Source organism: Rhizobium sp. EC-SD404, from assembly GCF_902498825.1.
Lineage (GTDB): Bacteria > Pseudomonadota > Alphaproteobacteria > Rhizobiales > Rhizobiaceae > Georhizobium.
Genome location: NZ_LR701459.1, coordinates 229170 through 286673 on the forward strand (window position 1 = coordinate 229170; position 57504 = coordinate 286673).

Below are 57504 nucleotides of genomic sequence, written 5' to 3' on the forward strand. Positions count from 1 at the left end.
TACTGCGCGTCAGGCGTGCGCGAAACCTCGACCTCGGGCTCGTAATAGCCGGTCAGGAACCCGCTGTTCTCGTCGCCAATCCGGCAGGGCACAAAGTGTTGCTCAAAGAAGCGGCGCGGCTCATCCACATCGTCGGAGAGATGATCGAGTGATGCAATTGCCGGCCTAAAATCTGCGGCATCGATGCCGAGCGTTCCGGTCCGGTAAGGCTTTTCAGAGATCTGCAGATGGAGAGCGCTCGCTCGAAATGCCGAGAGGGCGGCGCGATGATCATCGGCCGCCCACCCTGCGATATCCTCGAAACGGGCCGGATGAAGCACCGCCGGCATGGCGCCGTCAGGCGTCAGCTTCGGTGGCGATGAGCTTCCAGTTGGGGTCGCGCGACCGCGTGTCACGGGCAAAGGTCCAGACATCATTGACCTCACCGACGCTCTCGGCGTCACCGTCGACGACCTTGCCATCCTTGTCATGGGTCACGGAAATGAGCTGGCTGACAAGGCGCAGGGTCACCGCCGACTCCGATCCCTTCAGTTCCGCCTGAACGATCTCAGCCTTTTCGACGCCGACGAAGGACGATTTCACCGTCTCGCCGCGCGATTCGCGCTCGTTGATCGCTGCGACGAAGCCTTCATAAACTTCTCGGGACAAAAGATTCTTGAGCGTCTTGCGATCGCCGTCGGCAAATGCCGCCACGATCATTTCATAAGCGATCTTGGCGCCTTCGACGAACTGCTTGGGGTTGAAGGCAGGATCGGCTGCCGCGATCTCACGCAGACCGGCATTCAGGTCCGTGCCGGGCTTTGCATAGGCATCCACCGCTTCGAAGCCGCCTTCCGGGCGCGGGCTGTCGCGACGGGGCAGGCTGACGACCTTGCCATCGTCTGCGATGTCCGTGCCAACGGGCGCCTTGGCGCCTTCGCGCTTTGCATACGGATCGAATGGCTGGCGCTCATTGCCCGTTCGACGGCCGAGCACACTGCGCAGCTGCAGAAATATGATGACTGCCGCCACGAAAAAGAAAAATGTCACGAAATCAAAGGAGCCCATTGCGCCTGCTGCCGATCGGTGTGTGCCTGCCGACCCCATATAAGGCCCAAGCGGGGATCATTCAAACTCCGTACATTCAAATTGCGACATGGGGCCACCATATTGGGGCCGATTGTTGCGACGGTCGATGTATGAGGCCTGTCGAAACGGTAGTGTATCGGTGTCCACTCAAGGATCAATGGCTGTCACATGGCGTTTTCTCTCGTGCCTTTCATGCTTTTGGCCATGCCGATCGCGGAAATCTCCATGTTCATCCTCGTCGGGAGCCAGATCGGGCTTTTGCCGACGCTTGGACTGATCCTGGTCACCGCGATCATCGGGTCCGTTCTGCTGCGCGTCCAGGGCTTCGGCATCGTGCGCCGTATTTCGGAAGAGGCGCGGGCTGGTCGCGTTCCGGGGCGCGAGCTCATTCACGGCGTGATGATCGTCGTTGCCGGCATTCTCCTGCTGACACCCGGCTTCATCAGCGACACGATCGGCTTCCTGCTGTTCATTCCAGCCGTGCGGGATCTCGGCTGGCGTCTCGTCAAGGATCGGATCGTCGTCGTCGGAGCGGGCATGGCTGCCGGCATGCGGGGGCAAGCAACGCAGCCGGGCGAAGGGCCCCGGCCCCATGCCGGTCAGCCGCGCGGCCGCACCGTCATCGATCTCGACGAGGACGACTACAGCCGGGAGCCGTCGGCGGATTCGCCATGGCGGGACGACACGAACGGTCGTGGCGGCCCTAAAAGCCACTGATTGTGCGCTTTGAGTTGTCACCCGGCGGTTGAAGTGGTAGCCACGCCGGGATTTTTGAGGGCTGCCGTCGGGCAGTTCGACGGACAAACGGGGAAGAACGATGGCCGAGGAAACAAAGAATTCCGAAGGATCCGCAGCACCAGCGGCAGCCGACAAGGCAAATGGCGCGACGCCGACCTTGAACGTGGTTTCGCAGTACATGAAGGACCTGTCCTTCGAAAACCCATCCGCGCCCCGCAATGCGGGCCAGCGCGGCAAGGCGCCGGCCATCAACATCAACGTCAACGTCAACGCCAATCCGCTTTCGGAAACCGAGTATGACGTCGTCCTGACGCTCAACGCGACGGCCAAGGATGGCGAGACCGTCGTCTTCAATGCCGAGCTTGTGTATGGCGGCATCTTCCGGCTGCAGGGCTTTGCCAAGGAGCACATGCTGCCGCTGCTCTTCATCGAGTGCCCGCGCATGCTGTTCCCGTTTGCCCGCCAGATCATTGCGGACGCAACGCGCAACGGCGGCTTCCCGCCGCTGATGATCGACCCGATCGATTTCGCACAGATGTTCCAGCAGCGCATGGCCGCCGAGCGGACCCGCGCCGCGAGCGCGCCGGCACCTCAGGTCAACTGACCGAAACCATGACCAGCTTTCCCCGACCGGCCTGATCGGGGAAAGCTTTCAGAGTCATTCGCGCTTCTTCGAACCGCTCAACGACTCTCTGTTTTTTGGTTGGTCGCGTTCCGAACGGTCCACCGGTTTCCACTTCATCTGGAAACGCTCTAGCGCAAAACGCGCCACAACGCGTTCTTGCCAAGTCGCTCGACCAGGCGTGCATGCGCGGCCTGCTCGAATTCCGTCAGGCGTGGCGGCAGCGGGCGCTCGCGCACCATGACGGAGATGTCGATCTCGACCGATCTCCCTCCACCATTGCTTCCGAACTCGACTTCCAGACCAAGCGCTGTCTGACGGCCGCCGATCATCTCGATATAGACTTCGGCCAGCAGTTCCGCGTCGAGCAGTGCCCCGTGCTTGGTGCGGTGGCCATTGTCGATGTTGTAGCGACGGCAAAGCGCATCCAGCGAGTTCGGGCCCATCGGATGCCGTCGGCGCGCGAGCACCAGCGTATCAAGGATCTGTTCGCGCCCGATGGGACCGATACCGATGCGCTCGAATTCGGCATTGATGAAGCTGATATCGAATGTAGCGTTGTGGGCGATCAGCGTCGCATCGCCGAAGAATTCCTGCAATTCGCCGGCGATCTGAGCGAAAGTCGGCTTATCCGCCAGAAACTCATCGGTGATCCCATGCACCTGCAGCGCATCCGGATGCACCGGACGCCCCTGCGCATTGATGTAGACGTGGAAGCTCCGGCCTGTCGGAAAATGGTCGATGAGCTCGAGGCATCCGATCTCGATGATGCGATCGAGCCTGAAATCCAGGCCGGTCGTTTCCGTATCGAAAATGATCTCGCGCATCACGCTCTCCACCCGCGTCTCATGCGGGTTGTCCAGTCAGTTCAAGGATAATGGCCTCGACCCGCTGCTCCGTCGCGGCCAGGCCTTCGCCGGTCTCGATGATGAAGTCGGCGCGGGCGCGCTTTTCGGCATCGGGCACTTGCCGCGCAAGGATAGAGGCCAATTTCTCCTGCGTCATGCCGGGCCTGGCCAGGACGCGCGCCTTTTGCACATCTTCCGGACAGGACACCACGGCAATGCGATCGACATCGGCATCGCCGCCGCTTTCGAAGAGCAGCGGCACATCGAGAAGCACGAGGGGCTGGCCACTGGCTTTCTGCTCGGCGAGGAAGAGATCCCGCTCGCGGCGCACCAGCGGATGGACGATCGCCTCCAGTTTCTGGAGCGCTTCGCGGTTGCCGAGAACCTTTTGCGCCAACGCGACGCGGTCGATGGTGCCCTTGGCGGTCGTCGTGCCCGGGAAAGCGGCTTCCAGCATCGGCACGGCTTGGCCGGCATAAAGCTCGTGAACGACCGCATCGGAATCGAACACCGGCACGCCGCGGGCGGCGAACATCGCGGCCGTCGTCGACTTACCCATACCGATGGATCCCGTCAGACCCAGCTTGATCAATGCTTTGACTCCAGATCGGCGATCACCAGATCACGGACTTCCATGGTTACCTCGGGGCGCAGTCCAAACCAGCGTTCGAAGCCCGGAACGGCCTGGTGCAGCAGCATGCCAAGCCCATCGACGGTTCGAAGTCCCTGGGCATGCGCCTCTTTCAGAAACGGCGTCATCAGCGGCGCATAGACGATATCGGTGACCACGGCGCCAGGACGCATGGTGGTGAAGTCGATGGCGGGCACTTCCGAACCATCCAGACCCAAAGCGCTCGTGTTGACGAAAAAATCCGCGTTGAGGACGAGCGAGGAGAACTTTTCCATCCCGTGGGCGGCTGCTTTGGGACCGAAAAGGCCAGCGATCTCCCCGGCCCTTTCGACCGTGCGGTTGACGATATCGACCCGATCGAACCCGCGTTCGACCAGCGCGTCGATCACCGCACGGCTTGCGCCGCCGGCGCCGAGAACCACGGCCCGCTCACCGCGATCCCAACCTGGCGCGCGCTGATCGAGATTTGCGAGGAACCCATAGCCATCCGTGTTCGTGAGATGGAGGCGCCCGTTGACGCACCAGAGCGTGTTGCCGGCCCCGAGCCGCGCGACGTTCGGATCGATCTCATCGGCGCCACGCATGGCGGCTTCCTTGTGCGGCATCGTCACGTTGCCGCCAACGAAGCCAGCCTCCCCGCTTCTCAGGCGATCCAGAAATGCGAAGAAATCGTCCGGGGCGATGTCGAGCGCTTCATAGGAACCGGCGATGTCGTGCTTCTTCAGCCAGTGGCCGTGAATGATCGGTGACCGGGAATGCCCTATCGGGTGCCCCACGACGAAGGCGGCAGGCGGCCTTATCATCCGTCGATCGCTCCGACCCGGCGCAGCTCAGCCAGAAGCGGCAGCAATGGCAGGCCGACGATGGTGAAATAATCGCCGTCGATCTTTTCGAAAAGCTGGATGCCCTTGCCCTCGAGCTGGTAGGCGCCGACGCTTTTCAACGCGATATCGCCCACCGATGCCAGATGGCGTCCGATGAATCCGGGATCGAGGCTGCGCATCGTCATGGCCGCGGTCGACATATGACGCCACACAGCTTTGCCGTCTCGGGCAAGCACGATCGCGGAATTCAGGGAATGCGTCTTACCGGAAAGCTTCAGCAGATGGCGTCGCGCGCCTTCCATGTCCTCGGGCTTGTGGAAGACCTCGTCGTCCAGGGACAATGTCTGATCGGAACCGATGACCCAGGCACCCGGCGAGCGCTGGCTGACATCAACCGCCTTCGCTACGGCAAGCACCAGCGCGACATCTTCGGGCGTCGCACCGCTGTCGGCGAGCGGGGCCTCCAGCGCGCGCTCATCGACCTCGGCGGGCACGACATCGAAAGCCACCCCGGCGTTCTGCAGCAACTGTCGGCGAAAGGGGCTCGAAGATGCCAGAATGATGGGTGCAGCCATGGCCGAAGCAATCCTTGCAATTGATCGATGGGTCGAGCGCTAACGTGCCTTGGCGCGCAAGGCAAGAATCGCGGCGGCCGTCTCCTCGATCGACTTTCGGGTCACGTCGATCATCGGCCAGTTCCGGCGTAGGCAGAGAGAGCGGGCGTGCTTCAGTTCCTCGGCAATCGTCGCGCGGTCCGTATAGATCTCCGCATTGTACCCTTGCGCGTTGCCAAGCACGCGGTTTTGCCGGACCTGGGCGATGCGCTCGGTGGAGGCGATGAGCCCGACGATCAGCGGCTTGCGCGCCTGATCGAGCGCCGGTGGCAGCGGATTGCCGGGCACAATGGGAAAATTGGCCGTCTTCACACCGCGATTCGCCAAATAGATGCTGGTCGGCGTTTTCGACGTGCGGCTGATGCCCACGAGGACCACATCGGCTTCCTCGTAATCGGTGATGATCTGACCGTCGTCATGATCCATCGTGTAGTTCAGCGCATCGATGCGGCGAAAATACTCGGCGTTCATCACATGCTGGGCGCCCACACGGCGCCGCGACGGAGATCCCAGATAGGATTGGAACACCGTCATGATGGGTTCGAGCACCGAAACGCTCGGAACGCCCATTTCGCGGCATCTGGTATCGATCATGGTGGACAGGTCCTGATCGACGATCGTGTAGAGCACGATGCCGGGTGCGCCATCGATCGCATCGAGCACCGCGCCCAGCTGCTTGCGGTTCCGGATCAGAGGATAGACGTGCTCGAGAACCTGGGCGTCCTGGAATTGCGCAGACGCCGCGCGGCCGGCCGCCATCAGGGTTTCGCCGGTGGAGTCCGAAATCAGGTGCAGATGAAAGTAGTTTTTCGGCTGGTCCACACGATTCACTGGGGGCTGTTGATGACTGTTGATGACTTTCGGCATTCGGGCCGAGGTGCTCGCAGGCCGGTATGAAAGGCCGACTTGTCCACAATGACCTCTGTGGGGACGGCATTTGACGGTCAATGTCACGCTGCGGGGATTTGCGATACGCGTCAACAGACGATCCACAGCTTAACCAAGATCGGTCCCGAGCCGGACAGATCGCAAAGTGCTGAAATGACTTTGCTTTTTTGGATGTCCGCGTTGCAAAGCCGATCAAGTGATTCCACTGTGCGGCAAAGATGGCTCGGAGGCTTCTTGTGGAGAAGATGTTGACCAAAACTAATCCCTGGAACACACCGACTCTAAGAAGAAGAATCCATTTCAAAGAATCCTTTATTTAAGGAAGAGGAGACGCCGTGACCGACCGAAAGGTGCTGCGCGTTCTGGCAGGAGAGACGATCAGCCCACCGCCGATCTGGCTGATGAGGCAAGCAGGGCGCTATCTTCCGGAGTATCGTGAGACCCGGCTGAAGGCAGGGAGTTTTCTCGATCTCTGCTACACGCCCAAACACGCTGTCGAAGTGACGCTCCAGCCGATCAGGCGATACGCTTTCGATGCTGCGATCCTGTTCTCGGACATCCTCGTCATTCCCGATGCCTTGAAGCGTGGTGTGCGCTTCGAGGAAGGGCGAGGACCGTTGATGGAGCCGATCGATGCCGATGGCATTGCCGCTCTCACCCCGGAAGGCGTGATCGACCATCTCGCTCCCGTGTTCGAAACAGTGCGGCGTCTGAGGGCCGAATTGCCCGCCGAGACGACCCTGCTCGGTTTCTGCGGTGCGCCCTGGACGGTTGCGACCTACATGATCGCGGGGCATGGGACGCCCGACCAGGCACCGGCACGATTGTTCGCCTACCGCGAACCTGCAGCGTTCGCGCGGCTTCTGGACCTCTTGTCAGACATTTCCGCCGACTATCTCTGCGCTCAGATCGAAGCGGGCGCCGACGCGGTGCAGATATTCGATTCCTGGGCAGGCGTTCTGGGAGAAGCCGAATTCGAGGCTTTTGCCGCTCGACCGGTGCGGCGCATCGTCGACAAGGTTCGTGCCCGTCATCCCCAGGCACGGATCATCGCTTTCGCGAAAGGCGCCGGCGCACGGCTGGACGGCTATCGCAAGCGCACAGATGCGGACGCGATCGGCCTCGACTGGTCGGTACCGCTCTCCTTCGCCAAACGGCTTCAGGAGGATGGTCCGGTCCAAGGCAACCTCGATCCGATGCGTGTCGTGGCCGGTGGCAAAGCTCTGGACGAGGGCATCGACGCGATTCTCGATGTTCTCGGCAATGGACCGCTGATCTTCAATCTCGGTCATGGCATCACGCCACAGGCCGATCCTGCGCACGTGACGCAGCTCGTGGAGCGGGTGCGTGGTCGGTCCTGAGGCTGGGGCCGCCGCCGGCGCGAAGGCGCGTCGCAGGGCCTTCTCGGCCATTGCAGCGCTGCTTGTCGGCGTGGTGCTCGTTTTCTGGTGGCGGCCGGCCAATCTCGATCTGTGGATCAAGGCCGTCCACGTCGTGGCGGTGATCTCGTGGATGGCGGGCCTGCTCTATCTGCCGCGGCTTTTCATCTATCACACGGATGCCGAGATCGGCTCAGTCCAGTCGGAAACCTTCAAAGTCATGGAAGGACGGCTGCTGAAGGTGATCATGCGCCCCGCGATGATGATTTCGTGGGTACTGGGCCTGTGGCTCGCCTATTCGAGCTTTGCCTTCTCCGGCGGATGGCTGTGGGCGAAGATCGTTGCGGTCGTCGCTCTGACGGTCATCCATCTTCACTTTTTCAAAGCCTGGAAAGGTTTTGCAGCCGATCGGCGCGTGCACACCGCGCGTTATTGGCGGATGATGAACGAAGGCCCGACGCTGCTGATGATCGTCATCGTCATCCTGGTCATCGTGAAGCCGTTCTGAGCGTCTCAAGCGGTTTTTGAGCAGCCGACCTGCCCCTGAACGGCCGTGCGGCGACAAGCCGCTTGCGTGGCGGCAGGGGAATCGCTATTTTCGCGTCAACTTCTCCTCGGCATCGCGTTGACGTCCCCGGCGACAGGCTCCACGGAGCGCATACGCCTCTTCATTCCCGACGCGCCGCCCCCTCCATCATTCATTTTTCCAGTCATCTCGGATTCTCCATGCAAGAAATGAAGCTGCAAGAGCTCAAGAGCAAATCACCGACCGATCTTCTCGCTTTCGCGGAAACGCACGAAGTCGAGAACGCGAACGTCATGCGCAAGCAGGAACTGATGTTTGCCATCCTGAAAAAGCTTGCGGCGCAGGATGTCGAAATCATCGGTCAGGGTGTGGTCGAGGTTCTGCAGGACGGTTTCGGCTTCTTGCGCTCTGCCAATGCCAATTATCTGCCCGGCCCGGACGACATCTACATTTCGCCATCGCAGCTGCGTCGCTTCGCGCTCAAGACCGGCGATACCGTTGAAGGTCCGATCCGCGGACCCAAGGAAGGCGAGCGTTACTTCGCGCTTCTCAAGGTCAACACAATCAATTTCGAGGATCCCGAAAAGATCCGCCACAAGATCCATTTCGACAATCTGACGCCGCTTTACCCGGACGAGCGCTTCAAGATGGAGCTCGATGTTCCGACCTCCAAGGATCTCTCGCCGCGCGTCATCGATCTCGTCGCGCCGCTCGGCAAGGGTCAGCGCGGACTGATCGTCGCGCCGCCGCGCACGGGTAAGACTGTTCTCCTGCAGAACATCGCGCATTCGATCACGGCAAACCATCCCGAGTGCTACCTCATCGTTCTTCTGATCGACGAGCGGCCGGAGGAAGTGACTGACATGCAGCGCTCGGTGAAGGGCGAAGTCGTCTCGTCGACATTCGACGAACCGGCGACTCGTCACGTGCAGGTTGCCGAAATGGTTATCGAAAAGGCCAAGCGCCTTGTCGAGCACGGTCGTGACGTCGTCATCCTGCTCGATTCGATCACTCGCCTTGGCCGCGCCTACAACACCGTCGTCCCGTCTTCGGGCAAGGTGCTCACGGGCGGCGTGGACGCCAATGCACTTCAGAGGCCGAAGCGCTTCTTCGGTGCGGCGCGCAACATCGAAGAGGGCGGATCCCTGACGATCATCGCAACTGCGCTGATCGACACGGGCAGCCGCATGGACGAGGTGATCTTCGAAGAGTTCAAGGGCACCGGTAACTCGGAAATCGTCCTGGACCGCAAGGTCGCCGACAAGCGCATCTACCCGTCGATGGACATCCTGAAGTCCGGTACGCGCAAGGAAGACCTCCTTGTGTCTCGCCAGGACCTTCAGAAGATCTTCGTGCTCCGGCGCATCCTGGCGCCCATGGGAACAACGGATGCGATCGAGTTCCTGATCGACAAGTTGAAGCAGACCAAGAACAACGCGGACTTCTTCGACTCCATGAACACTTAGTCGGCTGACGTCCGACACTGGCTTTACGCTGTGGAGCGGTAATTGGCCGATCCCACCACGGACACGATCGTAGCTCTTTCGAGCGGCGCACTCCCAGCGGGTGTCGCCGTTCTTCGTGTTTCGGGACCCCATGTTCGATTCGTTCTCGAAACGATGTGCGGTGAGGTGCCGGAACCACGCACAACCGCGTTAAGATCGATTCGGAACCGAAATGGCGAGATGCTCGACAAGGGCCTGGTCATTTACTTTCAGTCTCCAAAATCCTTTACCGGCGAAGACTGTGCCGAATTCCAGGTACATGGCGGCCGCGCTATTGTGGCTGCGCTGCTCTCGGAACTGGCTGGACTGCCGAATATCCGCCTTGCCGAACCGGGCGAGTTCACGCGCAGGGCCTTCGAAAACGGCCGGATGGATCTGACAGAAGCAGAAGGGCTGGCTGATCTGATCGCGGCTCAGACAGAGATGCAGCGCCGCCTCGCCGTGGCGCAAGCCGACGGGGGGTTGACGAGGCTTTATGCCGGTTGGGCGCATCAACTCCTCCATGCCCGCGCGTTGGTGGAAGCTGATCTTGATTTCGCGGATGAGGACGATGTCCCGGGATCCGTCGCCGACCGGGTGTGGAGCGACTTGGAAGCGTTGCGTGATGAGATGGAGCGCCATCTTGCCTACGCGGCAATCGGCGAGCGGATCCGCGACGGCTTCAAGATCGTGATCGTTGGCCCGCCCAATGCAGGAAAGTCCAGTCTTTTGAATGCTTTGGCTTCGAGAGAAGTGGCGATCGTATCTCCGGAGGCAGGGACGACCCGCGATCTCATTTCAGTCGATGTCGATCTTGGCGGGTATGCCGCTAGCATCACCGACACCGCCGGCATCCGAGCGACGGATCATGGAATAGAACGGGAAGGCATCGCCCGTGCGAAGAAAGCTCTGATGAACGCTGATCTCGTTCTCAACCTCTCCGACAATGGCGCCTACATCGATGATGCGCCCGAAAACATCCCGCACATCTATGTAGGGACCAAGTCGGACCTGATTGATAACCGCTCGATCAAGAGCGACATTGCGATCTCTGTCGAGACGGGGCAAGGCGTAGACGGTCTGATCGCCTTGTGCAAATCAAAGCTTTCGGAATTGGCTAATGCCCCATCGATGGCGTTGCCCACGCGGCTTCGGCATCGGCAGCACCTTACCGAATCCCTCGACTACCTGGAGAGGGCTGTCACGGGCCCGGGAATGCCTATAGAATTGCGCTCCGAAGATCTTCGAATGTCTGCCGATGCACTTGGACGTATAACGGGTCGGGTCGACGTGGAAGACGTGCTCGACGTCATCTTCAGCTCGTTTTGTATCGGCAAATGACCGTGACTCACGTGAAACATCTAGGGCTTGCCGTCATGGATCAAACTACTGCTTTCGATGTCGTGGTTATCGGTGGAGGGCATGCCGGTTGCGAAGCAGCGGCCGCTTCCGCCCGCCTCGGTGCCAGCACAGCGCTTCTTACTCTTGCGGCCGACAAGATTGGCGTGATGTCGTGCAACCCAGCCATCGGCGGTCTTGGCAAGGGCCACCTCGTCCGCGAGGTCGACGCACTGGACGGGTTGATGGGCCGCGTGGCCGACCAAGCCGGAATTCAGTTCCGCATGCTGAACCGAAAGAAGGGCCCGGCAGTCCGCGGACCGCGTACGCAGGCGGATCGCAAGCTTTACAGAGAGGGCATGCAGAGTGCGTTGAAGGCGCAACAGAACCTTAGCATCATCGAGGGCGAAGCCGAAGATCTGCTGATCGTCGACGGTGAGGTGGCCGGCGTCACTTTGGCCGATGGCAGTACCATCGATTGCCGATCTATCGTTTTGACAACAGGAACGTTTCTTCGTGGCGTGATTCATATCGGCGACCGACAATTCTCCGCCGGCCGGATGAACGAGAAGCCCTCACTGGGGCTTTCCAAAACGCTGGAGCGGTTCGGCTTTCAGCTTGGCCGTCTAAAGACAGGCACGCCAGCGCGGCTGGATGGACGCACGATCGATTGGGCAGGCATCGATCGCCAGGAAGCCGATGTTCATCCGGTGCCTTTCTCATTCATGACAAACAAGATCACGGTTCCGCAGATCGCCTGTGGTGTGACACGAACGACGCAGCACACACATGACATCATCGCTGCGAACATCCAGCGTTCCGCCATGTACTCCGGCAATATTTCTTCTGTCGGGCCGCGCTACTGCCCATCCGTGGAAGACAAGATCGTTCGATTCGCTGATCGCGATAGCCACCAGATTTTCCTGGAGCCGGAAGGTCTCGATGACCATACGGTCTACCCGAATGGAATATCGACGTCGCTACCGGAGGAAGTCCAAGCGGCTTTCATCGCAACAATTCCCGGTTTGGAGAATGCCACCATTCTGCAGCCCGGTTACGCGATCGAGTACGATCATATCGACCCACGCGAGCTCGAGCAGACGCTTGAGACAAAGCGGGTTCCAGGCTTGTTCCTGGCTGGGCAAATCAACGGCACGACGGGGTACGAGGAAGCAGCGGCGCAGGGACTTGTAGCCGGCCTTAACGCTGCTCGTCGCGCCGGGGGCTCGGATGGCGTGCGGTTCAGTCGCGCTGATTCTTATATCGGTGTTTTGATCGACGATTTGACGACGAGGGGCGTTTCAGAACCCTATCGAATGTTCACATCCCGAGCAGAGTTTCGATTGTCCCTTCGTGCAGATAATGCCGACGTGCGGCTAACGCCTTTGGCGATTGATCTTGGATGCATTTCAATTGAGCGCAAGATGCGCTTCGAGACGTGGACGCTGGATCTGCTGGATGCGCGAAGCCTCTTGAGAAACACTATTCCGAGCCGGGCGGAACTTGAGGTCCTGTCGGTGGCTCCTCGCCGTGATGGAGCGCAAAAGTCGGTTTTCGATCTGTTGTCCCATCCCGATACGTCCATTGCCGAATTCTCAAAGGCCATTCCATCGCTCGGTGAGATACCCGCTAGACTTCATGAGACGCTGGAAATCGAAGCAGTCTACGCCGTATATCTTGAGCGGCAGTCCTCGGCAGCATCCCAGTTGCGTCGAGAGGAAGAGCGCTTGATCCCTGCTGATTTCGATTATTCATCGCTTCCAGGCTTGTCCAACGAACTGAAGCGAAAACTATCCCTCGCTAAGCCTCTGAGCATCGCGCATGCCAATAAGATAGAAGGTATGACACCGGCTGCGATTGCCTTGATCCTATCGAAGCTTAAGCGCCGCTTGACTGCTCAAGAGGTGCTTTCCGCTTGAAGATCGATCATAGGGCATTGGCTGTTTCACGTGAAACAGTGGACAGGCTGGCGATTCTGGTTGACTTGCTCCAGCGCTGGCAGTCGCGCATCAACTTGATTGGTCCGTCCACCGTCGATGACATTTGGGATCGTCACATTGGTGATTCTCTGCACGTGCACCGTGCACAACCAGCTCCGATTCATTGGGCGGATCTAGGATCAGGTGCGGGATTTCCAGGTCTGGTGACTGCGATCTGCTTAGCGAAGCAGGGCGCTGGGCATGTGGATCTCATCGAAAGCAACTCCAAGAAGGCAGCCTTTCTAAGGGCTGCGATTCATGCGACCGGTGCACGCGCGCGCGTTCATCCGGAGCGAATCGAGATTGCCAGCACCAAGATTGCGAAGCCTGATGCCATTTCGGCGCGTGCATTGGCATCCTTGACCGACCTTCTTCATATGACCGAAAGCTGGCTGACAAACGGAACGGTCGCTTATTTTCATAAAGGTCGGGATTATCGGAACGAGGTCGAGGCGGCGCGTGGCGCTTGGCATTTCCATCTGGTAGAACATAAGTCGGACCGAGGCGATGAATCGGTCTTGCTGGAGATCAGTGGCCTCCGTCGCCGCTGAGCGGCATTTGCGGAGATGACATGCTGAATCGGATCATCACCATCGCTAACCAGAAGGGCGGCGTCGGCAAGACGACAACCGCTATCAATCTGGCGACTGCGCTCGCTGCCATAGGCGAGAACGTGCTCGTTATCGACTTGGACCCTCAGGGAAATGCGAGCACCGGGCTTGGAATCGAGCGCAAGGAGCGCCGGCTTTCGAGCTACGACCTCCTTACGAATTCGGCCACGTTGGATGAAATCGTAGTGCCGACCGCAGTGCCGAACCTATCGATCGTGCCGTCCACGATGGACTTGCTTGGGGTCGAGATGGAAATCTCGTCAGCGTCCGATAGGGTTCTCCGCGTCAAGAAAGCCTTGCAGAGCGAAGCAGCGCGCAGATTCAGCTATGTGTTGATCGATTGCCCGCCGTCGCTGAACCTTCTGACGATCAATGCGATGGTTGCCGCTCATTCCATCCTCGTTCCACTGCAATGCGAGTTCTTTGCGCTGGAAGGTCTGAGCCAGTTGCTGGAGACCGTCGGACAAGTCCGGCAGACATTGAATCCAGCGCTCGATATCCAGGGGATCGTTCTCACCATGTACGACGCGCGAAACAATCTCGCGCAACAAGTCGTCGCCGACGTGCGGCAGCATCTGGGCGATAAAGTTTACACGACGCTCATTCCACGCAACGTTCGCGTTTCGGAAGCGCCGTCATACGGTAAGCCGGCTATCATTTATGATCTCAAATGCGCCGGTAGCCAAGCCTATCTTCAGTTGGCCTCCGAGGTCATCCAACGCGAGCGTCGGCGCCGCGCCGCCTGATCGGCTGATTGTCCAAGGAAGACATGATGAGTGAAGACACTTCAAAGAGACGCCTCGGCCGTGGATTGGCAGCGCTGATCGGGGAAATGGATCAGCCGGAAACTTCAGCGCCATCGCGCGCCAAGGCCGACAGTTTCGTACCGATCGAGCATGTGACGCCGAACCCGAACAACCCTCGTCGCCAATTCGATCCGGATGATCTCAAAGATCTTGCCGCATCGATCAGCCAGCATGGTGTCGTGCAGCCCGTCGTCGTGCGTACACGTGGGGCAGGGCGCTACGAGATCATCGCCGGTGAACGACGCTGGCGCGCATCGCAGCAGGCGGGACTCGTCGAGATTCCGGTCATCATTCGCGACGTCGACGACCGCACGGCTCTCGAACTCGCCATCGTCGAAAACGTCCAGCGTGCCGATCTCAATCCGTTGGAAGAAGCGCAGGGATATCAGCAGCTTATCGTCGAACACGGGTATACGCAGAACGATCTCGGAGACATCATCGGCAAGAGCCGGAGCCATGTGGCCAATAGCCTGCGGCTCTTGAAACTGCCTGAAGTGGTTCGATCCATGCTAGCCGGCGGCCAGTTGTCGTCCGGTCATGCCCGTGCCATCGCAGCCACATCAGACCCAACCAAATTTGCCCGTGAGATCGTGAGCAAGGGTCTGTCTGTGCGTGACGCCGAAAGGCTCGCGCAAAAGGATGCCGAGGCCGGTGGTGTCGAGAGTGAGCCGTCCCGCGCGGCTGCATCCAAGGATGCCGACACGCTTGCGCTCGAGCAATCGTTGTCTAACGTGTTGGGACTGAAGGTCGAAGTCAGCCACAAGACCCGCGGCGGCCATATCCGCATCGACTATAAGTCGCTGGATCAGCTGGATGAGCTCTGCCGGCTGCTGGGTGCCAGAAACTAATTTGCCGGCAAACTGACAGATGGGGATTAGGCGCGCTGCGAGCGGGCAGCGCGCGCCGATCGCACAGCCAAAGCGAGAAGAGCCTGCCTCGCGATAGCGTCCTCCAGCGCAGGCCGGCGCCGTGTTTCCAGGATGGCCGCCTGCAAGTGCACAAGAGCCTGCCCGAGAGCATCCATCCGCCAAGCGGCCAACGCCTTTTCCAATGCAGGTTTTCGCCGAAAGTGCACGCGCCGGCCTTGTTCTGCGACCACATTTCCGACCTGCTTGCCGTCCTGCTCGACTGATGCTCGCATTGTCTCAAGTGCCTGGAATTGACGCAGGCAACTTTGCAAGGCCAGGAAGACCGATGTCTTCGAGGCCATGATCCGTCGTAATGATAGATCGAGCCCCTCCACGTCGCCCAGCAACACGGCATCGACGGCCGCGTCGACCGACAGGGCGGAGGCATCACCGATGACCGCCATGACGTCCTCTTCCTGAACGACGTCCTTGCCTTGGGCGTAGAGGGCAAGCTTCTGGATCTCGCCACGCGAGGCGAGGCGATCGCCACCGATCAGGCTGGCGAGGAGCTCACGCGCTGCCGACGTCAAGCGCAGTCCAGCCGACGACATTTCACTGTCGATCAGCTCATTCACGCTGCGCCCTTCGTCGGCGTAACAGGGCACGGCAAGGCCTGCTTTGGCTTCTTCGACGAGTTTTCGAAGACCGGTGCCCTTTTTGAGATCGCCGGCTTCGATGAGAACGAGGCAGTCGTCAGGAGGATTGTTTGCCAGCTCTGCTACGGCTTCCAGCACGCCACGGTCGTTGCCGGCACCCAGAAGTCTGACGAGCCGCAATCCGCCGAAGAGACCGATCGCGCGGGCTTCGTCAACCAGGCGACCAGGATCGGAATTTACCGTGCCGGCGTCGAGCCGGATCGCCGAGAATGGATCGTCAGCATCGACCTTGGTGACGGCCACAAGATTGGCCGCCCGTTCGGCCACCAAGCCACGGTCGGGGCCATAGATCAGCACGATCGGCTGTGGGGGAAGGCCCTTGGCAATCAGACGTTCGAATTCATGCGCCTTGATTTGCGCCACGGGCCGCCTCTGTCGTCAGGAACAGCGCGAGGTCGGCACGCAGACGCTCCGCAAGCTCGCGGGCTGCTCGATTTTCTGCGTCCCGAGCGGCACGCAGATCGGCAAAGCCCTGTTCGAAACGGTCGTAGCTTGTGGTGACCGATTGGCGGCGGAGAGCAACGACGTCGCCGGTTGCCGAATCGGTGATTTCGTATTCCGCGCGCACCGTCAGGTTCTGGCCGGTTGCCCGCCCATCGAGCGGATTACGCAGGATACCGACGTCGGTGCGCGTTACGGTCAGCTCGACCCGGTAGCGTGCGTCGGATGGTTGGCCGGCACCACCATGAAGCAGAAAGATCAGTTCATTGCGGAGTTCCTGCCCGACGCGATCTTCTGCCGCCTCGATGATTATGTCTGCTGCGGGACGCGCGGCCATGTCGTAGCCGGGCGTCGACCGGTCGGCGTAGAGCGGCGTGACCTGGCAAGCGGAAAGGCCGAGGCACAGGGCCCCGGCAGTGAGGCGGAGAACAGGCCGGCCGATCGAGCGGCGGATGTCAGACAACGACATTCACGATCCTCTGGGGAACGATGATGATTTTCCGAGGCTCGTTTCCGGCCATGGCGGCCTGCACGAAATCGAGCGCCAGCACGGCGGCTTTCACGTCATCTTGCGAGGCTTCGCGCGCGATTGTCAAATCGCCACGCTTCTTGCCGTTGATCTGCACAGGCAGCAGGATTTCATCCTCCACGACCAGTGCGGGATCGAAGTTCGGCCATGCCGCCATCGAAACCATGCCTTCGTTTCCGAGCGCGGACCAGCACTCTTCGGCGAGGTGAGGGGTCATCGGTGCAATCAGGTGAACCAGGATTTCGACCGCTTCCCGACAGGCAGCCAAGACGTCGGGTTCAGCGCCTCCCTTGGCAACGGACTGCAACGGGGCCGACAGCGTGTTGGTCAATTCATAGATGCGCGCGACGGCCTTGTTGAAGCCGAGACGTTCCAGATCTTCGCCAACAGCCTTGAGGGCCTTGTGCGCAGCGCGTGAAACATCGAGAGCCGTGCCCGAGGTTCCGGCTGCGGGTGCAATGCCGGAGAGTGCCTCACGGGATTCCTGCACAAGTCTCCAGATGCGCTGCACGAACCGATGCGCACCTTCGACACCGGACTCGGTCCAGATGACATCGCGTTCCGGCGGCGAGTCCGACAGCATGAAGAAGCGTGCCGTATCGGCGCCGAACGAGGCGATGATGTCGTCGGGATCCACGACGTTCTTCTTGGACTTCGACATCTTCTCGATCGAGCCGATCGCCAGAGCTTCGCCGGTCTCGATATGGCTTGCACGGCGGGTGCCTTCGATATCCTCGATACGGACATCCGCAGGGGCTACCCAGCCGGCTTCACCCTTGTAAGTCTCGTGCACGACCATGCCCTGGGTGAACAGGCCCTTGAACGGCTCGTCCAGATCGAGATGGCCTGTTGCCTTCATCGCGCGGGTGAAGAAGCGCGAATAGAGAAGGTGGAGGATCGCATGCTCGATGCCGCCGATATACTGGTCGACGGGCAGCCAGGCATTGGCCGTCTGCGGCTCGGTCGGCGCATCGGCGCGGGGCGCGGTGAAACGTGCGAAATACCAGGATGAATCGACGAAAGTGTCCATCGTGTCCGTTTCGCGACGGGCTGCCGCACCGCATTCGGGGCAGGACACGTGGCGCCATGTGGGATGGCGGTCGAGCGGATTGCCCGGCTTGTCGAAATTGATGTCGTCGGGCAGCTGCACCGGAAGGTCCGTCTTCGGCACCGGCACGACGCCGCACGCTTCGCAGTGGATCACGGGGATCGGGCAACCCCAGTAGCGCTGGCGCGAAATGCCCCAGTCACGCAGGCGGTAGTTCAGCTTGCGCTCCGCCTGCGGCCGGCCATTGATCTCGGTCTCGGCCAGTCGACGCGCGACCTCCTCGAATGCTTCATCGGGCGTCATGCCATCCAGGAAGCGTGAGTTGATCATCACGCCTTCGCCGGTATAGGCGGTCTCGGTGATCTGGAACGATGCGGCGTCCGCATCCTTCGGCATCACCACCGGGGTTACCGGCAGACCGTAGCGATTGGCGAAATCGAGGTCGCGCTGGTCGCCGGACGGGCAGCCGAAGATCGCACCGGAGCCGTAGTCCATCAAAACGAAATTCGCGACATAGACCGGCAGCGTCCAGGACGGGTCGAAGGGATGTTTCACGTGAATCCCTGTCGGGAAGCCCTTCTTCTCCGCAGTCTCAAGCGCAGCCAGCGAGGTGCCGGCGCGACGGCATTCCTCGCAAAAGGCTTCAAGCTCGGGGTTTGACGCGGCAGCCTGGCCCGCGAGCGGGTGGTCAGGCGAGATCGCCATGAAGGACGCGCCAAACAGCGTATCGGGTCGCGTCGTATAGACTTCGAGCTCCCTCGCGCCTGCGGGCGCCGTTGCGGGATCGATCTCCCAGCGAATGACCAGACCTTCGGACTTGCCGATCCAGTTCTTCTGCATGGTCCGGACTTTCTCCGGCCAGCGATCGAGACCATCCAGCGCCGTCAGCAAATCCTCGCTGAAATCGGTAATGCGGAAGAACCACTGCGTCAGTTCGCGTTGTTCGACCAAAGCGCCCGAACGCCAGCCGCGGCCGTCGATCACCTGCTCGTTGGCCAGAACCGTCTGATCGACCGGATCCCAGTTGACCTTGGATTCGCGGCGGTAGACGAGGCCCTTCTCCAGGAAGTCGAGAAAGAGGTGCTGCTGCCGCTGATAGTATTCCACGTCGCAAGTCGCGAATTCGCGGCTCCAGTCGAGCGACAGGCCCATCGATTTCAGCTGGCGCCGCATCGTGTCGATGTTCTGGTAGGTCCACTCTTTGGGGTGGACCTTGTTCTGCATGGCGGCGTTTTCGGCCGGCATGCCGAAGGCGTCCCAGCCCATCGGGTGCAGCACGTTGAAGCCGCGCGCCCTTTTGTAACGGGCAACCACGTCGCCCATGGCGTAGTTGCGCACATGGCCCATGTGGATGCGGCCCGATGGATACGGGAACATCTCGAGGACGTAGTATTTCTCGCCGTCAGCATCATCCTTCGTTTCGAAGACCTGATCTTCGGCCCAGCGCGCCTGCCATTTCGGCTCGGTTTCGCGTGGATTGTATCGTTCGATCGCCATGGCTGCCTTGGAGTTCCGGGACTGTCGGGAGTTCGGTGTGGGCGGACCTTCACCATGAAACCCCATGATCGTCAACCATTCCGGCCGTTCTGCCCGTGCGCGGCGGCATTGCCGTGGTCGGCGCGCCGCGCTAGGTGCTGGTCGCAATCAAGGAGAGCGATGTGAGCGCAGTCGATAATCTGGCCGCCATCAAGCAAAAGATCAGCCGCGCGGAACGCAAGGCGGAGCGATCGCCTGGCGACGTCGAACTCGTTGCTGTCAGCAAGACCTTCGAGGCGGAGGTCATTCGCCCGGTGATCGAGGCCGGCCAGCGGGTCTTCGGCGAAAACCGTGTCCAGGAGGCTCAGGGCAAGTGGCCGGCGCTGCGCGACGGGACACCCGATCTCAAACTGCATCTGATCGGTCCATTACAGTCCAACAAGACTGCAGATGCAGTCGCCCTGTTCGACGTGATCGAGACCGTGGATCGTGAAAAGATCGCCGCGGCCCTGGCTGCGGAATGCGCCAAGCAGAACCGGCAGCTCCAATTCTACGTCCAGGTCAATATCGGCGAGGAAGAGCAGAAGGCGGGTATCTCTCCGATCGAGACGCATGCATTCGTCGAGCGCTGCCGCGACGTCCATAAGCTCGACGTGGTCGGGCTCATGTGCATTCCGCCGGTGGACGAAGCTCCGGGGCCGCATTTCGCGCTGCTGCGAAAGCTGGCGCGGGAAGCCGGGGTTGAGAAGCTTTCAATGGGCATGTCCGCCGATTTCGAGATCGCGATCGGTTTCGGCGCAACGAGCGTGCGTGTCGGTTCGGCGATATTCGGCACCCGTTGACCCCGAAAATCCTGTGATGCCTCCGACACCGTTGCGTGCCATAAACGGGCAACGCGATTGGATTGGGGGAAATCGATGGCTCGTTTGCGGGAAGGTCTGTCGCTTCATGCCCACACGGGCAAGCTGTCGTGAGCGTCGTGTCGGAGCCGGTTTCGGAGCGCAAGCGCAAGCGCGGCATCTATGGCTGGATGGGATTCGACTGGGCGGCGCAGCCATTCTTCACCGTCGTCATCACCTTCATCTTTGGTCCCTATTTCGTTTCGCAGCTGGCTGACGACCCCGTGCGCGGGCAAGCCTGGTGGGGCTACGCGATCGCATTCTCGGGATTGCTGATCGCCGTTCTTTCGCCGGTTCTCGGTGCGATCGCCGACCAGACCGGAGCGCGCAAGCGCTGGATCGCGGCTTTCGCCAGCGTGAAGATCGTTGCTTTGTTCCTGCTGTGGAACGCGGAGCCAGGCTCCGCCCTGATCTATCCGTTCCTGCTGATCGTCATCGCTTCGATCGCCGCGGAATTCTCAATCGTCTTCAACGATGCGATGATCCCGAGCCTCATGACCAATCGGGAGATCGGGCGTTATTCCAATATCGCCTGGGGCCTCGGTTATCTGGGCGGCATGCTCGTTCTCATCTGCGTCGTCGCACTCATGGCGGCGTCCGAGGAAACCGGGCTGACGCTGATCGGCCTGCCGCCGATCTTCGGGCTTGATCCTGCTGCAGGCGAAGCCGCCCGCGCCACCGGTCCGCTTGCCGCTGTCTGGTACCTCGTCTTCATCCTGCCGATGTTTCTGCTGACGCCGGACACGCCGCAAGTCAAACCACTGGGCGGCGCCGTCCGCGACGGCTGGAGCGATCTCAAGGCAACTTGGGGAGAACTGCGCGAGCGCAAGGCGATCCTGAGGTTTCTGGTTGCCCGCATGATCTATCAGGACGGGGTCAACGGGCTCATCGCGCTTGGTGGGACCTTTGCCGCGGCGATGTTTGCGTGGCAGACGACAGAGATCGGCGTTTTCGGCATCATCCTCAACGTCGTCGCGATCTTCGGTTGCCTGGCGGCAAGCCGTCTCGATCGAACGGTCGGTTCGAAGGTGCTGGTGATCATCTCGCTGGTCTGCCTGACGATCGCCTGTATCGGCATCGTCTCGACCGGACCCGGCTTTACGCTTTTCGGCTGGTGGCAGCTCGGGCTGGAGGATTCCGGCGGGCTCTTCGGCACGCCGGCGGAGAAGGCGTACATCTTCTTCGGCCTGCTGATCGGCGTCGCCTTCGGTCCGGTGCAGGCCTCGTCGCGCTCGTTCTTCGCCCGCTCGGTGACGCCCGAGGAAGCAGGGCGCTATTTCGGGCTCTACGCTCTTGCGGGCCGCGCGACGTCTTTCCTTGCACCCTTCACGGTGGCGACCGTCACGGCGCTCAGCGGCTCGGCAAGGCTCGGCATGGCGACGCTGGTCCTGTTTCTCGTGGTTGGGCTCGCGATCCTCGTCGCGACGCCCTATCCCGCCAACAAGCCGGTGCCGCCATCCCGTCCCCTGTGACGGGGGTTAGTGCCGGAAGTGGCGCACACCGGTGAAGACCATGGCGATGCCGGCTTCGTCGGCTGCCGCAATCACATCGTCGTCGCGCATGGAGCCGCCCGGCTGGATCACCGCCGTCGCGCCGGCTTCGATCGCCGTCAGCAGACCATCGGCGAAGGGGAAGAAGGCGTCCGACGCGACCACCGAACCGCGAGTCAGCGGCTCGGGAAGGCCAAGCACTTCGGCGGCATCGATCGCTTTGCGAGCGGCGATGCGCGCGGAATCGACCCGGCTCATCTGACCCGCACCGATGCCGACGGTGGCCCCGTGCCTGGCGTAGACGATCGCATTCGACTTCACGTGCTTGGCCACGCGGAAGGCGAAGCGCAGGTCGGCCAGTTCGGTTTCGCTCGGTGCGCGCTTCGTCACGATCTTGAGGTCCATCTGATCGACAAGCGCATTGTCGCGGTTCTGGACGAGCAGACCACCGGCGACCGAGCGAACCGTCATGCCGGCAGCGGCCGGATCGGCAAGCGCTCCGGTCGTCATGAGCCGTAGGTTCTTCTTTGCCGCGACGATCGCCATCGCTTCCTCCGTGGCCGACGGCGCGATAATGACTTCGGTGAAAATCTCGGTGATCGCGCGGGCAGCTTCCGCATCAAGCTCGGTGTTGAGCGCCACGATGCCGCCGAATGCCGACGTCTGGTCGCAGACGAGCGCCTTTCGGTAGGCTTCCAGCGCTGACGAACCGACGGCCACGCCGCACGGGTTGGCGTGCTTGATGATCGCGCAGGCCGGGCCGGACGAGGCGGCAAACTCGCTGACGAGCTCGAAGGCGGCATCGGTGTCGTTGATGTTGTTATAGGAAAGCGCCTTTCCCTGGTGCAGCGTTGCTGTGGCAACGCCGGGGCGGTGTTCGCCCGTGACGTAGAAGCCTGCCTGCTGATGCGGGTTCTCGCCGTAGCGCATGACGGTCTTCAGCTTGCCGGCAAACGACCGGTGGCGGGGGGCCGGCAGTTCGAGCGCCTCAGCGAACCAGCCCGAGATCGCCGCATCATAAGCGGCCGTGCGGGCATAGGCCTTGGCTGCGAGTTCCTTGCGGGCGGCAAGCGGCAGCGCGCCGGAGTGCGCCTTCAGGTCTTCAAGAACCGCGGCATAGTCTTCCGGGTCGGTGACGATCGTCACATAGGCATGGTTCTTTGCCGCAGCGCGGATCATGGCAGGACCACCGATGTCGATGTTCTCGACGCTGGTCTCGTAATCGGCGCCCTTCGCGCGCACCTCTTCGAACGGGTAGAGGTTGATCACGGCCAGGTCGATCGGAACGATGCCGTGCGTTGCCATCGCCTCGTTGTGCTCTGCGTCGTCACGGATCGCGAGAAGCCCGCCATGCACGCCGGGATGCAGCGTCTTTACACGGCCATCCATGATTTCCGGAAAGCCGGTGACATCGGATACGTCGCGCACGGGCAGGCCTGCCTCTGCGATCGCACGGGCCGTTCCGCCCGTCGACAGCAGTTCGACGCCGAGGTTCGAAAGCGCGGTCGCGAATTCAATCAGGCCCTGCTTGTCGGAGACCGACAGCAATGCACGACGAATGGTGACGAGGTCCGGCGCCGGAACGCGCTTCGATGAAACGGCCATGTTGATCAATCCCCTTGAAGCCGGAACGCGGGAAGGTCTTCCGGCGAATTCGGGGGTCGCCTAGCACAGCATGGCTCAAGAGGGAACGCTTTGGCGGCAGCCTGCGATTCAAACCAGCCGGGTCAGGGCCCACTGGATTTCAGGGGTCTCGCCCAGGCGCATCGTCACGGTGATCTGGGAGGAGCGTCGCGGCCCGGTGATATCGGCGAGATAGATGCTGTCCTCGACCGCCGGCTTCGTCTCCACACATTCGAACGTCCAGCGTTCGCCGTCCGGCGCCGTCAGGAGAATGTTGCCGCTGGAAGCCTGGTCGATCGAGATCTTCGGATGAATGTGAAACCGCGCCACGGCCACCCGCTTGTCGCTCGGTTCCGGATCCTTGTCGCCGCGTTGGAGAATGCGGTCGCGGCCGACGATCCGAGCGCCGTCCGGCGACAGGCGGATCTCTCTCTCATGGTACAGACCGAAGCGGGCGAGGTAGCCATCGTGCCGGGCAACGAAGCCCTGGTTGCCCGTATCGCTGTCGATCCGTTCCAGCGAGACGGTCCGAATGCCGCCGATCATGATGGGCCCGAGGAAGCGCGACTGCGACTGCCGGCTGGAGGACGTGTCCTGGACAACGACCGTCGAATGGGCAGCAGTCGAGCGCGCCAGCGACTGGAATTCGCGGCTTGCCGAAACGGGCATGCCGGAATTGACGATGAAGCGATTGCGGCCGGACGACATCTCGAAGGCGAGACAGCCCGCATGGGCTCGCGTCGACAGGATGCCGGCCGGTGGGCTGCCCGTGTCGGCGATGACGACTGTGGGGCCGCATTCCAGGCGCTGGTAGCCGAGATGCGGTGCAGCCTTGAACGTCCGGCCTGTGCTCTCGTCATAGCGCAGCACGCAGAGAAGCCGGTCAGCGGAAACCGATGTCGCGCCGTTGAACAGAGCGAGTTCGCCGTTGGAATGGCGAAAGAAGCGCAGAGCCGGAAACATGCGGTCGATCGCGGGGATCAGCTTCTTCGGCAGGGTCTGGCCGAGATTGATGTAGGTCTGGCGCAGCGGCAACAGGTCGCACAGAAGATCGAGCGCCACTTCCGGCGAGCGCGAGATATGCCCGCCGTCAGCGAGGATCTGCCAGTCCAGCTCTACATCGAGGTTCTTGGCGGCCGTGCGGATCGCCGTCGGGCTTGCCGGCATGGCAAGCGTCGCCATCGCCAGGGCGATACGCACCTTCAGCCGCGTCTCGCCATTCGGCGTGGTGGGTGCGATATGGCGCAGATAGCGCACCTGGAACGCGAGGCTCTTCAGGAAGCGCCGATAGAAGCCGTGATCCGATCCCTTAAGGACAACCGTGGAATGCGACATCCAGGCGAGCACGCGCTCGGCCATGATCTCCGGCCGCCAGCCTGCGCCGTCGACCCGGCGGCCATGGATCGCGATCCACTCGTCGACCAGCGCCCGGGCATTGGAGAAGGCAAGTTCGGTGTTGGCGGCGCGCAGATGCCTAAGCCAGCGGAACGAATGCAGCCGCTCGGCGAATTCTTCCGAGGGCAGATCCACGATGAACGGGGAATCGCCGTAGGTTTCGAAGACCTGGCCTGCCAACGGAAAGCGTCCGGCATAGATTTCATCGGCGATATGGCGGTCCGCCATCCGAAGATCGGTCGGCGCAACGATCAGCCGATCGGGGGTCATGCCGGCAAATCGGAACGCGGTCACCCTGCCGAGAGCGACGCGCCTGTAAAAGCGACGCCAGACCTCCTCAGCGTAGAGACGCAGCGAACGCCGCGTGTCTGAAAGTGCCAATGTCAAATGGACCCCGTGACCCTTGCAACAGGCCGCTTTGGCCGAGTGATTCTAATGCATAGCGAGTCTGAGGGGAATTCGTTAAAACAAATGACAAATTCGCTGGAGATCGGTCGATCCAGATCGTCGAATTCAGCGGCGGCGAAGGATGGCGGCGAAAAATCCGTCGAGACCGGACGTTTCCGGCGTATCGCCCTGCATCATGGCAGGCGTCGTGCGGAAGAACCCTTCCGGCGTGATCGCTTCCTCTAGGCCCGGCCAGTCGGATGGATCGACGGCAACAAGCTCTACATCGTCGCGCTTGGCGAGGCAGGCCTTCACCAGCGTCTCGCCTTCGGACGGGTCCAGCGAGCAGTTCGAAAAGACGAGCTTGCCGCCTGGCTTCACGAGACCGATCGCCGCGTCGAGCAGGTCGGCCTGCAGCGATGCGAGCTTGGCGACGTCCTCGGCCGATTTCGTCCAAGGCACGTCCGGATGGCGGCGAATCGTGCCGGTCGACGAGCACGGGGCATCGAGAAGAACCGCATCGAAAGTTCTTTTGCCGGCCGTCTTGCGGAAATCGCCGACGATCGTCTCCACCTGCAAGCCAAGGCGGTCCATGTTCTCGCCAAGGCGGCGCAGGCGATTGGCTGACAGATCGAATGCCGTGACCTTGCCGCCGGCGGCTGCGAGCTGCGCAGTTTTGCCGCCAGGCGCCGCGCACAGATCTGCCACGGCCTGCCCTTCGATGGCGCCGAAGAGCCGAGCGGGTATGGAGGCTGCGGCATCCTGCACCCACCAAACGCCATCCTCGAAGCCTTCGACTGCGGGTATCGCGCCATGGGCTGCCGGCAGCCTGACACTGCCGGTGGCCACGACGATGCCGCCGAGACGTTCGGCCCAGCCGGACGCATCCGATTTGACCGTCAGGTCGAGCGGCGGTGCGAAGCGGTGAGCGTCCAGAATACGCTTTGCATTCTCTTTTCCGTAATGGGCGCGCAGCATTTCGACCAGCCAAGGCGGCCCGCCCGCGGCTTGGTCTTTGACCTGCTCGAGCACGCCTTGCCCTTCGCGCGACAGACGTCGAAGCACGGCGTTGGCGAGGTTTGCAAAGCGGCGGCTGCGCGGGTCGGCATGGGTTTGCTCGACCGCAAGATCGACAGCGGCGCGATCCGGAATATCCAGAAAGAGAATCTGCGTGGCGGCAACGATCAGGATGTGGCGCAGCGAGCGCGCGCCATCGGGAAGCTTGCGATCGACCATAGCATCGATCGCGGCGTCTAGAACGGGCAGGTTGCGGAGCGCCGTCAGAAGGATGGCGCGCACCAGCGCCTGGTCGGCCGGCGGTAAGGCGCGGTAGGTGGCGTTACCGTTTTCGGGATCAAGCAGGCCATCGAGCGAGATCGCCCGGTCGATGACCGCGCCGAGCAACCGTGTGGCGGCCTGGCGCGCTGCGAGTCCGGGCTTCTGGTTCGAAGGATGGATGATCGACGTTTCCTGGCGCCTGCGCGACTGGCCAGCCGGGCCGCCGCTCAAGACCACGGGCCTTTCGACGTCGAGGTAGGTCCGCTATCCCATGGCCCGCGACGGGGGCTTTGCATGGTTGCCTGCGTCGGCGCGCTACCACCCATCTGCTGGTGCAGCTGTTCCAGCGCCGCGATGCGATTCTCCGTCGCCGGGTGGGTCGAGAAAAGACCGTCCATGCGCTGGCCGTTCAAGGGATTGATGATGAACATATGTGCGGTCGCCGGGTTGCGCTCGGCGTCTTCGTTGACGACGCGCTTGGCGCCGCCGGCGATCTTGCGCAGGGCAGATGCGAGCCAGAGCGGGTTGCCGCAAATCTCCGCGCCGCGTTTGTCAGCCGAGTATTCCCGTGTGCGGCTGATCGCCATCTGCACGAGCATTGCCGCGAAGGGAGCAACGATCATCGCGGCGAGGACGCCGATGATACCGAGCGGGTTGTTGCGGTTGTTGCCGAAGAAAAACGCGAAGTTGCCGAGCATGGAGATCGCGCCGGCCAGCGTCGCGGTAATGGTCATGATCAGCGTGTCGCGGTTCTGCACATGGGCAAGCTCATGCGCCATGACTGCGGCTACTTCCTCGTGAGACAGGCTGTTGAGAAGTCCGGTGGTTGCGGCGACAGCCGCGTTTTCGGGGTTGCGGCCCGTGGCGAATGCGTTGGGTTGCGGATTGTCGATTACGTAGACCTTCGGCATCGGCAGGCCGGCGTTTTCGGCGAGCTGAGCCACCATGCCGTAATATTCGGGCGCGGTGCGCTCATCGACCTCGTGCGCGTGGTGCATCCGCAGCACCATCTTGTCGGAGTTCCAATAGGCGAAAAGGTTCATGCCCATCGCGACGACCAGCGCGATCAGCATGCCGTTCGTGCCGCCGATCAGGAGCCCGACGCCCATGAACAGCGCAGTCATGAAGGCGATCAACATCGCGGTACGGACAAAATTCATCGTCATCGGCTCCGTTTGCTGCCGGCGCGCCGGGCTTTTCCCGCGCGTCAGGCGCCTCTATATGTGAGGAGCCGGCCTAGTCACGTCAATATTGCCAGCATGAAAGCCGAATGATGACCGAATCCGCTGAAAATCATCCTCTGCCCGACGGTCAGACCGACACGCAGCAAGAGCGTCCACCGCTCTCGGATGCCGCCAAGCGTGCGCTCGCCGAAGCCGAGGAACGCCGCGCCAAGGCGCGCGCCGCCGAACAGCCGCGCGAAATCGGCGGCCGGGGTGGTCTCGATCCGGCTCGGTTCGGCGACTGGGAAATCGACGGCCGGGCGATCGATTTCTAGGACGCGCGGCGACAATTCAAATTGTCGCGAAAGAATAGACGCCTTGCTAAGCGTTCGGTCGGAAGCATTGGCGCCGTTACATCTCGCTTAACTCTGTTGCTCCAAGGATAGCGTCCGATCACGGGACAGTTGGGCGGTTTCAAGACGGCTTGGCTCCAGGTGATCATGAATCATCTTCGGAGCAGCACCGATGCCGAACTTCCTTACCCAGTATCGCCGTTTTGCCAAAGACGAGACGGGCAACATCGCGATCATGTTCGGCTTGACCGCAGTCGTGCTTCTGACGGCCGGCGGACTTGCCGTCGAGGTATCGCGCGCCATGACAGAGCGCAGCTCCATGGCGAACGCGCTCGATGCGGCGGTGCTTGCAACCGCTCGTTCGATATCGCTCGGGGAGATCACGCAGGACGAGGCAGAGGTTTATCTGAACGGCATGTTCGCGGCGAACCTAAACGTGTCGGCTGAGGACGTCGCCGGTTATCGCATCGAGAACATCCAATTCGATGACGTCACGAAGACGCTGTCTGCCAACGGGGCGCGCGATTTCGACACGATGTTCCGCTTCTTCGGTGAGAACAACGCCCTTACGCTACGGACCAGTTCCGCGGCACTTTACGGCACTACCTATGTCGAGGTGGCGATGACATTCGACGTCACCGGGTCGATGTCGGGTGGACGGCTACGCGATCTCAAAAAGGCAGCAGCAGAGGGCGTGACGCTTCTTTTGGGTGATGACGGGGAAAACGAGACAGTTCGCGTCAGTTCGGTTCCCTATGCCGAGTCTGTGAATGCGGGCAGTCTCGCGCGCTACGTCTTTCCTGACGATGGGGCAGCCAACACGGCGCCACCGCGCCTTACAGACTTCAACACCATGATTGAAAGTGGGCAGCGACCCGCTGGACTTTCCCCTCAAGCGAACCTCTCGGGGTCGGGGCCTGTTGGACCGGACACGTGTGCGACAGAGCGGAAGGGAGAGTATGCGGTTCGGTCCGATGGCCCGGATCGAGCCATGGTGAATCGTGACGATCGCGTTGTATCGTGCCCGAATGTGACGCTGATTCCGCTGACCAACGACGTGGACCAGCTGACGTCATCGATCCAAAGTTTCGCGGCTGATGGGGTCACCGCAGGCCAGATCGGGATTCAGTGGGCCTGGTACATGCTCGCGCCGGAATGGGCAGACTATCTTCCTCAAGATTCCCAGCCACGCGACCCAGCGACCAGTTCGGACACCGTGCGCAAATACGCGATCATCATGACTGATGGCGAGTTCAACACCGCGTTTTCAGGATCAAACCGGCAGCGCCCGCAGGGCCCGCAACAGCGTGAAGCTGCCCGCGCCACCAACCAGGCGCTGGCGCTCTGCGAGGCCATGCGAGACGATGGCATCACCGTGTTTACCATCGGATTTGGTCTCAGCAATGGATCGCGCCCTATGAACATGCTCCGCGATTGCGCAACACCCCAGGATGGCGCCATCCAGTATTTCTACAATGCAACGACAGGTGCCGATCTGACAGCGGCCTACACGGAAATCAGCCGAACCATCCAGTCGCTCCGGCTCGTCCGATAGAACCCAGACAAAAAGAAACCGCCCCGACGATCTGTCGGGGCGGTTCCTAGTGGCGTGACTTGCATCCGCCGCGGTACCGTCGGCCAGCCTATGGTCGGGCCGGCACCGCTTATGTCCTGCCGATCAACGGGAAGGTTGCTCCCCGTGGCGACAATCCACCAAAGCCTCGCGACGGATACCAAAATCACTCGACATCGGATCACCTCCTTTCGTTTCGTTGCACATGAAATGGAATATGGGTCGCTTCCGCCTCCGTGGCAATGGCCCTCATCGAAGGAACCTTTCCCGCGGGTCGCCATTTCGCCGCGGTTGCTTTCCATGGTCCCGCCGGGTCAGACGAAAGCCCGACGCCGGTGCATGGAGTGGCGAACTGAATGAAGAACAAGGTCGAGGACTGGCTGGAGCGGCTTTCGCGTTCGCGCCACGAGAAAACGCTGCTCTTCGGTGCGTCCTTCGCCGAAACGGTCATCGTGCCTATCCCGATCGAGCTCATCCTCGTGCCCTATATGGCGATCCATCGATCGCGCATGTTCTGGCTCGCCACGATCGTCCTTGCCGGATGCCTTGCTGGCGCGCTTTTCGGCTATGTTCTCGGTTATCTCTTCTTCGAGACGGCCGGCCGGTGGGCGATCGAGACATTCGGCTGGCAGGCGGGCTATGCCGAGTTCCTGGATCTTTTCGAACGCCATGGCTTCTGGGCGATCATCGCCGTGGGGATCATCCCCATTCCATTTCAGATCGGGATGCTGACGGCGGGTGCTGCGGGCTATTCGTTGCCGTTGTTCCTGCTGGCGGCGCTGATTGCGCGGGGTGTGCGCTACTATGGTCTCGCGCTCGTCGTCTATCTGGTCGGAGAGCACGTCATGGATGCCTGGCGCCACAACCGACGCGCCTTGCTCGTCGGTTGTGGCATTGCCGCAGGTCTGATGTTAGCCGGCTACTATGGCTACACGCTTTGGTGGTAGCCGGATTCCGAAAAGCCTGACGGATCAGGCCTTCCGGTTTTCACGGTGCTCGATCAGGTCGTCGACGACGGCTGGATCCGCCAGCGTCGAGGTGTCGCCGAGTGCGCCGAAATCGTCCTCGGCGATCTTGCGGAGAATACGGCGCATGATCTTGCCCGAGCGGGTCTTCGGCAGGCCCGGCGCGAACTGGATCTTGTCCGGTGATGCGATCGGGCCGATCTCGTTGCGCACGTGCTTCACGAGATCCTTCTTCAGATCGTCGCTCGGCTCCACGCCACCCATCAGGGTTACGTAGCAATAGATGCCCTGGCCCTTTACGTCGTGCGGATAGCCGACGACGGCCGCTTCGGACACCGATTCATGGGCAACGAGCGCCGATTCCACTTCGGCGGTACCCATGCGGTGGCCGGAGACGTTGATGACGTCGTCGACGCGGCCTGTGATCCAGTAGTATCCGTCGGCATCGCGGCGGCATCCGTCGCCGGTGAAGTACTTGCCCTTGTAGGCGGAGAAATAGGTCTGGATGAAGCGCTCGTGGTCGCCATAGACCGTGCGCATCTGGCCTGGCCACGAATCGGCGATGCAGAGGTTTCCGTCCGTCGCGCCTTCCAGCACCTTGCCCTCGGCATCGACGAGTTCGGGCTTCACGCCGAAGAAGGGCAGGGTCGCCGAACCGGGCTTGAGGTCGATCGCGCCCGGCAGCGGCGTGATGAGAATGCCGCCGGTTTCGGTCTGCCACCAGGTGTCCACGATGGGGCAGCGCTTGTCGCCGACGACGTTGTAGTACCACTCCCAGGCTTCCGGGTTGATCGGCTCGCCGACCGAACCGAGCGTGCGCAGGGACTGGCGCGACGTCTTCGTCACATGGTCGTTGCCGGCGCCCATAAGCGCGCGGATCGCCGTCGGTGCGGTGTAGAAGATGTTGACCTGGTGCTTGTCCACCACTTCCCAGAAGCGGGCAGGCGACGGGTAGTTCGGCACGCCTTCGAACATCAGCGTCGTCGCGCCGTTCGCGAGCGGGCCGTAGACGATGTAGGAATGGCCGGTCACCCAGCCCACGTCCGCAGTGCACCAGTAGATGTCGCCGTCATGGTAGTCGAAGACATATTCGTGGGTCATCGAGGCGTAGACGAGGTAACCGCCCGTGGTGTGCAGGACGCCCTTCGGCTTTCCGGTCGAGCCCGACGTGTAGAGGATGAAGAGCGGGTCTTCCGCGTTCATCTGCTCCGGCTCGCATGTCGCGGACGCTTTGGCGACGGCTTCCTCATAGGCGATGTCGCGGCCTTCGTGCCACGCGACGTCGGCGCCGGTGCGCTTGACGACCAGCACGTTGGCGACGTCCGCGCCCTGCTTCTTGGCGATCTCGATCGCTTTGTCAGTGTTGACCTTGAGCGGCACTTTCTTGCCGCCGCGCAGGCCCTCGTCCGAGGTGATGATGAAGGTCGAGGCGGCGTCGACGATGCGGCCAGCCAGTGCGTCCGGCGAGAAGCCGCCAAAGACGATCGAGTGAACCGCGCCGATACGGGCGCAGGCCAGCATCGCATAGGCCGCTTCCGGGATCATCGGCATGTAGATGGTGACGCGGTCGCCCTTCTCGACGCCGTTGTCCTTCATGACGTTGGAGAGGCGGCAAACGGCGTCATGCAGTTCGCGATAGGTGATCTTCTTGTCGTCGGCCGGGTCGTCGCCTTCCCAGATGATCGCGACCTGATCGCCGCGCTTTTCGAGATGACGATCGATGCAGTTGTAGGAGACGTTGGTCAGGCCGTCTTCGAACCACTTGATGGAGACGTCGCCCTCGAAGCTCGTGTTCTTGACCTTGGTGTAGGGCTTGAACCAGTCGATCCGCTTGCCGTGTTCGGACCAGAACGCTTCAGGATTGTCGATGCTCTCGGCGTACCATTTCTCATAGGTCGACCGGTTGATCTTGGCGCGGGCTTCCGCATCCTGGGTTACTTTGTAGACGGCAGCGGACATGAAAAATCCTCCTTGATCCTCGGTCATGCGATGTGGCGCATGTCTCCCACCGGGTCGGGCATGCCGACCTCTTCCTGGCGGCATTCATAACATCTCAATGACACCCGGCAATTAGACGAAGGGTTTGCGGCTGGATGGCGCAGCAATCGGTCAATTGCAATCGCGGCGGAACGCAGGTATAGACCTGCCCATTCCCGGAAATTGTGGTCAGTACGCCCAATCCCGCGGCGCGTTCCCTGAAAAGAGCGCGGACGATAGAAGGATCACATCCATGGCTCAACAACTGCTCATGCCGAAAGCGACAGCCGTCTGGCTCGTCGACAACACGGCGCTTTCCTTCGACCAGATCGCCCAGTTCTGTAAGATGCACCCGCTGGAAATCAAGGCGATCGCCGATGGCGAATCGCACCAGGGCATCAAGGGTCTCGATCCGGTCCAGACCGGCCAGCTTACCCGCGAAGAAATCGCGAAGGCGGAAGCCGATCCCAACCACAAGCTCAAGCTGGCCGAACCCAAAGTTCGCGTGCCGGAAGCCAAGCGCAAGGGCCCGCGTTACACGCCGGTTTCCAAGCGCCAGGACCGTCCGAACGCGATCTACTGGCTCGTCCGCAACCATCCCGAACTGAAGGATGCGCAGGTTTCGCGCCTCGTCGGCACGACGAAGTCGACGATCGAGCAGATTCGCAACCGGACCCACTGGAACTCGGCCAACCTGACGCCGATGGATCCGGTGACGCTCGGCCTCTGCACGCAGATCGACCTGGATCTCGAGATCGAACGCGCCAACAAGGGCCGTCCGCTGCCGTCAGCGGCTGCCGACGAGACCCTGGCGCCAACGAGCGAGACGGAAAAGCTGGGCTTCGGTGCCGGCAACGATCGCGAGGAAGAAGAGAAGGAAATCGACGCCGAGGCCGTCTTCGCCAAGCTGAAGTCGCTGAAGCGCGAGACCCCGGAAGAAGACGAAGAAGACGATTATCGTCGCTGATCGTCCGTCACGGACCACATGAAAACGCCCGGCCTCGTGCCGGGCGTTTTTCGTTATGGATCAATCTCGCTGAACGGAAACGATCAGTCTTCCTTCGGCGTGACCGTGTAGTTCAGCGGAAGCCGCCCGCCATCCGCGTAGATCGTCTGGCCGGTGATGTAGCTCGCATCGTCGGATGCCAGAAAGGCCGCGACAGAGGCTATTTCGCTCGGTTCGCCAATGCGGCCGAGCGGCGTGCGCGACAGGATGCGCTTCTTGGCTTCCTTGTCGTTGGCCACCGCCGACAACAGATCGGTCATGATCGAGCCTGGGCCGATTGCGTTTGCGCGGATGCCGTAGGGCGCGAGCGAGAGGGCCATGACCTTCGTCAACTGGCTGACGCCACCCTTCGAGATCGAGTAGGGCACCTGGTTTGCGATCGCGAACGTGTCGTTGATCGACGACATGTTGACGATCACGCCGGGCTTTGCGCCTTCCTTGACGCGCTCGACGAAGTGGCGGGCGACGATCTGGCCGCAGAGGAACGCGCCTTTCAGGTTCACGCGCATGACACGGTCGAAATCGGCTTCCTCGATGTCGAGGAAATCGGCCGAATGCACGATGCCGGCATTGTTGACGAGGATGTTGATGTCGTCAAATGCGTCGAGCGTCGCGGCCACGAGATTGTGCACGTCGAGGCGTTCGGCCACGTCGGTCGCGACGAAGCGGATTTCGCCGAGGGCCGACAATTCTTTCTCGGCGGCTTCGCCAGCCTTCTCGTCGATATCGGCGATGACGACTCTGGCGCCGTCTTCAAGGAACCGCTTGGCGATCGCGAGGCCGATGCCCTTTGCGCCGCCGGTAATGATTGCGATTTTGCCTTGCAGGGCCATGCTGTCACTCCTTGATCTTAGAGCAGTTCGCTTTTCTGCGAAACGTTCAGTTGCTCTAAGTTTTTGATTTGTCGCGTTTCCGGACGGTGAACCGGTATCCACTTTACCTGGATACGCTCTAAAGGCGCGGACATTGGACCCGTCACGGCTCTGAGGTCAATTGCCGCTAGCCGTCATTTCCCTCACGAAACGCTTTGCCGACGCGATGCTCCTTCAGCACCGCCGCGATTTCGTCGAGGATCGCCGGATCGTCGATCGTGGCCGGCATCTTCCATTCCTCGCCATCGGCGATCTTCTGAAGCGTGGCGCGCAGGATCTTGCCGGAGCGCGTTTTCGGCAGACGTTTGACCTGGAAGGCGTTCTTGAATGCGGCCACGGGCCCGATCCGGTCGCGCACGACCTTGACGACGCCGGCGGCAATCTCCTCGGGCGATTGCTCGACGCCATTGTTGGTGACGAAGAAACCGACCGGGATCTGGCCCTTCATGTCGTCCGCGATGCCGATGACCGCGCATTCGGCGACATCGGGGTGGGTTGCGATCGCCTCTTCCATGCCGCCTGTCGACAGCCGGTGGCCGGCGACGTTGATGATGTCGTCGGTGCGGGCCATGATGAAGAGGTAGCCGTCCTCATCGATGTAGCCGGCATCGGCGGTCTTGTAGAAGCCCGGGAACTCTTCGAGATAGGCCTTGTGGAAGCGTTCCGGCGCATTCCAGAGGGTCGGCAGGGCACCTGGTGGCAGCGGCAGCTTGACCACGACATTGCCGAGCGTTCCCGGTCCCAGCGGCTTTCCGGCGTCGTCGACGATCTGCACGTCGTAGCCGGGCAGCGGGACGGACGGCGAGCCAAGCTTGACCGGGAGTTGGCCGAGGCCGACCGGATTACCCACCATCGGCCAGCCGCTCTCCGTCTGCCACCAATGGTCGATCACGGGCACGCCGAGCGCCTTTTGCGCCCACTGGATCGTGTCCGGATCGGCGCGCTCGCCGGCAAGAAAGAGCGTGCGGAACTTAGAGAGGTCGTAGCGGCCGACATGGTCCGCCTTCGGATCGTCCTTGCGGATTGCGCGGAAGGCGGTCGGGGCGGTGAAGAGCGCGACGACGCCGTGTTCGGCAATGATGCGCCAGAAGGTGCCCGCATCGGGCGTTCCGACCGGCTTACCTTCGAACAGGATCGTCGTGTTGCCGTGAAGCAGCGGCGCGTAGACGATATAGGAGTGGCCGACGACCCAGCCGATGTCGGAGGCCGCCCAGAAGACCTCGCCCGGCTTCACGCCGTAATGGGCATGCATCGACCAGTGCAGCGCGATCATGTGGCCGCCATTGTCGCGGACGACACCCTTCGGCTGGCCGGTCGTACCGGAGGTATAGAGGATGTAGAGCGGGTCGGTCGCTTCCACCGGCACGCAGGGCACGGGCTCGGCTTTCGCCCGTGCGGTGGCCATCAGGTTTTCATAGTCGAAATCGCGTCCTTCGGTCAGCTCGCAAGTCAGTTCGTCGCGCTGCAAGACAATGCAGCTTTCCGGTTTGACCCGCGCCATGGCGATTGCCGCGTCGAGGAGCGGCTTATAGGCGACGACGCGGCCGGGCTCGAGGCCGCAGGATGCGGTGATGACCAGCTTGGCGGCGCAATCGTCTATCCGCGTCGCCAGTTCGTTGGCCGCAAAGCCGCCAAAGACGACGGAATGGACGAGACCCAGCCTCGCGCAGGCAAGCATCGCGATGACGGCTTCCGGCACCATCGGCATGTAGATGATGACCCGATCGCCTGCCTTGAGGCCGCGGTCGCGGATGACGGCTGAAAGCGCGGTGACCTCGGACAGCATCTCCGCATAGGTGATCGCGCGTTTGCGGTCGGTTATCGGGCTGTCGTAAATCAGCGCGTTCTGGCTGCCCCGGCCGGCGGCAACGTGGCGGTCGAGGCAGTTGTGGCAGGTATTGGTGGTGCCGCCGACGAACCAGCGCCCGTAGGCGCCTGCCTCGGGATCGAACACCTTATCGGGATCGCTGAACCAGTCGATGGCCGTGGCTGCTTCGGCCCAGAAACCCTCAGGGTCGTCCTGCCAGCGCTGATAGACGGCGTGGTAGCTGCTGTTTTCGGTCATATCAATCCTCCCGGGCGCGGGCGTTCCTCCCACCCGCACTCCGCTCAAGGATTAGCGAAGCGAGGAGTCCACCGCAAACCCGACGATGGATCGAGCCGTCATACCCCCGCGGGCGGGCGGCTCTGGGGGGCGACATCCGACAACATGCCTGCCGCCACGGTCAGGCGCGACATGTCGAAGGCGCTGTCCTCGGCCAGTGCCATGATCTGGTCGCGCAGACGCTCGACGCGGATGCGATCGCTCGCAATCCACGCCTCGACAGGATTGCGTTCGTCGGCAAAGCCTGAAATCGCCGCGGTGGTGATCGTGCGCCGTGCCGCGTGAATGGCGTTGAGATTGCGGGCGAGTGCGAGCGTCGCGTAGCGATCCCGATCGTCGATGCGCAAGGCTGCCGCCTCGATGCGGCCGATCCGGAAGATATCGTTGACCGCGAAGAACTGGCGGGAGGCCTTCTTGAGGTCGACGCCGCAGGCGCGCGCAATTTCCTCGATCTCCGGCACCAGCACGAGTGTCTGCAGAAGGGCTAGGTCGCGAGCGAGGTCGGCCGGGGCGCCCGTTTGCTCGAAGCTCTCCCGCTGCCTGGCGGTTTCCTCGCGCAGGAAGGGGGAAAGCGCCTGCTCGATCGTCGGTTTCAGCGCGCGGGCGGCATCGCGGATCGCCGCAACCTTGTCGGCGAGGGGCTGGCTCCGATCCATGCTGCGCAGGATCCGCCCCGTCGTCATGGCGAGCGCAAAGCCGACCGCGGCGTAAAGCGTGTTCTGGTCCCGGCCGTCGATCTTGCCGTCCAGCGCATCGATGCGGTCGTAAAGCGCCTCGAGCTCCAGCCCGTCGCGGGCAATGACGAAAGCGCGCACGACATCGCCCGGCATCGCTCCGCCGATATCGGCGAACATCGACACGAAGGCCGGACCGCCGCGGTTGATCACGGCATTGGCAAGCTCGGTCGCGACGATTTCCTCGTTCAGGCGGTGTCCGGCGATTTCATCTCCGAAATCCCGCTGCATGCGTTTCGGGAAATAGGATTTCAGCGTTGGCATGAAATAGGCATCGGCGGGCAGGCTGCTTGCCATCAGGTCGTCGAAGAGGCCGATCTTCGCATAGGAGAGAAGCACGCCGATTTCAGGCCGCGTCAGCGGCTTGCCGTTGCGCTGGCGCTCTTCGAACAGCTGTCGGTCCGGCAGTGTCTCTACCTTGCGATCGAGCCGACCGGCGCGTTCCATGCCATCCATCAACTCGGCCAGTTGCGGCGAGGCATCGGCACCGGCGCGTTCCTGCAGCGAGATCGCCAGCGACTGCAGATAGTTGTTGCGCAATACCAGCCGGGCGACGTCGTCCGTCATGGAGACCAGCAGGCGGTTGCGCTCAGTGCGGGTCAGTTTCTCCTGCCGCATCGCAGAAGCGAGCGCGATCTTGATGTTGACCTCGACGTCGGAGGAATTGACGCCTGCCGAATTGTCGATGGCGTCGGAGTTGCAGCGGCCACCGGCCAGCGCATAGGCGATGCGGCCGCGCTGGGTGACGCCGAGATTGGCGCCTTCGCCGATCACCTTGGCGCCGACCTCGCCGGCCGTGACGCGGATCGCATCATTGGCGCGGTCGCCGACATCCGCATCGTTTTCCTCGGCGGCCTTCACATAGGTCCCGATGCCGCCGAACCACAGGAGATCGACGGGCACCTTCAGGATCGCCGTCATGATTTCCGGCGGCGAGGCGATGGTGGTCGCAAGGCCAATCGCGCGTGCGGCTTCCGGGGTCAGCTTTACCGACTTCTCGCTGCGGGAAACGATCATGCCGCCCTTGGAGAGACGGGCGCGGTCATAGTCCTGCCAGCTGGAACGCGGCAGGTCGAAGAGGCGCTGGCGTTCCTCGAAGCTTTTTGCGGTGTCCGGATCCGGGTCGATGATGATGTCGCGGTGATCGAAGGCGGCGATCAGACGGATGTGCTTCGACAGCAGCATGCCGTTGCCGAAGACATCGCCCGACATGTCGCCGACGCCGGCGACCGAAAAGGGCGTCGACTGGATGTCGATGTTCATCTCGCGAAAATGACGCTTTGCGGTTTCCCAAGCGCCGCGCGCGGTGATGCCCATTTTCTTGTGGTCGTATCCGGCCGAACCGCCCGACGCGAAGGCGTCGTCGAGCCAGAACCCTCGCTCCTGGCTGATCGCATTGGCCGTATCGGAGAAGGTGGCCGTGCCCTTGTCGGCCGCGACGACGAAATAGGGATCGTCGCCATCGTGGCGAACAACGTCTTTGGGCGGAACGACGGCATCGCCATCGATATTGTCGGTCACCGACAGAAGAGTGCGGATGAAGGTCTTGTAGGCGGACTTGCCCGCTTCGAAGATCGTATTGCGATCGCCCGTCTCGGGCAGGCGTTTGGGGAAGAAACCGCCCTTGGCACCGACCGGCACGATGACGGCGTTCTTCACCTGCTGTGCCTTCACGAGACCGAGCACTTCGGTGCGGTAGTCTTCGGGGCGGTCCGACCAGCGCAAGCCACCGCGGGCCACTGGCCCGAAACGCATATGGACGCCTTCGACCTCCGAGCCGTAGACGAAGATTTCGCGGAACGGTCGCGGCGCGGGAGCGGCATCGAGAGCGCGCGGGTTCACCTTGAAGGCGAGCGTCCGACGTGGCTGACCATCCTCTTCCGTCTGGAAATAGTTGGTGCGCAGCGTCGCCATGATTGCATTTTCGTAGCGTCGCAGGATGCGGTCGTCCTCAAGCCGCGTCACGGCTTCCAGCGCGGCTGCGATCTTCTTGCGCAAGGCCGCCACGTGCCGGTCGCGCTTGTCCAAGGCCACATCGAGCGCGAAGCGTGCTTCAAAGAGCTGGTAGAGCAAGGAGGCGATGTCCGGGTAGCGGCCGAGCGTGCCGGCAATGTAGGTCTGGGAATAGGTGCTGCCGAGTTGGCGCAGATAGCGCGCATAGGCACGCAGCACGACGACGCGGCGCGCATCGAGCCCTGCGCCCAGCACCAGCATGTTGAAGGCGTCGTTGTCGGTTTCGCCATGCCAGGCCTTGAGAAAGGCATTCTCGACCATGTCGAGCCGTTCGTCGGCCGAAGCCTCGGCGCCGCCGGCTGGTTCGAGTTCCATCTCATGCAGCACGACGTCGAATGGTGCGCGATCGTCATTGCGCACGGCAATATCGAAGGTGCGCTCACTGATCACGCGGAAGCCCAGGTTTTCGAGAAGCGGAACGCGCCTCGACAGCGCGACTGCCTCCTGCGCGTGGAAAATCTTGAGCGTCAGCCGGCCAGGGTCGCCTTCCCGGCTCGCCATCAGGTCGATCGCGATCCCGCCGGGCTCGGCGCAGGCGAGGATACGGTCGAGATCGCCAAGCGCCTCGCTCGGGGTGAACCGCTCACGAAACGCCTGCGACACATCGAGAAGGGGCGCGTCCGGCGCCTTTTCCATCGCGAACCGGTCTTCCCAGCGCGTGACGATCGCGCGGATGTCCTGCTCGAGCTTTTCCTGCGCGACACGTGGGGTCTTGCCGCCGCGCCGCCCGACGATGAAATGGACGCGGGCGACATTGCCTTCGGGAAAGGCCGGGTAATAGGCTGATACGTGACCGTCGAAGCGCTCGGCCAGGGCAGCGCCGATGCGTTCGCGCACGTCGGAATCATACTGGTCGCGCGGCACATAGACGATCACGGAAACGAACCGGTCGAACCGGTCGATGCGTGCAAGAACGCGCACGCGAGGACGATCGGAAAGCTCGTTGATCTGGACGCAGTAATCCACCAGCGTATCGACGTCGATCTGGAAAAGATCATCACGCGGGTAGGATTCCAGCGTGTTGAACAGCATCTTGCCGGAATGGCTTTCGGGGTCGAAGCCGAGCTTGTCGACGACCGCCTCGACCTTGGTGCGCAGGAGCGGGATTTCGGTGACCGAGCGGGTGTAGGCGGTGGAGGTGAAGAGCCCCACGATGCGCAACTCGCCGCTGACCTCGCCGGCCTCGTCGAAGAGCTTCACGCCGATATAGTCCATGTAGGCGCGGCGGTGGACCTGCGAGCGGGTGTTGGCCTTGGTGACGATCAGCCAGTCGGGACCTTCCAGAAACGCCACGATTTCAGGAGTGGTCGTGACATGGTCCTTGCCGAGGCGCAGCACACGCATGTCCGGATCGGCCAGAATGCCGATGCCGTCTTCGGCCGCGCGCTCCACTTTCGCCTCGCCGCCATCGGCGGAATAGACGTAGTCGCGCATGCCGAGGAAAGTGAAGTTTCCTTCCCGCAGCCAGTCGAGGAAGGCAAGTGCTTCGCGTCGTTCGTCGGCCCTTGCCGTGGTCTTGGCACGCTTCATCGTCGCCATGGCGCGCTCGAGCTTGTCGAGCATCGGCCGCCAATCGCCGACCGCAGCATGAACCTGGCCGAGGACCTCCCTCAGATTGGCGATCAACCGTTCCGCCTCACTGGTGGAGAGGGCGGGGAGATGCACCTGAATGTGGCTGACGCGCTTGTCTTGCGGGCAGTCGGAAGTGCCTGTCACGAGCTGAATGCGGTCGATGTTTCTCGTGTCGAGGATCGGGTGGACGGCGAGGAACAGCGTGCGATGGCTGGCCGCAACGGCGCCGATCACCGAATCATAGAGGAAGGGCATGTTGCGATCGGTGACGGACAGCACCGAGATGGCCTGGCCTTCGACGCTGAGGCCTTCCGGGTTGGCGATCGTGATTCGCGCGGCGTGGTCTTCGAAAGCCGCGATCTCACTTCGTGCATGGATCGCCATGGCAGCCAGATCCGCATCGGAATAATGCGCGAGATCGTCGCTAGCGGCGCGCCCGTAGAGCACGACCGGATCGACGAAGGGTCGCTCCTGTGCATCGAGGACGAGTTTGATCGCCGCGAGCTTGCGGTCGCGCTTCGGATTCTTGCGGAAGGCCAATTCGAATTCTCCCCAAATTCGTCAGTCGAGCGCGCGCCCTTGTGTTTGGCGGAAGCCTATCAGATGAATTGTGCCGACAAAGTGTGAAGAGATGAAAAAGCGGAGGCTAAAATGGCCGAAACTTCCCAGAAAGTGACCGCACTCGACCTGCCCATGGCGGAACTTGGTCCAGAGACGAAAGCGTTCTTCGAAAAATGCGTCGAGAAGATCGGTTTCGTGCCGAACGTGCTGCTCGCCTATGCCTTCGATGAAAAGAAGCTGCGGCTGTTCGGCGAGTTCTACAACGACCTGATGCTTGGCCCGTCGGGCCTTTCCAAACTCGAGCGCGAGATGATCGCCGTGGCTGTCTCAGCCGTGAACCACTGCCATTACTGCCTCGTCGCGCACGGTGCGGCCGTGCGCCAATTGTCGGGCGATCCTGCCTTCGGCGAAGAGATGGTAACCAATTACCGTGCAGCCATCATGACGGAGAAGCAGAAGGCCATGCTTGATTTTGCCGTGAAGCTGACCGAGATGCCCGACAAGATCGAGGACGCAGACCGCAGTCTCCTGCGCGAAAATGGCTTTTCGGAGCGCGACATCTGGGACATTGCTGCTGTCGCCGGTTTCTTCAACATGTCGAACAGGGTTGCGGCGGCGACCGATATGCGCCCCAATGCCGACTATCACGCGCTCGCGCGCTGAAGCGCGCAAAAGGGGAGCCGTTTCCATGCGAGACGATGACAAGGAACGCCGCCAGGCGAAGCGCGATCTCGATCGTCTCGGCAACGAAGGCGGCATCTTCGGATCGCCTGCCATGCGCAGCAAGGCGCGCTCGGTGCGTGACCATTTCGCAGCCGGCGACGCGGACCAGAACGACCCGATCGAGGTGGCGGCGACGCGGACCGGTCGTATCCTCGCCCTTCTGGCATTCGTGCTGCTTGCTCTCTGGCTCTTCTCCGCCTACGCCTGATTTCCATGCCCAACGACGCCCCAGCCGACCGCAAGGCGGTCATCGTCATTTCAAGCCATGTGGTGCGCGGATCGGTCGGTAACCGAGCCGCGGTGTTTGCGCTTGAATCGCTCGGTCACCCGGTCTGGGCGCTGCCGACGGTGATCCTGCCGTTCCACCCCGGCCACGGACCATCGACGCGCTATCCGGTGGAAGCAGATGCTTTTTCCAGAATGATCGACGATCTGATCGCCTCTCCCTGGCTTGGCGAAGTGGGTGCGGTTCTCTCCGGCTATCTCGGCACAGCGGATCAGGCGCGCCCGATCGCCCGGCTGGTGGAGGCGGTGAAGGCGCGGTCTCCCGATGCCACCTATCTCTGCGACCCGGTGATGGGCGATCTTGGCGGGCTCTACGTACCGGAAGCCACCGCGACAGCGATCCGCGACATCCTGATGCCGCTCGCGACGATTGCCACACCGAACCGCTACGAGCTCGCACACATGGCGGGCGCGACGCTCGACGACAATTCGGCAATCATGGAAGCGGCGCTCTCGCTCGGCCCGAAGCGGGTGCTGGTCACCTCGGCGGTTCCCATGATGGCGGGCGGTATCGGCAATCTGCTTTTGACCGACCGACACGCCTTCCTGGCGGAACATCGCGCAATCGAGCGACCGCCGAACGGGCTCGGCGATCTGCTGGCAGCGGTGTTTCTGTCACGCCTGATGAGCGGTGACGGCGACGAGAAGGCGCTCCAGGCCGCAACGGCATCTGTCTTCGAGGTGCTTGCCCGGACGGTGAAGCGCGGTGCGGACGAACTGACGCTGGAGAGTGACGCCAACTCGCTCATTCGGCCGATGGCGCTCGTGCACACCCGCCGCCTCGTCCATCCGGCCCAGCGACGAAGGCTCTAGAGCAATTTCGCATTTCTTCGAACTGCTCAATCACTCCATGTCTTGATTTGTCGCGTTTCCGAACGGCGAACCGGTTTCCACTTCACCTGGAAACGCTCTAGACCGGCTCGATGGCGGTGCGTTAGAACGCGTTCGTCGTGCCGGACATCGCATTTGAGCAATCGTGTGGATAAGCAAAAATCATGACGCAGTTTCCATCTGAGCTTTTGGGCGGCTACCGCAATTTCATGGCGGGGCGCTATACCGACGAACGCGAACGCTATCGCAAGCTTGCCGAAAGCGGGCAGAAGCCGAAAACGATGGTGGTGGCCTGTTGCGATTCCCGCGCCGCGCCCGAAACCATCTTCGACATGGGTCCGGGCGAACTGTTCGTCGTGCGCAACGTGGCGAACCTTGTTCCGCCCTATACGCCGGACGGCGAGCACCATGGCACCTCGGCTGCGCTGGAATTCGCCGTTCAGGCGCTTAAAATCCGGGAAATTCTCGTGCTCGGACATGGCCGCTGCGGCGGCATCCAGGCGGCGCTCAATCCGGAGAGCGAGCCGCTCTCACCGGGCGACTTCATCGGCAGCTGGATGGGGATGCTGAAGCCGGTCGCCGACGCGATGCTGGGCTATACGACGATGACGGCCGGGGAACGTCAGACGGCGCTCGAGCGCGTCTCGATCCGCAATTCGATCAACAACCTCAGAACCTTCCCGTGCGTGAAGATTCTGGAAGACCAGGGCCGGCTCAAACTGCACGGCGCCTGGTTCGACATTTCATCCGGTGAATTGTGGGTCATGGACCCGCAGACCGGGGATTTCCATCGCCCCGATCGTTGATCGTTCGCCAGCGGCTCAGCCGTCGATCCGCTGGGCGATGATTGCGATTGCCTGCTGGTAGACGGTCGCCGCATTCCAGGCCTCGATGGCGCGGAAATTGGGTTCGCCCTGCTGGTAGCCGGCACCCGGCTGCCAGCCGTGCGAGCGCAGGAAATTGGCAGTCGAAGCGAGCGCGTCGGCACGCGAATTGATCAGGTCGCGACGGCCGTCGCCATCGGCATCTACGGCGTAAAGCACGTAGTTGGACGGCAGGAACTGCGTCTGGCCCAGTTCGCCATGGCCGGCGCCGCGCATCTGGCCGGGCGTCAGCTCGCCGCTCTGCACGATCTGCAGGGCCGCGTAGAGCTCACGCTTGAAGAATTCCGAACGCCGGCAATCGTAGGCGAGCGTTGCGAGCGCGGACATGGCGCTCTGGTCGCCCATGAACTTCCCGAACGCGGTTTCCATGCCCCAGATCGCGATGATCACGCCGGACGGGACGCCGTAGCTGTTCTCGATCGAAGCAAACAGGCTGGCGTTCTGTTCCTTGAGGCGACGCCCTTGGGACACGATCGCGTCGGCGCCGCGCTTCTGCATGAATTCGTCGAGCGAGAGCCGGAAGCTGCGCTGGTTGCGGTCGAGCGAGATCGTCTGCGTGGCATACGAAAGGCCCGAGAACGACGTCTGCAGCGTTTCCGCCTGAATGCCGCTCGCTTGGGCCTCGGCGGCGAACTGGTTCACCCAATTTGAAAATCCGGATGCATCATTGCCGCAGGTCTGTGCATTGGCAGCACCTGCCATCGAGAGAGTAATGACGCTGGCGGCAAGCGCGCCGAAATACCGCTTGAAGAGAACGCGCATGTCTTCGTTTCCTGTTGTGAAAGAATTCTGCCAGAGGGGCGCAGCCGACACAATCGCGAGAGGCAAGCGCCTGCGATGGATGACCCTGTGCGCACGACGCTAATGCAGGAGGGTTAAGAATTTTGTGACGTGGAAAAGCAAATGGGCCCGCGTCAATGCGACGGCGGGCCCATTTCGTTCAGTTCCGTTCAGCTGTCACGCGGCGCGCTGGCGCGGCTTCACCAGACCACGATTGACCAGCAGTTCCGCGATCTGGATCGTGTTCAACGCAGCGCCTTTGCGCAAATTGTCCGAGACGACCCAAATGTTGAGCCCGTAGTCGACGGTCGGATCCTCGCGGATGCGCGAAATGAACGTCGCGTCTTCGCCGGCACACTCATAAGGCGTGATGTAGCCACCGTCTTCGCGCTTATCGATGACCTGGCAGCCCGGCGCGTCGCGCAGGATGTCACGTGCCTGATCGGCCGTCATTTCGCTTTCGAACTCGATGTTGATCGCCTCGGCATGGCCGATGAAGACCGGGACACGCACGGCGGTGCAGGTGACCTTGATCTTCGGATCGAGCATCTTCTTGGTTTCGGCAACGACCTTCCACTCTTCCTTGGTGGAGCCGTCATCCATGAACACGTCGATGTGCGGGATGACGTTGAAGGCGATGCGCTTGGTGAACTTGCGGTTCTCGATCGGGTCGGCGACGAAGACGGCGCGCGACTGGTTGAAGAGCTCGTCCATGCCTTCCTTGCCGGCACCGGAAACCGACTGGTAGGTGGAGACGACGATGCGCTTGATGCGCGCAATGTCGTGCAGCGGCTTCAGAGCGACGACGAGCTGTGCCGTCGAGCAGTTCGGATTGGCGATGATGTTCTTCTTGCGGAAGCCCTCGATCGCATCCGGGTTCACTTCCGGCACGATGAGCGGTACGTCGGCATCGTAGCGCCACGCCGATGAGTTATCGATGACGACGCAACCCTGCGCCCCGATCTTCGGCGAGTATTTCTGCGAGATCGCGCCGCCGGCCGACATGATGCAGATGTCGGTATCGGAGAAATCGTAGTTCTCGAGGTTTTTGACCTTCAGCGTCTTGTCGCCGAACGACACTTCCGTGTTCACCGAACGGCTGGATGCAAGCGCCACGACTTCGCTGACGGGGAACCCGCGCTCGGCGAGGATGTCCAGCATTTCGCGGCCGACGTTGCCGGTGGCTCCGGCTATGGCGATCTTGAAGCTCATGATCAGTCAAATCTCCTGTCTCTTCTTCGGCGTCGGGCGCTAGAGCCCGATCGAACCGACCTGACCGGAAGAGAACGGGCAGGGCGGAATTGGCGAAAGTCCCCACCGAGGTTGCCGAGACGACGGCGTCAAACTTTGAGCGCGCCGATCGCCGTCTCTCATTTGGAGACACGGTTGCTCCGTCGCGCGGGCTGGATGACCTCGGAAAGTGTGTCGTTCTACACCGGTTCGAACAGGAGTCAAATGCGACGGGCCTCGGTTGGACGCGGCGGAAAGCCTCATTCCGACGTGTCCACCGCCTCGCCGACAGCTAACTGAAATCGCTCGAAGCGCTCCAGTTCCTCGTCGATGATCGGCTGGTGGCGTGGCGGATCGCCGGCATCCGTCCAGACCCAATTTTGGATCAGAAGTTTGTTCTGCTGCCGGTCCGCTTTCAGGTCGATCGCAGCCACGATCTCGTCACCACAAAGCACCGGCAGGGCGAAGTAGCCGAGCTTGCGCTTCTCCTTGGTGACATACGCCTCGAACAGATGGTCGTAGCCGAAGAAAGCGGCGGTGCGCTTGCGCTGGATGATCAGGGGATCGAACGGCGAGAGGATGTGCGTTAGTTCGGGCGTCGGCGGCAGTTGCTCGATCGTTTCCGGCTTCGCCCAGTAGGCGGTCTTGGCGGCACCTTCGATGGAAACGCCGACCAGTTTGCGGGCGCGCACCCGCTGCTCGATCTTTTGCGCGACGGCAGCTTTTCGCGGAGCGGCGAGGTAGCAGATCGAGTCGAGGCTGACGATGCCCTGCGCGGTCAGTGCACGGTCGATCAGGTAGTCGACGATTTGATTTTCCGTCGCCGGGCGCGGGGATCGGTCCCAGCCGAAGTGCCGATCCATGAGGTCATAGGTCTTGACCATGCCGGCACGGCCCGCAATCGCCAGCTGGCCGTTGTAGAAACCCCTCTGAAGGGCCTTCTTCGAAGGCTTGCGACTGGCCCAGAGATGTTCCTTCTCGACCGGTTCTTCGTCGATATCGCGGATCGACAATGGCCCTTCACGCCGAACGCGACCGATCGCTTTCTTCAGCTCCGCCGGCGTAACGCTCGATGACCAGCGCACCGGATTGTCCCGGTGGTCCTTCATCGCAGGCAGGAAAAACTTCAGGTCGCGCGTCGGCACGTATGACAGAGCGTGTGTCCAGTATTCGAAGACGGTCTTGTCGATAGACTGAGCGACATTGAGATCGGCGCGCCGATAGGCGGGTATTCGGTTGAAGAGAATATGATGATGGCAGCGTTCGATCACGTTGATCGTGTCGATCTGCACATAGCCGAGATGCTCAACGGCAAGGCGGACGGCTTCGGGTCCCTGTCCAAACGGCGCTGCGACATCGAGCTTCTGTGCGCCGATCCAGACGGCCCGCGCATGGTGCTGCGAAAATTGAACGGGGCGCCGTGCCATCAGGCGTCTTTGTACTCGTTGAAATTGAGCTTGTTGCCGGATGGATCGGTCACCTGCATCAACCAAGTGTTCCACGGCGTGTCGACGATACCCGGCCGCATGTTGGGGTAGTTCTTGGCAGTGATGCGTGCGTGATAGGCGCGAAGGCCGACGATCGGAACGAATATCGCGCTGCCCGGTACGCCGTCGCCATGGTGCTCGCTGATATGCAGCTTCGTCTCGCCGAGAGATATCTGCATGTAAAGCGGTGCGTCCGGCGAGAAGCGGTGTTCCCAATCGACCGTGAAGTCGAGGAAGCCCTGGTAGAAGGCTCGGGTCCGGTCTTCGTCGAAGGATCGCAGAATGGGAATGGCCGGCAGTGACTTTGTCATGCCGGCCATTCTGGTCAGATCGAGCGTCGGATCAAGCGGCCAGAGCTTTGAACTCGGCGAGGATCGCGTCGCCCATTTCGACGGTCGAAACGGTCGGTGCGCCCTTTTCGGCGATGTCCGGCGTACGGATGCCCTTGTCCAGCACGTTGGCGATCGCCTTTTCGAGGCGGTCGGCTTCCGCGATCATCTCGAAGGAGTAACGCAGGCACATGGCGAAGGAGGCGATCATCGCGATCGGGTTCGCCTTGCCCTGGCCGGCGATGTCGGGTGCCGAACCATGCACGGGCTCGTAGAGCGCCTTGCGCTTGCCGGTCTTGCCATCGGGCGCGCCGAGCGACGCGGAGGGCAGCATGCCGAGCGAGCCGGTCAGCATCGCGGCAACGTCGGAGAGCATGTCGCCGAAGAGGTTGTCGGTGACGATGACATCGAACTGCTTGGGCCAGCGAACGAGCTGCATGCCGCCGGCATCGGCCAGCATGTGGGTCAGCTCGACGTCTGAGTGGTGTGCCTTGTGATAGGCCGTAACGACGTCGTTCCACAGCACGCCCGACTTCATGACGTTGCGCTTCTCCATGGAACAGACCTTGTTGTTCCGAGTGCGCGCGAGGTCGAAGGCGACGCCGGCGATGCGTTCGATCTCGTAGGTATCGTAGACCTGCGTGTCGATGGCGCGCTTTTGGCCGTTGCCGAGATCGATGATTTCCTTTGGCTCGCCGAAATAGACGCCGCCGGTGAGTTCGCGGATGATCAGGATGTCGAGGCCCTCGACCACTTCCGGCTTCAGCGAGGACGATTTCGCGAGTGCCGGGTAGCAGATGGCGGGACGCAGATTGGCGAAGAGCTCAAGATCCTTGCGCAGGCGTAGAAGGCCGGCTTCCGGGCGCACGTCATAGGGCACGCTGTCCCACTTGGGACCGCCGACCGCACCGAACAGGACGGCATCCGCTGCCGTTGCCTTCTCCATGTCCGCTTCGGAAATGGCCGCGCCGTGTGCGTCATAGGCGCAGCCACCGACCATGCCTTCGTCGGTCTCGAAGCCAGCGCCGAGTTCATCGTTCATGTAGGCGATGAGCTTGCGGACTTCGTTCATGGCTTCCGGGCCGATGCCGTCGCCTGGCAGAAGGAAAAGGGTGCGGTGCGCCATGAAAGTGGATCTCCTCGAATTGTTGTGAAGCCTTGCTAATCGCACAGGCGTGAGCACGCAAGAGGATCGGTCAAGCTCTGGTGTAAAATCGTCTACAGTTTACAGACCAGAGCCCGTGAAGGCAGCGCCATAAAAAAGGGCCCGCTTGAAGCGGGCCCAAGGTGTGGATGCCTGAGCATCCGACGGGATCGAGACCTGCCCGGCCAGCCGGCCGGGCAGGAAGAGTGTCAGCGAACGAATTCCGGATAGGCTTCGACACCGATTTCAGCCTTGTCGAGACCCATCTGTTCGTCTTCCGGCGAGCAGCGCAGACCCATCACGGCGTTGATGATCATCCAGGCAATGCCCGAGGTGACGATCATGAAGATGGCGACGATGAGGATCGGCACGATCTGGCCGGTCAGCGTTGCATCCGGGTTGGTGAAGAGAACGGCGATGGTGCCCCAGATGCCGGCGAAGAGGTGGACCGGGATGGCGCCGACGACGTCGTCGATCTTCAACTTGTCGAGGAACGGTACGGCGAAGACGACGAGAGCGCCACCGACTGCACCGATCAGGATCGCTGCACCGAGAGACGGCGTCAGCGGCTCGGCCGTGATGGAGACCAGACCGGCAAGCGCGCCGTTCAGGACCATCGTGATATCGACCTTTTTGTAGATGATCTGCGTCAGGATAAGCGCGGCCACGGCACCGCCTGCAGCACCCATGTTGGTGTTGGCGAAGATGCGCGACACGTCGGCGACGTCGGAGACGGAGCCCATGGCGAGCTGCGATGCGCCGTTGAAGCCGAACCAGCCCATCCACAGGATGAACGTGCCGAGCGTGGCGAGCGGCATGTTGGAACCCGGCATCGGGTGAACGCCGCCGTCATACTTGCCCTTGCGTGCGCCGAGGATGATGGCGCCGGTCAGTGCCGCCCAGCCGCCGACCGAGTGGACGACCGTCGAACCTGCGAAGTCGAGGAAGCCGAACTGCGTATCGAGGAAGCCGCCGCCCCACTTCCAGGAAGCCTGGATCGGGTAGAGGAAGGAAGTGAGGATGACCGTGAAAACCAGGAAGGGCCATAGCTTGATGCGTTCGGCGAGCGTGCCCGAGACGATGGACGCGGTCGTGGCGCAGAACATCAGCTGGAAGAAGAAGTCCGAACCGGTCGAGGCGTAGCTGAGGTCATCGGTGGCTTCCGGTGCAACGCCGACAGCTTCGAGAACGGCGACGCCGAAGGCGCCGAGATAGCCACCGGTTTCATCGGTGCCGATGGTCCAGCTGCCCAGCGGGTACATGAGGTTATAGCCGATGAGGTAGTACATGATTGCCGCGATGCCGAAGAGCGCGACGTTCTTCGTCAGCTGCATCGACACGTTCTTGGAACGAACGAGGCCCGCTTCGAGCATGGCGAAACCGGCCGCCATCCAGAAGACGAGAAACCCGCCGATGAGGAACAGCAGCGAGTTGAAGATGAAGACCGTGTGCTCGCCAACGGGGGCGGCAGCTTCGACGACGGCTTCCGCTGCCGGCTCTGCGTCTTGCGCAAAGGCCGGAAGCGCGATCATGACGGTCGCGAGCGCGGCGGTCCGGAGAATGGAGTGCTTTGAGAATGTCATTGGTTGAGTTGCCCCTTGAACCCTACAGCGCTTCGGCATCGGTTTCGCCGGTGCGGATGCGCACGGCCTGGTCGATTCCGTAGACAAAAATCTTGCCGTCGCCGATCTGACCGGTCTTGGCGGCGGTCGCGATTGCTTCGACGGTGCGGTCCACGAGATCGGCCGCAACGGCGATCTCGATCTTCAGCTTCGGCAGGAAGCTGACGGCATATTCGGTGCCGCGATAGATTTCGGTATGTCCCTTCTGCCGGCCGTAACCCTTCACTTCCGTGACGGTCAGGCCCTGGATGCCGACAGCGGTGAGGGCTTCACGCACCTCGTCCAGCTTGAACGGCTTGATAATGGCCATCACAATTTTCATGCGGTTTTCCCATCTTTGCGGTTCTGGTGGCTCACGGAGCCTCCGAAAACGGCCATCGACTGCAGTGCCCCCACAGCGGTGACTCGCACTGATGGATTCAAGGCCCGTGCCAAGTGACTTTGGATTGTTCAACCCATTGAAATACAGCGCAAAAAAGAGAAGGGGTGGAGATCGTGTGACCTCCACCCCTTCGCGCCCGCCTAATAAATGTGCAAAATTCAAAAATTGACGAAACTTTAATCGTCTCGCCGCCGAATGAGTCCTTCTTGGGCAACCGAGGCGATCAATTGACCATCGCGACTGTAAAGACCGCCTCGCGTCAGGCCTCGGGCGCCCGATGCATTCGGGCTATCCTGCGTGTAGAGCAGCCAGTCGTCGAGGGGGCTCTGGCGGTGAAACCACATGGCGTGATCGAGGCTGGCGACCTGCAGGTTCTTGTCGAAGATCGAATGGCCATGGGCAAAGAGCGACGTGTCGAGAAGCGTCATGTCCGACAGATAGGCGAGCACCGCAGCCTGCAACGCGCGATCGTTCGGCACGGGACCGGTCGCCCTGATCCAGACATCCTGCTTCGGTGCGAGCTTTTCTCTGGAGACATAGTGCACAAGCGAGACCGGCCGGATCTCGATGGGCCGTTCCCGCTCCCAGTAACGGCGGATGTTTTCCGGCGCGCCCTTGAGGAATTGCTCCTTCAGTTCCTTCTCCCCCATCAACTGTTCCGGCGGCGTGATCGCGGGCATGTCGAACTGATGGTCGAAGCCGTCTTCATCCGTCTGGAAGGACGCCGACAGTGAGAAGATCGCCTTGCCGTGCTGGATGGCGACGACGCGTCTCGTGGTGAAGCTCGTGCCATCGCGGATCCGGTCGACTTCATAAATGATCGGGACGGACGGATCGCCGGGGCGCATGAAATAGGCATGGAGGGAATGGACATGGCGCTCGGCGGCGACGGTGCGCTGTGCGGCGACGAGCGCCTGGCCGATCACCTGACCGCCGAATACGCGCTGCCAACCGACCTGCGGGCTGCGTCCGCGGTAAAGATCGTGTTCCAGCCGCTCCAGGTCGAGGATCGACAGCAATTCTTCCATGGCACGTGACAATGAACTCTCCAGGCAAGGCTTAAAACATGGGCCAGATTGCCTATATCCTCTCAATAGGCAAGGGACGCCCCGGCGAAGGCCGGCCAATGCAAAGGGGTACCAACATGTCGCAACCGCACACGCGTGAACGCTTCGATATCGTCGTCGGAGGCGCCGGATATGTCGGCCTGGCAACGGCCGTTGCGATCAAGGCGTCGGCGCCGGAGCTTTCGGTGGTGGTCGTGGACGCGGCGCCGGAAAATGCCTGGCAGCGCGACGAACGGGCCTCGGCGATCGCCGCTGCAGCGAGCCGCATGCTCGATCATCTCGGCATCTGGAGCGCGCTCTCAGAGCATGCCGAGCCGATCCGCGACATGATCGTTACCGATTCGCGCAATGGCGATGAGATCAAGCCTGTCTTCCTGACCTTCGATGGCGAAGTCGAGCCGGGTGAGCCATTCGCGCACATGGTGCCGAACAAGGAATTGGTGAAGGCGCTGCGGGGGCGTGCCAAGGAACTGGGCATCGACGTGAGGCAGGACCTGAAGATCACAGACGCGCGCGAGGAAGCCGATCTCGGCGTGCGTGCCGTTCTCCTGTCGGACGGTGAAACGATCACGGCCCGCCTGGTTGTCGCAGCCGATGGATTGCATTCCGGGCTCCGTGCCATGGCCGGCATCAAGACCGTCAGCTGGAAATACGGCCAGTCGGGCATCGTCACCACGGTGCGGCACGAACGCCCGCACAATGGCCGCGCCGAGGAACATTTCCTTCCGGCCGGGCCGTTCGCAATCCTGCCGTTGAAAGACAACAGATCATCGCTCGTTTGGACCGAGCGCACCGAGGAAGCCGACCGGCTCGTGGCGGAAGACGATTTTGTTTTCGAGGCGGAACTGGAACGCCGCTTCGGCCACAAGCTCGGAACCATCAGTCTCGCCGGCGGACGCCGCGCTTTTCCACTTGGGCTCACGCTGGCGCGCGATTTTGTAGTGTCGCGCATGGCGCTGGTGGGGGACGCGGCGCACGGCATTCATCCAATAGCCGGTCAGGGTCTCAATCTCGGCTTCAAGGATGCGGCCGCACTGGCCGAAACCGTTGTCGAGGCATCGCGCCTCGGTCTCGATATCGGCTCGGTTTCGGTTCTGGAGCGGTACCAGTCGTGGCGTCGCTTCGATACGTTCCAGATGGGCGTGACGACGGACGTCTTGAACCGGCTCTTTTCCAACGACGTGACGCCGCTGCGCATGGCGCGCGATGTCGGCCTCGGCCTGGTCGAGCGGATGCCGAAGCTCAAATCCTTCTTCATCAAGCAGGCAGCTGGACTGTCCGGCGAAGGTGCGCCGCGGCTTCTGCGCGGGCAAGCCATCTGATCCTTCTGGTCAGCCTGGCTGCGCGTGACAGGTCCGAACACGTCATTCCGTCAGCTTGCGTGCCTCGGATACGAGCATGATCGGGATGCCATCGCGGATCGGGTAGGCGAGTGCCGCCTTCTTCGAGATGAGTTCTCCTGCCTGTTCGTCGAGGTCGAGGTTCGACTTGGTCAACGGGCAGACGAGCAATTCGAGGAGTTTGAGGTCGAGCTGCGGCGTCGCGGAATCGTCATCCATGCCTGGCGCCCTCTCTTAACCGATCTTTACTGCAAAACGCCGTCATAGTCGTCGGAAGCGCGGGCAAGTGCAATCTCGGTGATAGCGACCAGCGTGTCGGCCCGCGTCTTCAGGTCCGGAGCTTCGAGTAGCGCCTGCTTTTCCGGCGGCCCGTAAGGCGACATCATCGACATGGAATTGACCAGCGTGGTGTTCGAGGCGCGCTGGACGCTTTGCCAATCCACTTCCAGCTGGTTGGCATCGAGATAGGACTTGAAGCTCGACAGAAGGGCTGCGCGATCGACGCTGTCGGCCGTTTCATCGGGCGCGAGATCGCTCAGGAACGGCGCGATGCGGAACGTGCGATACGGTTTGCGAGAAACGACTTCTTCGATCAGCCGCGTCCGGCAAACGCCGATCAGCGAAACGATGTAGCGTCCGTCTCCGGTTTCGGAAAAGGACACCACGCGGCCTATCGAGCCGACCGAGCACACGCCAGACTGCGTATCCGAGGTCGCTCCAGGGCGCTCGAATTCGGGCTGTACGATCCCGACCAGTCTGTTGGTTGCCATCGCATCGTCGAACATGGCGAGATAGCGCGGCTCGAAAATGTTGAGCGGCATCTGCCCGCCGGGCAGCAGCAGAGCTCCCGTCAGCGGGAACATCGCGACCGATTCCGGCAGATCCTTGTCGGTGCGATAGTGGGCGTTGCCAGCCTGCATGACGTGGAGCGGCCTTTCATTATTCGAGATTAGAGATGTGGCGTTCTGCCACCCGATCTCAAGTGGCTCCCGTCAAAATCGCCCGGCCAGGCCGCATCACGAGAACAGAATGGACGACAGCTTGCGGCGGGCGGCCAGCGTTGCCGGATCGGTCGGGCCCCAGGCCTCGAAAAGCGTCAGCAATTCGCGTCGTCCCCCATCGTCGCGCCAGGTCCGGTCGGCCTTCATGATGGCCAGCAGATGATCGGCGGCTTCGTTGCGCTGACCTCGGATGCTGAGAATCTTTGCGAGGTCGAGACGGGCTTCGAAATCATTGGGGTCGGCTGCGATGCGCGCTTCAAGCAGCGAAGGATCGCCAAGCTTTGCCACTTCGGCCTCGAGGGCCAATCGCGCGAGGATCTTCGCCACGTCCGGATGGGCGCGTGCCTTCTCGTCCAGCGCGCCGAGCAGCTGTTCGGCTTCCTCCGCGCGACCGGCGGCTATCATGCATTCGGCCATGCCTGCCTGAGCGGCGACATTATCCGGCGCATGCTGCATGATGGCGGCGTAGATCTGTGCTGCTCCCTGGATATCACCTTCGTCCAGCCGTTCGCGCGCCTGGTCGAGCGCGGCCTGAATCTGGGCCGCTTCATCGTCCTTGCCGCCGCCGGCACCGACGATCTTGTCGATGAATGCCTTCAACTGGCTTTCCGGCATCGCGCCCATGAAGCCGTCGACCGGCTGGCCATTGACGAAAGCAAACACCGCCGGGATGGACTGGACACCCATCTGGCCGGGGATCGCCGGATGCTCGTCGATGTTCAGCTTGACGAGTTTCACCTTGCCGCCCGCTTCGCGCACGACCTTTTCGAGCGCCGGCGTCAGCTGCTTGCACGGACCGCACCATGGCGCCCAGAAATCGACCAGAACCGGCTGGTTGCGGGATTCCTGCACGACATCGGCCATGAACTTGGCCGTGGTGGTATCCTTGATGAGATCACCGGCGGCATTGGCCGCGGACGCCTGGCTCTGGTCGCCGAAGGTGACGTTCATGGTGGGTTGCCCGCCTTGGCCGGAGGTCAAAAAATTGTTGTCGCTGTCGGTCATCTCTGGGCTCCGGAATGAAAGGCTTGGATCGGGCCTGATCTGCCCGCAAAATCGGCATTCAGTGCGACAGTTTCAAGATCAGGGGCTCGTGGTCGCAGTCCTGCAGGAAACGGATGAGATCGGCGCTGGAGAGCGACGTCGTCGCCTCATTGGACAGGGGATGGGCGTTGACCGTGTCGTTTTCCATCAGTGCCGCGTCCAGAACCACGGTGACGACCCCGTCGTGATCGTTGAGCGCGGCAAGCGAGGTCACCGAACCGGGCTCGACGCCGAGATACTCCATGAGAGCATCGGGCTTGCCGAACGATACGCGGCCGCTTGCGCCGATCAGGCCATGCACCTGCTTCAGGTCCACCTCGGCCGTTTCTTCGAGCACCAGCAGGAAGTAGTGCCCCTTCTTGTCCTTCACAAACAGGTTCTTGGTGTGCGCGCCTGGGATGTCGTCGCGCAGCGCCTGGGCTTCGGCGACGGTGAAGACCGGTGCGTGGCGGCGCGTCTGATGCTCGATCGCCAAGCGATCCAGCCGATCGAACAAACCCCTTTGCGCTTCGGTCCACTCGCTCATCATCCGCCTCCAGCCGCATCATGTCCGTCGTGCTGCTTCATATGGCGACTTGGCGGCAGAGGCAAACGGCGGCAAGGGCTTGTCACGGGGACGTCCTCACCGCGCTGCAAAAATTTTGGACGCACCTCACGATTTTGCCTGTTGCAATATTCGGCGGCTTGCGCCATACAGCGCCGGTCGACGCGCCAAGCGCCTCGGCATCGCGGTCCATCGTTTACCCCGGACTTGCGATTGAGCGGGTGTAGCTCAGGGGTAGAGCACAACCTTGCCAAGGTTGGGGTCGAGCGTTCGAATCGCTTCACCCGCTCCAATTTTCTCCGAAGTTCTATGTCATTGGCCCGCCGGGCATGTCTTTTCGATGCGGCGAATCGCGTTGTTCTTAAACGTATTCGCGGCAGAAAAGCCGGCGCTTTGGATACGCCGGCTTTGTCTTATCGAGGCCGCTCGGTTACTCCGCGACTTCGAGATACTCGCTAACCGGTGGGCAGGAGCACATCAGGTTGCGATCGCCGTAGACATTGTCGACGCGATTGACTGGCGACCAGTATTTGCCGACGCGGAACGAGCCGGGCGGGAAGCAGGCCTGCTCGCGGCTGTAGGGACGGTTCCACTCGCCGACGAGATCTTCCACCGTGTGCGGCGCGTTCTTGAGCGGGTTGTTGTCCCGGTCGAGGCGGCCTTCCTCGATGTCCTTCGCTTCGCGGGCGATGGCGAGCATCGCTTCGCAGAAACGGTCGATCTCGGCCTTCGTTTCCGATTCGGTCGGTTCAACCATCAGAGTGCCTGACACGGGCCAGCTCATGGTCGGAGCGTGGAAGCCGGAATCGATCAGCCGCTTGGCGACATCCTCGACGGTCACGCCGGCCGATTGCTGCAGCGGGCGGGTGTCGATGATGCACTCATGGGCGACGCGACCCGCCTTCGACTTGTAGAGCACGCCGAACGCGCCTTCGAGCCGCTTGGCGATGTAGTTGGCGCTGAGGATCGCGACCTTCGTCGCCTGGGTCAGGCCTTCGCCACCCATCATCAGGCAGTAGCTCCACGAAATCGGCAGGATCGAGGGTGAGCCGAAGGGCGCGGCCGAAACGGGGCCGTGGTCGCCACCGGTCTGCGGATGTCCCGGAAGATAAGGGATCAGATGCGCCTTGACGCCGATCGGACCCATGCCCGGACCACCGCCGCCATGGGGAATGCAGAAGGTCTTGTGCAGGTTGAGGTGGCTCACATCGGCGCCGATATCGCCCGGTCGGGCAAGGCCGACCAGCGCATTGAGGTTGGCGCCGTCGAGATAGACCTGGCCGCCATGCTCGTGGGTGATGGCGCAGATATCACGCACCGTCTCCTCGAAAACGCCATGCGTCGAGGGATAGGTGATCATGCAGGCGGCAAGGTTTTGCGAATGCTGCTCGGCCTTGGCGCGGAAATCCTCCACGTCGATGTCGCCATTGTC

Annotated in this window: 52 protein-coding genes and 1 tRNA gene (2 of these 53 running past the window's edge); 22 read left to right on the forward strand and 31 right to left on the reverse strand. The window is 61.8% G+C overall.

Annotated elements, in window-relative coordinates:
* Positions 1–329: the 5' end (the start) of a murein transglycosylase A gene (gene mltA, locus GC125_RS02150; RefSeq protein ID WP_151983697.1), read on the reverse strand. Its footprint begins 772 nt before the window's first position; only the first 329 of its 1101 coding nucleotides appear in the window; the start codon lies at positions 327–329; its stop codon lies beyond the left edge, outside the window.
* A 7-nt stretch (positions 330–336) separates the two neighbouring features.
* Positions 337–1047, reverse strand: coding sequence for a Tim44/TimA family putative adaptor protein (locus GC125_RS02155; RefSeq protein WP_151983699.1), 711 nt, complete (start codon positions 1045–1047; stop codon positions 337–339).
* A 189-nt stretch (positions 1048–1236) separates the two neighbouring features.
* Here GC125_RS02155 and GC125_RS02160 point away from each other — a divergent pair, with 189 nt between their 5' ends.
* Complete coding sequence (locus tag GC125_RS02160) at positions 1237–1785, forward strand: FxsA family protein (RefSeq protein WP_151983701.1); 549 nt, start codon at positions 1237–1239, stop codon at positions 1783–1785.
* A 100-nt stretch (positions 1786–1885) separates the two neighbouring features.
* On the forward strand, positions 1886–2410 hold the full coding sequence (secB, locus tag GC125_RS02165; protein WP_151983703.1) for a protein-export chaperone SecB: 525 nt from the start codon (positions 1886–1888) through the stop codon (positions 2408–2410).
* A gap of 149 nt (positions 2411–2559) precedes the next feature.
* Here secB and dnaQ read toward each other — a convergent pair whose 3' ends face one another.
* Genes dnaQ through GC125_RS02190 form a run of 5 tightly spaced genes read right to left on the reverse strand, consistent with a single transcriptional unit; the run spans position 2560 to position 6212 of the window.
* Positions 2560–3255: a DNA polymerase III subunit epsilon gene (gene dnaQ / locus GC125_RS02170; RefSeq protein WP_151983705.1), complete on the reverse strand. Its 696-nt coding sequence runs from the start codon at positions 3253–3255 to the stop codon at positions 2560–2562.
* Between the two features lie 19 nt (positions 3256–3274).
* A complete protein-coding gene (gene coaE, locus GC125_RS02175) occupies positions 3275–3868 on the reverse strand; it encodes a dephospho-CoA kinase (protein ID WP_151983707.1) in 594 nt (197 codons plus the stop codon).
* Complete coding sequence (locus GC125_RS02180; protein ID WP_151983709.1) at positions 3865–4710, reverse strand: shikimate dehydrogenase; 846 nt, start codon at positions 4708–4710, stop codon at positions 3865–3867. The genes coaE and GC125_RS02180 overlap by 4 nt, the downstream gene beginning before the upstream one ends.
* Positions 4707–5306: a Maf-like protein gene (locus GC125_RS02185; protein WP_151983711.1), complete on the reverse strand. Its 600-nt coding sequence runs from the start codon at positions 5304–5306 to the stop codon at positions 4707–4709. Before GC125_RS02185 ends, GC125_RS02180 begins: the two co-directional genes overlap by 4 nt.
* A 39-nt stretch (positions 5307–5345) precedes the next feature.
* Positions 5346–6212, reverse strand: a complete 867-nt coding sequence (locus GC125_RS02190) for a pyruvate, water dikinase regulatory protein (protein ID WP_502706026.1) — start codon at positions 6210–6212, stop codon at positions 5346–5348.
* A 374-nt stretch (positions 6213–6586) separates the two neighbouring features.
* Here GC125_RS02190 and hemE point away from each other — a divergent pair, with 374 nt between their 5' ends.
* The 8 genes from hemE to GC125_RS02230 all read left to right on the forward strand — a co-directional run bounded on the left by hemE (position 6587) and on the right by GC125_RS02230 (position 15204).
* Positions 6587–7594, forward strand: a complete 1008-nt coding sequence (gene hemE / locus GC125_RS02195) for a uroporphyrinogen decarboxylase (RefSeq protein WP_199864666.1) — start codon at positions 6587–6589, stop codon at positions 7592–7594.
* Positions 7581–8120 (forward strand): protoporphyrinogen oxidase HemJ, encoded by a 540-nt coding sequence (hemJ, locus tag GC125_RS02200; RefSeq protein WP_151983715.1) that lies wholly within the window; start codon positions 7581–7583, stop codon positions 8118–8120. Before hemE ends, hemJ begins: the two co-directional genes overlap by 14 nt.
* A 218-nt stretch (positions 8121–8338) precedes the next feature.
* A complete protein-coding gene (gene rho, locus GC125_RS02205; protein ID WP_126007388.1) occupies positions 8339–9604 on the forward strand; it encodes a transcription termination factor Rho in 1266 nt (421 codons plus the stop codon).
* Between the two features lie 42 nt (positions 9605–9646).
* The gene (gene mnmE / locus GC125_RS02210) at positions 9647–10963 is read left to right on the forward strand and encodes a tRNA uridine-5-carboxymethylaminomethyl(34) synthesis GTPase MnmE (protein ID WP_151983717.1); all 1317 of its coding nucleotides are present in this window, start codon (positions 9647–9649) and stop codon (positions 10961–10963) included.
* Between the two features lie 35 nt (positions 10964–10998).
* Positions 10999–12879 carry a tRNA uridine-5-carboxymethylaminomethyl(34) synthesis enzyme MnmG gene (gene mnmG, locus GC125_RS02215; RefSeq protein WP_151983719.1) on the forward strand — a complete coding sequence of 627 codons (1881 nt, stop codon included), beginning with the start codon at positions 10999–11001 and terminating at the stop codon, positions 12877–12879.
* 2 nt (positions 12880–12881) lie between these two features.
* Complete coding sequence (gene rsmG, locus GC125_RS02220; RefSeq protein WP_199864667.1) at positions 12882–13490, forward strand: 16S rRNA (guanine(527)-N(7))-methyltransferase RsmG; 609 nt, start codon at positions 12882–12884, stop codon at positions 13488–13490.
* Positions 13491–13510: 20 nt separating this feature from the next.
* On the forward strand, positions 13511–14296 hold the full coding sequence (locus GC125_RS02225; RefSeq protein WP_151983723.1) for a ParA family protein: 786 nt from the start codon (positions 13511–13513) through the stop codon (positions 14294–14296).
* A gap of 26 nt (positions 14297–14322) precedes the next feature.
* Positions 14323–15204, forward strand: a complete 882-nt coding sequence (locus tag GC125_RS02230) for a ParB/RepB/Spo0J family partition protein (protein WP_151983725.1) — start codon at positions 14323–14325, stop codon at positions 15202–15204.
* Positions 15205–15230: 26 nt separating this feature from the next.
* On the opposite strand, the gene holA is transcribed toward GC125_RS02230, so the two are convergent.
* The 3 genes from holA to leuS are packed head-to-tail and all read right to left on the reverse strand — an operon-like array spanning position 15231 to position 19435.
* Entirely contained in the window at positions 15231–16283 is a 1053-nt protein-coding gene (holA, locus tag GC125_RS02235; RefSeq protein WP_151983727.1) for a DNA polymerase III subunit delta, read from the reverse strand.
* Positions 16261–16830 carry an LPS assembly lipoprotein LptE gene (gene lptE, locus GC125_RS02240; protein ID WP_151983729.1) on the reverse strand — a complete coding sequence of 190 codons (570 nt, stop codon included), beginning with the start codon at positions 16828–16830 and terminating at the stop codon, positions 16261–16263. Before lptE ends, holA begins: the two co-directional genes overlap by 23 nt.
* The gene (gene leuS / locus GC125_RS02245; RefSeq protein ID WP_151987446.1) at positions 16817–19435 is read right to left on the reverse strand and encodes a leucine--tRNA ligase; all 2619 of its coding nucleotides are present in this window, start codon (positions 19433–19435) and stop codon (positions 16817–16819) included. The genes lptE and leuS overlap by 14 nt, the downstream gene beginning before the upstream one ends.
* Positions 19436–19596: 161 nt before the next feature.
* Between leuS and GC125_RS02250 the strand changes: the two genes are divergently transcribed.
* Both GC125_RS02250 and GC125_RS02255 read left to right on the forward strand, forming a co-directional pair.
* Positions 19597–20256, forward strand: a complete 660-nt coding sequence (locus GC125_RS02250) for a YggS family pyridoxal phosphate-dependent enzyme (protein WP_502706027.1) — start codon at positions 19597–19599, stop codon at positions 20254–20256.
* 128 nt (positions 20257–20384) lie between these two features.
* Positions 20385–21785, forward strand: a complete 1401-nt coding sequence (locus tag GC125_RS02255; protein WP_502706028.1) for an MFS transporter — start codon at positions 20385–20387, stop codon at positions 21783–21785.
* Positions 21786–21791: 6 nt separating this feature from the next.
* Here GC125_RS02255 and purH read toward each other — a convergent pair whose 3' ends face one another.
* The 4 genes from purH to htpX all read right to left on the reverse strand — a co-directional run bounded on the left by purH (position 21792) and on the right by htpX (position 27646).
* Positions 21792–23408 (reverse strand): bifunctional phosphoribosylaminoimidazolecarboxamide formyltransferase/IMP cyclohydrolase, encoded by a 1617-nt coding sequence (purH, locus tag GC125_RS02260; RefSeq protein ID WP_151983731.1) that lies wholly within the window; start codon positions 23406–23408, stop codon positions 21792–21794.
* A gap of 108 nt (positions 23409–23516) precedes the next feature.
* Positions 23517–25202, reverse strand: a complete 1686-nt coding sequence (locus tag GC125_RS02265; RefSeq protein WP_502706029.1) for a heparinase II/III family protein — start codon at positions 25200–25202, stop codon at positions 23517–23519.
* Positions 25203–25334: 132 nt separating this feature from the next.
* Complete coding sequence (locus tag GC125_RS02270) at positions 25335–26723, reverse strand: RsmB/NOP family class I SAM-dependent RNA methyltransferase (RefSeq protein ID WP_502706030.1); 1389 nt, start codon at positions 26721–26723, stop codon at positions 25335–25337.
* Positions 26714–27646, reverse strand: a complete 933-nt coding sequence (gene htpX, locus GC125_RS02275) for a zinc metalloprotease HtpX (RefSeq protein ID WP_151983737.1) — start codon at positions 27644–27646, stop codon at positions 26714–26716. Before htpX ends, GC125_RS02270 begins: the two co-directional genes overlap by 10 nt.
* 113 nt (positions 27647–27759) lie before the next feature.
* Here htpX and GC125_RS02280 point away from each other — a divergent pair, with 113 nt between their 5' ends.
* The 3 genes from GC125_RS02280 (at position 27760) to GC125_RS02290 (ending at position 30522) form a co-directional block, all read left to right on the forward strand.
* Positions 27760–27984 carry a DUF1674 domain-containing protein gene (locus GC125_RS02280; RefSeq protein ID WP_151987452.1) on the forward strand — a complete coding sequence of 75 codons (225 nt, stop codon included), beginning with the start codon at positions 27760–27762 and terminating at the stop codon, positions 27982–27984.
* Between the two features lie 190 nt (positions 27985–28174).
* Positions 28175–29557: a TadE/TadG family type IV pilus assembly protein gene (locus tag GC125_RS02285; RefSeq protein WP_151983739.1), complete on the forward strand. Its 1383-nt coding sequence runs from the start codon at positions 28175–28177 to the stop codon at positions 29555–29557.
* A 374-nt stretch (positions 29558–29931) separates the two neighbouring features.
* Complete coding sequence (locus GC125_RS02290; protein ID WP_151983741.1) at positions 29932–30522, forward strand: YqaA family protein; 591 nt, start codon at positions 29932–29934, stop codon at positions 30520–30522.
* A gap of 24 nt (positions 30523–30546) precedes the next feature.
* Here the strand turns inward: GC125_RS02290 and acs are convergent, their stop codons facing one another.
* Positions 30547–32499, reverse strand: coding sequence for an acetate--CoA ligase (acs, locus tag GC125_RS02295; protein WP_151983743.1), 1953 nt, complete (start codon positions 32497–32499; stop codon positions 30547–30549).
* A gap of 271 nt (positions 32500–32770) precedes the next feature.
* Here acs and GC125_RS02300 point away from each other — a divergent pair, with 271 nt between their 5' ends.
* Positions 32771–33484, forward strand: coding sequence for a DUF1013 domain-containing protein (locus tag GC125_RS02300; RefSeq protein WP_151983745.1), 714 nt, complete (start codon positions 32771–32773; stop codon positions 33482–33484).
* Between the two features lie 83 nt (positions 33485–33567).
* Here GC125_RS02300 and GC125_RS02305 read toward each other — a convergent pair whose 3' ends face one another.
* The 3 genes from GC125_RS02305 to GC125_RS02315 form a co-directional block, all read right to left on the reverse strand.
* A complete protein-coding gene (locus tag GC125_RS02305) occupies positions 33568–34356 on the reverse strand; it encodes an SDR family NAD(P)-dependent oxidoreductase (protein ID WP_151983747.1) in 789 nt (262 codons plus the stop codon).
* 166 nt (positions 34357–34522) lie between these two features.
* A complete protein-coding gene (locus tag GC125_RS02310) occupies positions 34523–36460 on the reverse strand; it encodes a propionyl-CoA synthetase (protein ID WP_151983749.1) in 1938 nt (645 codons plus the stop codon).
* A gap of 98 nt (positions 36461–36558) precedes the next feature.
* Positions 36559–41358, reverse strand: coding sequence for an NAD-glutamate dehydrogenase (locus tag GC125_RS02315; RefSeq protein ID WP_151983751.1), 4800 nt, complete (start codon positions 41356–41358; stop codon positions 36559–36561).
* 111 nt (positions 41359–41469) lie between these two features.
* On the opposite strand from GC125_RS02315, the gene GC125_RS02320 reads away from it, so the two are divergent.
* The 4 genes from GC125_RS02320 to GC125_RS02335 all read left to right on the forward strand — a co-directional run bounded on the left by GC125_RS02320 (position 41470) and on the right by GC125_RS02335 (position 44024).
* Positions 41470–42042: a peroxidase-related enzyme gene (locus tag GC125_RS02320; RefSeq protein ID WP_151983753.1), complete on the forward strand. Its 573-nt coding sequence runs from the start codon at positions 41470–41472 to the stop codon at positions 42040–42042.
* A 25-nt stretch (positions 42043–42067) separates the two neighbouring features.
* Positions 42068–42310 carry a hypothetical protein gene (locus GC125_RS02325; protein ID WP_151983755.1) on the forward strand — a complete coding sequence of 81 codons (243 nt, stop codon included), beginning with the start codon at positions 42068–42070 and terminating at the stop codon, positions 42308–42310.
* Between the two features lie 5 nt (positions 42311–42315).
* Positions 42316–43200 (forward strand): pyridoxal kinase PdxY, encoded by an 885-nt coding sequence (gene pdxY / locus GC125_RS02330; protein ID WP_151983757.1) that lies wholly within the window; start codon positions 42316–42318, stop codon positions 43198–43200.
* Positions 43201–43382: 182 nt separating this feature from the next.
* Complete coding sequence (locus GC125_RS02335) at positions 43383–44024, forward strand: carbonic anhydrase (RefSeq protein ID WP_151983759.1); 642 nt, start codon at positions 43383–43385, stop codon at positions 44022–44024.
* Positions 44025–44039: 15 nt separating this feature from the next.
* Here the strand turns inward: GC125_RS02335 and GC125_RS02340 are convergent, their stop codons facing one another.
* The 8 genes from GC125_RS02340 to tesB form a co-directional block, all read right to left on the reverse strand.
* A complete protein-coding gene (locus tag GC125_RS02340) occupies positions 44040–44864 on the reverse strand; it encodes a lytic murein transglycosylase (RefSeq protein WP_151983761.1) in 825 nt (274 codons plus the stop codon).
* A 195-nt stretch (positions 44865–45059) separates the two neighbouring features.
* A complete protein-coding gene (locus GC125_RS02345) occupies positions 45060–46094 on the reverse strand; it encodes an aspartate-semialdehyde dehydrogenase (RefSeq protein ID WP_151983763.1) in 1035 nt (344 codons plus the stop codon).
* 278 nt (positions 46095–46372) lie between these two features.
* On the reverse strand, positions 46373–47539 hold the full coding sequence (locus GC125_RS02350) for a winged helix-turn-helix domain-containing protein (RefSeq protein WP_151983765.1): 1167 nt from the start codon (positions 47537–47539) through the stop codon (positions 46373–46375).
* Positions 47539–47910: a glyoxalase superfamily protein gene (locus tag GC125_RS02355; protein WP_151983767.1), complete on the reverse strand. Its 372-nt coding sequence runs from the start codon at positions 47908–47910 to the stop codon at positions 47539–47541. Before GC125_RS02355 ends, GC125_RS02350 begins: the two co-directional genes overlap by 1 nt.
* 31 nt (positions 47911–47941) lie before the next feature.
* On the reverse strand, positions 47942–49054 hold the full coding sequence (leuB, locus tag GC125_RS02360; protein WP_151983769.1) for a 3-isopropylmalate dehydrogenase: 1113 nt from the start codon (positions 49052–49054) through the stop codon (positions 47942–47944).
* Between the two features lie 227 nt (positions 49055–49281).
* Positions 49282–50655, reverse strand: coding sequence for an ammonium transporter AmtB (locus tag GC125_RS02365; protein WP_151983771.1), 1374 nt, complete (start codon positions 50653–50655; stop codon positions 49282–49284).
* A gap of 22 nt (positions 50656–50677) precedes the next feature.
* Positions 50678–51016 (reverse strand): P-II family nitrogen regulator, encoded by a 339-nt coding sequence (locus GC125_RS02370; protein ID WP_126007448.1) that lies wholly within the window; start codon positions 51014–51016, stop codon positions 50678–50680.
* A 236-nt stretch (positions 51017–51252) separates the two neighbouring features.
* Positions 51253–52104: an acyl-CoA thioesterase II gene (gene tesB / locus GC125_RS02375; RefSeq protein ID WP_151987454.1), complete on the reverse strand. Its 852-nt coding sequence runs from the start codon at positions 52102–52104 to the stop codon at positions 51253–51255.
* Between the two features lie 116 nt (positions 52105–52220).
* Between tesB and GC125_RS02380 the strand changes: the two genes are divergently transcribed.
* Complete coding sequence (locus GC125_RS02380; protein WP_151983773.1) at positions 52221–53465, forward strand: ubiquinone biosynthesis hydroxylase; 1245 nt, start codon at positions 52221–52223, stop codon at positions 53463–53465.
* Positions 53466–53507: 42 nt separating this feature from the next.
* Here the strand turns inward: GC125_RS02380 and GC125_RS02385 are convergent, their stop codons facing one another.
* From GC125_RS02385 to GC125_RS02400, 4 genes are all read right to left on the reverse strand, one after another.
* Positions 53508–53702 carry a Trm112 family protein gene (locus GC125_RS02385; protein WP_151983775.1) on the reverse strand — a complete coding sequence of 65 codons (195 nt, stop codon included), beginning with the start codon at positions 53700–53702 and terminating at the stop codon, positions 53508–53510.
* Between the two features lie 26 nt (positions 53703–53728).
* Positions 53729–54403, reverse strand: coding sequence for an LON peptidase substrate-binding domain-containing protein (locus GC125_RS02390; RefSeq protein ID WP_151983777.1), 675 nt, complete (start codon positions 54401–54403; stop codon positions 53729–53731).
* Positions 54404–54499: 96 nt separating this feature from the next.
* Entirely contained in the window at positions 54500–55489 is a 990-nt protein-coding gene (trxA, locus tag GC125_RS02395; RefSeq protein ID WP_151983779.1) for a thioredoxin, read from the reverse strand.
* 58 nt (positions 55490–55547) lie between these two features.
* Positions 55548–56054 carry a prolyl-tRNA synthetase associated domain-containing protein gene (locus GC125_RS02400; protein ID WP_151983781.1) on the reverse strand — a complete coding sequence of 169 codons (507 nt, stop codon included), beginning with the start codon at positions 56052–56054 and terminating at the stop codon, positions 55548–55550.
* A 235-nt stretch (positions 56055–56289) separates the two neighbouring features.
* Between GC125_RS02400 and GC125_RS02405 the strand changes: the two genes are divergently transcribed.
* Positions 56290–56364: transfer RNA gene (locus tag GC125_RS02405), tRNA-Gly, on the forward strand.
* Positions 56365–56502: 138 nt separating this feature from the next.
* On the opposite strand, the gene gcvP is transcribed toward GC125_RS02405, so the two are convergent.
* Positions 56503–57504: the end of an aminomethyl-transferring glycine dehydrogenase gene (gene gcvP, locus GC125_RS02410; protein ID WP_151983783.1), read on the reverse strand. The gene runs 1848 nt beyond the window's last position; only the last 1002 of its 2850 coding nucleotides appear in the window; its start codon lies off the right edge, out of view; the stop codon is at positions 56503–56505.

Bases quoted from the DNA above. Each gene is read 5' to 3' on its own strand.
- GC125_RS02400 (WP_151983781.1), bottom strand. From the start codon at position 56,054: ATGAGCGAGTGGACCGAAGCGCAAAGGGGTTTGTTCGATCGGCTGGAT.
- GC125_RS02285 (WP_151983739.1), top strand. From the start codon at position 28,175: ATGCCGAACTTCCTTACCCAGTATCGCCGTTTTGCCAAAGACGAGACG.
- GC125_RS02390 (WP_151983777.1), bottom strand. From the start codon at position 54,403: ATGCAGGCTGGCAACGCCCACTATCGCACCGACAAGGATCTGCCGGAA.
- GC125_RS02190 (WP_502706026.1), bottom strand. From the start codon at position 6,212: ATGCCGAAAGTCATCAACAGTCATCAACAGCCCCCAGTGAATCGTGTG.
- GC125_RS02345 (WP_151983763.1), bottom strand. From the start codon at position 46,094: ATGAGCTTCAAGATCGCCATAGCCGGAGCCACCGGCAACGTCGGCCGC.
- GC125_RS02380 (WP_151983773.1), top strand. From the start codon at position 52,221: ATGTCGCAACCGCACACGCGTGAACGCTTCGATATCGTCGTCGGAGGC.
- GC125_RS02230 (WP_151983725.1), top strand. From the start codon at position 14,323: ATGAGTGAAGACACTTCAAAGAGACGCCTCGGCCGTGGATTGGCAGCG.
- acs (WP_151983743.1), bottom strand. From the start codon at position 32,499: ATGTCCGCTGCCGTCTACAAAGTAACCCAGGATGCGGAAGCCCGCGCC.
- GC125_RS02305 (WP_151983747.1), bottom strand. From the start codon at position 34,356: ATGGCCCTGCAAGGCAAAATCGCAATCATTACCGGCGGCGCAAAGGGC.
- htpX (WP_151983737.1), bottom strand. From the start codon at position 27,646: ATGAATTTTGTCCGTACCGCGATGTTGATCGCCTTCATGACTGCGCTG.
- trxA (WP_151983779.1), bottom strand. From the start codon at position 55,489: ATGACCGACAGCGACAACAATTTTTTGACCTCCGGCCAAGGCGGGCAA.
- GC125_RS02325 (WP_151983755.1), top strand. From the start codon at position 42,068: ATGCGAGACGATGACAAGGAACGCCGCCAGGCGAAGCGCGATCTCGAT.
- GC125_RS02290 (WP_151983741.1), top strand. From the start codon at position 29,932: ATGAAGAACAAGGTCGAGGACTGGCTGGAGCGGCTTTCGCGTTCGCGC.
- pdxY (WP_151983757.1), top strand. From the start codon at position 42,316: ATGCCCAACGACGCCCCAGCCGACCGCAAGGCGGTCATCGTCATTTCA.
- GC125_RS02385 (WP_151983775.1), bottom strand. From the start codon at position 53,702: ATGGATGACGATTCCGCGACGCCGCAGCTCGACCTCAAACTCCTCGAA.
- GC125_RS02350 (WP_151983765.1), bottom strand. From the start codon at position 47,539: ATGGCACGGCGCCCCGTTCAATTTTCGCAGCACCATGCGCGGGCCGTC.
- GC125_RS02160 (WP_151983701.1), top strand. From the start codon at position 1,237: ATGGCGTTTTCTCTCGTGCCTTTCATGCTTTTGGCCATGCCGATCGCG.
- GC125_RS02370 (WP_126007448.1), bottom strand. From the start codon at position 51,016: ATGAAAATTGTGATGGCCATTATCAAGCCGTTCAAGCTGGACGAGGTG.
- GC125_RS02180 (WP_151983709.1), bottom strand. From the start codon at position 4,710: ATGATAAGGCCGCCTGCCGCCTTCGTCGTGGGGCACCCGATAGGGCAT.
- lptE (WP_151983729.1), bottom strand. From the start codon at position 16,830: ATGTCGTTGTCTGACATCCGCCGCTCGATCGGCCGGCCTGTTCTCCGC.
- dnaQ (WP_151983705.1), bottom strand. From the start codon at position 3,255: ATGCGCGAGATCATTTTCGATACGGAAACGACCGGCCTGGATTTCAGG.
- GC125_RS02225 (WP_151983723.1), top strand. From the start codon at position 13,511: ATGCTGAATCGGATCATCACCATCGCTAACCAGAAGGGCGGCGTCGGC.
- GC125_RS02335 (WP_151983759.1), top strand. From the start codon at position 43,383: ATGACGCAGTTTCCATCTGAGCTTTTGGGCGGCTACCGCAATTTCATG.
- mnmG (WP_151983719.1), top strand. From the start codon at position 10,999: ATGGATCAAACTACTGCTTTCGATGTCGTGGTTATCGGTGGAGGGCAT.
- GC125_RS02340 (WP_151983761.1), bottom strand. From the start codon at position 44,864: ATGCGCGTTCTCTTCAAGCGGTATTTCGGCGCGCTTGCCGCCAGCGTC.
- GC125_RS02300 (WP_151983745.1), top strand. From the start codon at position 32,771: ATGGCTCAACAACTGCTCATGCCGAAAGCGACAGCCGTCTGGCTCGTC.
- leuB (WP_151983769.1), bottom strand. From the start codon at position 49,054: ATGGCGCACCGCACCCTTTTCCTTCTGCCAGGCGACGGCATCGGCCCG.
- GC125_RS02155 (WP_151983699.1), bottom strand. From the start codon at position 1,047: ATGGGCTCCTTTGATTTCGTGACATTTTTCTTTTTCGTGGCGGCAGTC.
- GC125_RS02185 (WP_151983711.1), bottom strand. From the start codon at position 5,306: ATGGCTGCACCCATCATTCTGGCATCTTCGAGCCCCTTTCGCCGACAG.
- GC125_RS02310 (WP_151983749.1), bottom strand. From the start codon at position 36,460: ATGACCGAAAACAGCAGCTACCACGCCGTCTATCAGCGCTGGCAGGAC.
- leuS (WP_151987446.1), bottom strand. From the start codon at position 19,435: ATGGCGATCGAACGATACAATCCACGCGAAACCGAGCCGAAATGGCAG.
- purH (WP_151983731.1), bottom strand. From the start codon at position 23,408: ATGGCCGTTTCATCGAAGCGCGTTCCGGCGCCGGACCTCGTCACCATT.
- GC125_RS02280 (WP_151987452.1), top strand. From the start codon at position 27,760: ATGACCGAATCCGCTGAAAATCATCCTCTGCCCGACGGTCAGACCGAC.
- GC125_RS02365 (WP_151983771.1), bottom strand. From the start codon at position 50,655: ATGACATTCTCAAAGCACTCCATTCTCCGGACCGCCGCGCTCGCGACC.
- GC125_RS02355 (WP_151983767.1), bottom strand. From the start codon at position 47,910: ATGACAAAGTCACTGCCGGCCATTCCCATTCTGCGATCCTTCGACGAA.
- tesB (WP_151987454.1), bottom strand. From the start codon at position 52,104: ATGGAAGAATTGCTGTCGATCCTCGACCTGGAGCGGCTGGAACACGAT.
- secB (WP_151983703.1), top strand. From the start codon at position 1,886: ATGGCCGAGGAAACAAAGAATTCCGAAGGATCCGCAGCACCAGCGGCA.
- GC125_RS02320 (WP_151983753.1), top strand. From the start codon at position 41,470: ATGGCCGAAACTTCCCAGAAAGTGACCGCACTCGACCTGCCCATGGCG.
- rho (WP_126007388.1), top strand. From the start codon at position 8,339: ATGCAAGAAATGAAGCTGCAAGAGCTCAAGAGCAAATCACCGACCGAT.